The sequence below is a fragment of the Hydrogenimonas thermophila genome, assembly GCF_900115615.1.
GTDB lineage: Bacteria > Campylobacterota > Campylobacteria > Campylobacterales > Hydrogenimonadaceae > Hydrogenimonas > Hydrogenimonas thermophila.
On record NZ_FOXB01000008.1, the window covers coordinates 1 to 57,671 of the forward strand.

The window sequence follows — 57,671 nt, forward strand, 5'->3', positions numbered from 1 at the left end:
TGATAACAATTATCTATGCCATCTTTAAAAACAATGAACCTTATAACCCCTCTCGTGTTTTTGCTATGGTTAGACAGTGATAAGTTAAAGAACTAAAGCTAATTTACTTCAAATTGATGATGGAATTGTAATAGTGCCATCACCTTTTAATTGTCAATCAAACCAACTTAGTTTGATTGTAAAAGCACTCTAATCTAAAGTTATAATTTTAGATTAAACTCTTAAAAGTGCTTTCAAAATCAAACTCATTTCAAGAGAAAAATCTCTTGAAAATTGGTTGTTTTTAAAATAGCTTTAAAAAGCTATTGCTTTTTTATTTTTTTGTCCTTTTTAAGTTATTTTTTATAAAAAGGCTAATTAGATGTTATCTCTTACTCTTAAAAATACAGGAAATCTAGGTTTTCCTTTTTTAGTAAACTCTTTGTACTTAAATGTAATGATTGTACCAATTTTAGGTGGATGTTCTCTAAAAGCATTGCTAAGCCCTGAGCCTATCTTAAAGCGTGTACCATCTTTTAATTGACATTCAATCGCTCCAACTTTTCCACGAAACTTACCTTTACCCTCTGTATAACCAACAATCTCGCACTCCGTATCGTGAAAACGTTTGACTTTAAGTGCTTTGGATGTTCGCTTGCCAATATATGGAGTATTCGGAACTCTTACTACAACACCCTCTCCACCATTTTGTTCTACCTCATCTAAAAATCTTTTCAAATCATCTTTTGATCTTATTGGAAGTTGAGTAATAATCTTAATTACTTCACCTTCATACGATTTTATTTTGGCAAGTCGTTCAAACAGATTACCTTTGGCATTTGGTACATCAAAGATATAATGTTTAATCTTTTTCCAATCACTACTAGGTCTTTTATCTCGAACAGTTGAAGAGATAAACTCAAAATCTCCTCTTTTACTCCAAAGCTCACCATCAATAGCAAATGGTGGATAATCTTTTATAAACCAGCTAGGAGCGTGAATTACTTTTCCGCTTCTTGTCAATAACTGCTTACCATCCCAATAAGCTCTAATCCCATCAAGCTTCTCACTCATAACCCATCCAGTAATATTCTGATCTGTATAGACTTTTAAAAGTAAAAGGTTTGGTTTTGAAGCAAAGAGTAAAATGGGAAGTAGTAGCAATAGGAGTCTCATTAATTTCCTTTATTTATTGTATTTTGTAAATACTCTTGAAACTTCATCTTCACTACCTTTTAATATGATAAAACTATCTTTTATACTATCAATTATACAGCTATTCGCACAACTTAGATCAACAATATCAAAATCACACTCATCCAAATCAAAAATTTCTCCTATCAAGTCATAAGCTTTTGCCTTTACTCCCCAGCCATCATCAGCCTTTTCATCCATTAACAACGCAAAATCATAATCACTTCTTAAATGCTCTTTTCCCTCTGCTCTACTTCCAAAAAGTAGTGCTACTTTAACAAAGGAAAGCCTTTTATCATTGAAGAACTTTTTTAAAGTCTCTATATCTAACTTCTTTGTGGTACCATAAATCCTACTCTTTTCATAAAACATAAAACCTTACCGCCTACTTTCCAAACAGGCTCTCAAGCTCTTCATCACTCATCTTGCCTATCCAGCTTTCACCTACACTTACGCTAAGGTTTTGAAGCTCCTCTTTTGCTTTGATCATCTTGTCAATCTTCTCTTCAAAACTGTTTTGCGTAATAAACCTGAAAACATTGACATTTTTTGTCTGCCCTATCCTGAATGCTCTGTCGGTTGCTTGGTTTTCAACAGCCGGATTGAACCACAAATCGTAGTGAATGACATTGTTGGCACTTGTTAAATTAAGCCCTACTCCACCTGCCTTTAAAGAGAGTATGAAAATCTTTTTATCCTTATCGTTGTTAAAGCTCTCTACCAATTCATCTCTTTTTGACTTGCTTAAACTACCCTTCAAATATAGTGGTTCTAAAAGTAGTTCTCTTTTTATAATCTCTTCTAAAATATCTCCCATTTGGGTATATTGGGTAAAGATGAGCACCTTTTCATCTCTCTCTATTATTGTCTCTAAAAGTTCAAGCAGAAGTTTCGATTTGCCTGAAAGTTTGTAGTCAAGATCATAAGAGTTATCAAAGTTTTTTGGATGGTTGCAAATCTGTTTAAGCGATATGAGCAGTTTAAAGATGAGTCCGCTTCTATCTTTTGAGTCACTCTTTTTAATATTGTCCATCATCTCTTCAAGAAAACTTCCATACAGAGCCGCCTGCTCTTTCTCCATTGTAATATATTGATCAATAACTATCTTTTGAGGCAGATCATTTATGATCGTCTTATCTGTCTTTAAGCGTCTTAGCATAAATGGAGCGGTAATATTTTTTAGACGCTTTGCAATCTCTTGGTTTTTGTTTATCTCTATCTCTTTGGCATACTCTTTTTGAAAATCTTTTAGACTCTTTAGATATCTTGGAATAGCAAAATCGAAAATACTCCAAAGCTCACTTAAGTTATTTTCAACAGGTGTTCCACTAAGTGCCACTCTATAACGAGACTTAATAGCTTTTACGCTTTGTGCAGTTGATGTCAAAGGATTTTTTATATTTTGCGCCTCATCTATGACTATCATATCAAACTTTTGCTCTTTAAACTTCTCTAAATCCCTTCTTAAAATCTGATATGAAGTCAAAATGATGTCACTATCTTTAAACTCCCTACCCTTTCCATAATATATCGAATAGCTTAGAGTCGGTGCAAACTTCTCAATCTCTTTTGACCAATTGTTTAGCAAAGTTGTAGGTACTACAACCAAAACAGGTTTTTTAACCAACTTCTCTTGCTTTAAAAAAAGCATAACCGCTATTGCCTGAAGTGTTTTACCAAGCCCCATATCATCGGCTAAGATCACTCCAAAACCATTTAAAAGATTATTGACAGCCCATAAAAATCCACTTTTTTGATACTCTCTTAAAGTCGCTCTCACAGGTGGTAAAGAGTACTCTTTGAGTTTGAAAATATCATCTATGAAAACTTTTAGAGTCTCATCCAGTTCCAAATCATCATTGAAATTAAGATGTAGCAGATCAAACTTGCTCAACTTTTTATGTTTTTGCATCTGTTTAAAGATGTAATCGACCTCTTTAGGATCGAGATAGATAAACTGCTCTTTAAATTTAACAAGCTTTTTACCACTCTTTAAAAGCTCTTCAAACTCCTCTTTTGAAACCTCTTTATCACCAATTGCAAGGAAAAAGTCATACTCTAAAAGTTTATCAAGGCTCAAAAAGGTGGTTAAGTTTTGGGACTTCACTGTTGCTCTGATTTTTAGTTTTGGACGCAGAAGCTTTTGCAACTCTTTTGGAATAACCACACCAATTCCAAGATCTTGTATGATCTCCTTTTGCTCCAAAATAAACTTTTCAAGCCTCTCAAAATCTAAAATAACCTCTTTTTGTTTTGTTAAACTCTCTATCTCTTGAAGTGTGTCAGCAAATTTAACAATCAGTTTATAGACTGTAATTCTACTCTTCTCATCATCTATCTTATGGATATTTTTACCATTTGCCAAAAACTGCATAGTGTAGTCATTATCTCTGTTCTCTATGACAATGGTAAACTTTATATTGCTATGCAGAATATCAAAAATAGAGAAGTAGCGATCAAGACTTTTTAAGCTATCTCTTAACTCAAAACTCTCTGTAACTCTTTTACCTCTAAAAAGAAGATCAAAAAGAGTCTCATATATCCTGTCACCTTTACCCTTTTTCATAGGGAAGTTCAAGGCTTTGGTTAGCTCACTCAAAAATATTGAGAGCAAAATCTCATTGGTCGACTTTGGAGCCAATGCCTTTTTATCGACATATAGCACCTCTGGAGTTAACTTTTGTAACTCAAGTAACTGCTTTTGAATACTTAAAGGTGATAGAAGCGGTTTTGCAATCGCTATGTAACTTCTATTATCTTTTAAAATATCAAAAACAAATCCGTTTGCATTTGAGAGCAGATAAGCAACCCTGAAAAAGTGGTAAAAGTAGTTAAACTTCTCATTACCTTCACTACTTGAAAATGCCAAAAAGAGCCTTGCAAACTCTAAAATAGAGAGTTCAAGAGTATCACTTTCTTTACCAAAAAATTTCTCAATACTCTCTCTTGTTAAAAGAGAGTGAGTTATTTCGATCCTGTAATCTAAAATATTTTTAGAGCTTACTACTTTAAAATCTGCCGTTTTAAACACTCTCTCAATCAACTCAATATGCTCATTTTGATCAGGGTAAACAACAGTAGCCAAAAATCTGTTTGCAAATTTATAAAAATCACCTAAAACTTTATGAAAGTCTATAGATACAAATGATGGATTTGGTTGAAGTTTTGAGAGAATAAACTCTTTAAAATAATTAAACTTTATAATATCAATCTCTTCATTTACTACTGTTTGACCTTGACTCTCTTCAAGCTCAAATGGGTATGCTATGTCTAACTCATTCTCTATTTTGTAGTGGTTTATTAGCTCAACACCTCTTATCTCAAAGAGTAAAAATGGATTATTGTCTATCATTGAGGTTAAAACAAAATATACTCCTGCCATATGTTTACAAGGATCACCCCAATCAGGACAACTGCAACTTCTTTTTAATTCACTAAAATCTTTGGGAAAGAGTTCTATGCCTTCGATTTTGAGCAGTTCTAAAAGTGTTGATGGAAGCTCACCATTAATGATAGAAGCTAAAATAAGCGGGTTTGAATCGATAATAGAGTAGATTTTTTCTATCTCTTTAGAAGAGAGCGGATTGAACTTTAGTTTTACATTGTAGTATGGGTCCCAATTACCTCTGACCTTAGCTTTTATCTCATTTTTGTTAACAGATAGATCATAAACTTTTCCGCTACTTGCATAACTTCTTCCTCTGCCAACCCTTGCATCATAGCTATATAACCTATTTAGTGCATCAAGAAAGTAACCGCCCCATACACTCTTTCCATAAACTGGTCTTGCCATACATAAACCTATTAATTTAAATCATTTTTAAAAAAGCCTCTGCAGTATAGAATGATCCAAAGACTAAAAACTCTTCCTCTTCATTTATGCTTTTAAAATCACAGTATGGAATGTTTAATTCTTCTACAATACTCTTTAACCTATCTATAGCCATTTGTCGCTGGGTTTGGATAGGAATTATCTCTACACGTTTGATTACTGGAGATAAAATAGAAAGAATTGTTTTTGCATCTTTATCTTCAAGCGTATTGTAAACTAAAACGACTTTTTTGCCTTTCAATGCTTTTACAATAGCAGATGCCGCCAGCTCATTATGCCCTACATCCAAAATAACGTTTGTTGCTATCTTTTCAAAACGCCCTCTAAGCTCAACCCTTTCAGGAAGAGTGCCAAAATCATCAAACCCTAAAAGTTTCATTGCTGCAACTGCTGTTAAAGCATTATCTTTTAAGTAGTCAGCCCAACCATTAGTTGCTAAATTCTTATAAATTTCATCACGCTCATTAGAATTTAAAATCTCTTGAGTCAAGTAGATTTCATATCCTTTTTCAGTTGCAATGTGTTTAGCTACCTCTAAAACAATCTCAGGCTGATTTGGTGAAAGGAGTGCCTTTTTGTCTATACTTCTTAGTTTAGTAGCAGCAATCTCTTCAAGACTATCTCCTAAAAACTGCTGATGATCCTTGCCTATTGGTACAATGATACTCAAATCTTTTTCTACAACATTTGTTGCATCAAACTCACCACCAAGACCTGCTTCAAGAACAATGTAATCACACCTTTCAAATGCTGCAAGAGCCAAAAGTGTCGTATATTCAAAATAGCTTAAAGAGTTAGCAACATTTTCAGGCAAAAGTGAAAAAACCCTCTTATGTGCTTGCTCCAATCTTTCATCATCAATATCTCTACCATTTATCCATATACGTTCATTGAATTTTAGAATATGAGGAGAAGTATAGTGTCCAACACTAACTCCTTTTGAAAGTAACAAAGAAGAGAGAATCCGTCCTGTAGATCCTTTACCATTGGTTCCAACAAGATGAATAACTTTACCAAGCTTGATATGCGGTTTTATATACTCATATGCTTTAGGCATACGGCTAAGATCTATTACATCATAATAGAGTGGTTTACTATTTAAAAACTTTTCAAGTAATATCAATTTACTACCTTGTTTCTTCCACCCTTTTTTGCTTTATACAAATTTTCATCGGCTTGCTTTAACATAGACTCAATTGAACTATGATTTGCTCTATCTGCTACCCCGCCACTTACTGTAATAGGAATACGGGTATCTTTGTACATAAATTTACTCTTTTTAACTATTTCACGAAGTTTTTCGGCAAACTGTAATGCACCCTTCTTGTCAGTTTTTGGCAAAACTACCAAGAATTCCTCACCACCCCACCGACCAACAAAATCAAGGTCCCTACTATATCTGCGAAGCAATTTTCCAAATGATGCCAATATAACATCACCAGCATCGTGACCATATGTATCATTTACAGATTTAAAGTGATCTATATCAAATAAAACAACAGCATAATTGTCACCATACCGTTTATATGCTGACTCCTGCTTAGATATAAAATCATCTATAGCACGACGATTAGGTAAATTCGTCAAAGGATCTGTTGTAGATCTCTTTCGCTCCTTACGCAATGCCTCTTCTAAAATTTTAACTCGTTTTCTAAGTGCATTTACCTCTTCATGAGAATTATGCATCTCTTCATTAAGATTTTTGGTTTCGCTCTCTAGTGAATTGGCTATGGCAATAAGCTTTGCATGTATTACTTCGAATGAATCAGCCTTTAAATCTATACTTCCAAGTTCTCCCTGTATTGCACGTATAGCTTTATGATTATTATCACCCCAGTTTATGACATTTACTAAAGTTGAACTAATGTGCTCAATTACAGAGTCAAGCTCTGTTATCTGCTTAACAACTGCTTTTTTGTCAAGTTCTATTCTCTTTTGTATCATATACTTCAAATCATCTATCATAGCTTTTGATGTTAGCAATTCAGGATTAGAGCGGATCTGATTACTAACTGTTGCTAATTCATCATCCATTCCAGAAGCAATAGATGGTGTCATTGAGGCTATCACTATTTGTGCTACCTCTTGTAAAGAGATATCACTCTTTTTACTCTTAATACACTCTATAATAGCATCAACCATTGCTTCTAAATCACTTTTATCAACCTTACAGTATATATCAAGTCTATCAAGAAAAGAGTCATCATAGTCAATAACAAAATTGTTCCAATGATCTCTTATAGCATCTATCTCTACTTTATCTAAAAATGAAGCAATTTTATCTCTATCTACTTTTGCCATTTTAGAAGCTGTACGATCATGTAATAGTTCTATGACTTGCAATAGACGCTTAGTCAACAGAACATATGCCTGAATGATTTCCCCACTCTTTTTTGCATCAGTACGAGTTAACTCTGCTGCAAGAAGCCGAACCAATTGATCCACATTCTGAACATCACGCTTTTTTACCATCTTTTTTATATCAGAAGGAAGCTGGTTAACAAACTTCTCAAACTTTTGGCAATCTTCTACTATTACTTTTGCTCTTTTAGCTTCTTGACAAAAATATTCACTATAAACATCAGGAGTGAGTGTCAAATTTCTCTGTTTAATCTGTTGTAACGTTTTACGAATAATATCTTGTATTGTCATAACACAGTTCCTCGCATTGACATAAGCGAAACAAATGAGTCAATAGCCTTTTCTGCTCCAAACCTGATAGCTTCAAAGCGTTTAGCATCAGATATAACTGCATTTGGTTCTATTGGAAAATCATAATAACCTACTACTTTCTCAAACCCTTTTTTACCATTTACTATATAGCTTATGTTTAGTGTTACTTTAGCCCTGTAAAATATTGCATATCCATTTGAATCATATTGAATAGGACTAAAAGAAACTCTTTCAAACTTTACTTTCAATTGTGTTGTAGCATCTTTTTTAGATGTTAATTTTGCATTGAAACGACTAATAACAGCTTCATTAAGAGCATCTTTGACTAAGACGGCATTTTCAGGATCTCTTAAATAGACATCTACATCTACATATACTTTGTCTGTAAAGACTTTTTTAGTGTATTCAGTCATTGGTTTGTAGCCACAACCAGAAAGCACTATTGCAAATAGTATAATATTGAATGTTGAATGTTGAATGTTGAATGGTATTTTTTTAATTATGCTTTTAATTATTTGCCACACTTTTAACTCTTTTACCATTTTCTACCTTTATTTTCATCATTCATAATTCATAATTCAACATTCACAATTAATCTATTTAACAACTAAGTTGACCAATTTGTTCGGTACAACAATCTCTTTAACGATAGTTTTACCCTCCAACCATTTAGGAACAGCTGATTTTGCTATCTCTATAATCTCTTCTTTGCTTGTACCTGGTGCAACTTCAATCTGCGCTCTTGGCTTTCCATTGATTGAGACAGCCATAGGAATTGTATCAACTTCAAAAACCTCTTCTTTAACTTCGACAGAATCAAAGTTATTACACTTGAAGAGTTGCTCACTTAGTTCCCAAGCAATATGTGGAACAATTGGTTCAAGTAGATTTAAAATTATCCACATACCCTCTTGCCAAACTTGTGGATTTTTCTGTTTATCAAGTGCATTCAAGCTTTCCATTGTTGCAGCTATCAGTGTATTGAAAGTAAAGCGTTCACCATAAACCTCTTCACCTTTTTTGAGAGCTTCATAAACCTTTTTACGTGCCTCTTTCTCTACTTTGTCTAATGATTTATGATCAATCTCAGGTAGTGTTTCACACGGCTCACACTTCTGTGCACGATCATAGAGTTTTCTTAAAAATCGGTGTGCACCTTCAACGGCACTGTCATTCCACTCCAACTCTTGTGTTGGAGGTGCAGCAAAGAGAATGAATAGGCGTGCGGTATCGGCTCCATACTGCTCAATCAGTGCATCAGGGTCAACCACATTGCCCTTTGATTTACTCATCTTTGCACCATCTTTAAGAACCATACCTTGTGTTAAGAGACGTTTAAATGGCTCGTCAACATTTACATAACCTAAATCTCGTAAGACTTTAGTGAAGAAGCGAGCATAGAGCAGGTGTAAAATTGCATGTTCGATACCACCGATATATTGATCAACTGGCATCCAGTAGTCATTATCCTCTTGTGTAAAGGCGACCTCTTCCCACAAACGTCTTGGCGTCGCATATCGCAGGAAGTACCAGCTTGACTGGATAAAGGTATCAAGTGTATCAGTTTCACGTGTTGCTTTACCGCCACACTTTGGACAAGTACACTCTTTCCAAGTAGGATGATGATCAAGCGGGTTTCCTTCTCCAGTAATTTCAACATCATCAGGCAGTGTCACTGGAAGATTGGCTTTACTTTCAGGCACTACACCACATGTTGGACAGTGGATCATTGGAATTGGCGCACCCCAATATCGCTGACGGCTTACACCCCAATCTTTCAAACGGAAATTGATAACCTTTTTACCAAGTCCCTTCTCTTCAAACCACTTAATAATTGCATCACGCGCCTCTTGCCCAAAGAGACCATCAAACTCACCACACCCTTTTAGAACACCATCTTCAGTGTAAGCTTCATTTTCAGGCAGTTCACCCTCTTTTGGGAAAACAACTGGTTGAATTGGCAAGCCATATTTTTTTGCAAAATCATAATCACGTGTATCATGCGCAGGAACCGCCATAACAGCACCGCTTCCATATTCCATCAAAACAAAGTTGGCAACCCAAATCGGAACCTTCTTGCCTGTCATTGGATGGATAGCATTGATGCCAAGCGACACACCCTCTTTTTCAGCCATATTACGCTCACGCACAGGCATTCTCTGCATCGCTTCAATTTTGGCTTTTACTTCATCATCAAGCAGCCCTTTTTCGATCAACACCTTAACAAGCGGATGCTCCGGTGCAACGGCAGCGTAACTTACACCGCAAATTGTATCAGGACGTGTTGTAAAGACTTCAAAACTTTCACATCCCGTTTTATCTTTACTCTCTTCATCAAGTTTGAAAGCAAACTCAAGCCCCGTACTCTTACCGATCCAGTTTCTCTGCATTGCAATAACTTGGCTTGGCCAACCACCTTCAAGCTTTTTCAAATCTTCAAGCAGTTCATCGGCATAGTCGGTAATTTTGATGTAGTACTGATACATCTCTTTTTGCACAATAGGCGTATCACAGCGCCAACAGCATCCATCAATTACCTGCTCATTGGCAAGGACTGTTTGATCATGCGGACACCAGTTTAGATACCCTTTTTTACGATAAACCAGCCCCTTCTCCCACATATCAATAAAGAAGGCTTGCTCATATTTTGTATAGAGTGGATCACAGGTAGCAAACTCTCTCTCTTTAGAAAAAGAAAGACCTAGTGAAGCCAACTCTTTGCGCATATAGTCGATATTCTCATACGTCCACTTCTTTGGATGCACCTTATTCTTAATCGCTGCATTTTCTGCTGGCATTCCAAAAGCATCCCAACCAATTGGATGCAAAACATTATGTCCCTTCTTACGCCAGTAGCGCGCCAATGCATCACCAATCGCATAGTTGCGCACATGCCCCATATGAATACGCCCGCTAGGATACGGGAACATACTCAACACATACTTTTTAGGCCTTGACTTATCTTCACTTGGTTCAAAACTATTGTTCTCGTCCCAAAACTTCTGCCACTTCTTTTCGATCTCTGATGGATTATACTTCATAACTTCTCACTCACTTTTTTTCTTCTAAAGTAAAAAATCAAGTGTTATCGCAATAACATTTAATTTTCTACTTTTTGACTTCATCACTCTCTATCTCTAAAACATCACATACTTTATTAAAAAGTATTTCAGTAAAAAGTAAAACCTCTTGAACCTCCTCTTTAGGAGGAAGCATATAATTTGGGTTAGGATAAAGCTCCTCTTTAAAATAGTATGAGCCACTCTTTAGCTGCTCTTTTATTCATAAAGAACCTTAGCCTTCTTCTCTAACTCTACACGATAAAAGTAGTCATCACGATCTTTTATCATATCTTCAGAAGCTACTATAATATCAAAACCTATTCTATATTTCTCAATAAGTTTTCTAATTTTTCTTCTTATTTTAAGCTTATAGTCTCTAAATTCTTCTTTTGGTAAATTTTTAATGATAAAAAGATCAATATCACTCTCCTCATTTGGTTTACCATAAGCAAAACTACCAAAAAGCAAAACCTTTTCAGGTTGGAGTGGCTTTAAGTGTTCAACTATTTCTACTTTAAGAGTATTAATATCAACCATTTTACCACTCCTTATGAAAACTCTATGTGTAAAATAAAAAACTAAATCCTACACAACGCCTTGCTCATACATAGCGCGCATCTTCTCTTTCTCTTGCTCACGTTTTTTCTTCTCTGCCAATTTTTTACGATAATTTTCTACATCAAATCCCATCATCATCAACAGTGGTGATGCAATGAAAATGGAGCTGTATGTACCAACAATAATACCAACTAGCAACGTAAAGCTAAAGCCGTGAATAATCTCTCCACCCATTAAAAAGAGTGTAAGCACAACAAAGAAAGTAGTAAGAGATGTTAGTGTTGTACGAGAAAGTGTTCTTGTAACTGACTCATCTATGACATCAGCTAACTTAGAGCTTTTAACAGTTGTAAGCCCCTCTCTAATACGGTCAAAAACAATGATTGTATCGTTCAATGAGTAACCTAAAATTGTAAGCAGAGCTGCCAAAATGTCAAGATTAACCTCAACATTAAACAGAACCAATGCTCCCATAGCTATAGAGACATCATGAACAAGTGCCATAACTGAAGCTATTGCAAAACGCCACTCAAATCTAAAGCTTACATAGATCAAAATTCCAGCAATTGCAAGAACAAGAGCCATAATACCCTTTTCTCGCAACTCATTACCAACTTTAGGTCCAACCATATCAACGCGTCTTACCTCAAATTTGCCAGTTCCTTCTAAAAGTTTACGCGCTTCATCACCTATGTCAGTTCCAAGTTTTTTACTGCTTGTACGAACTTTTATGACAATTTCATCATCACTTCCAAAGAAATTTACAGATGCGCCCTCAAAGACTTTTGAAGTTTTGATTGCTTCACGCACTTTTTCTATTGGTGCTTTACCCTCATATTTTACTTGAACAACTGTACCACCAGCAAAGTCAATACCGTAATTAAACCCTTTAGTAAAAATGAGTAGTAAAGAGGCTACTACAGCTACCATTGATATAGCAAAAAATATCTTCGACTTGGACATCAAAGGGATCGGTTTTTTATATCTAAACAGTTCCATTTTTACACCCCTTTAATCCCAAACCAAAGGTTCAGTTTATTCTTATCAATTCTATTTTCAATCATTTGCCAAATGCCATGTGTTCCAAGAATAGCAGTAAGCATAGATGCCAAAATACCAATGCTCATAGTAATAGCAAATCCTTTAATAGGACCAGTTCCGTAAGCATAGAGTACAACAGCAGCAATCAAAGTTGTAATATTGGCATCCAAAATAGCACTAAATGCATTTGCATACCCCTGTTCTATCGCTTTTGCAACACTTTTGCCTTCATAAAGCAGCTCACGTATACGCTCATTGATAATAACGTTGGCATCAACTGCCATACCGACAGTTAAGACTATACCTGCCATACCAGGCAGTGTCAAAGTTGCTCCAAAGAGTGACATAATTGCCAAAATCAAAAAGAGGTTTACTATCAATGCCACATCTGCAACAGCTCCCGCTATACCGTAGTAAAGAACCATAAAGATAACAACAGCAACAAAACCTGCTATAAGTGCTATCATAGATGCTTTAATACTATCAGCTCCAAGACTTGGACCAACGCTTCTTTTTTCTTCCATAAACACAGGAGCAAGCAAAGCACCACTTCTTAAAGCAATAGCCACATCGTGTGCCTCTTTTACTGTAAAACCACCACTTATCTGTCCACTGCCGCCGCCGATGCGTTCACGAATAACAGGAGCGCTATAAACTCTGTTATCAAGTACAACAGCTAAACGTTTTCCAACATTTTTCCCGGTAAAATCGCCAAAAATCTGTGCACCTTGGGAATTGAGTGTAAAGTTGATAACAGGCTGGTTGTTTTGATCAAAAGCAACCCTTGCATCAGTCAGCATAGAACCATCTAAAATAGGAATCTCTTTTACAAGATATTTGCGATTAGGGTTTTGAGCGCCTTTTAAAATGACATCACCATATTGAGAAGCCTCTGATGGAGTCATACTATCAACATTTGCAGCACGGTCTTCATCTATTGCCATCAGTTGCAAATGTGCAGCTTTGGCAATTAGCTCACGTATACGCTGCTCTTGCTCAGGTGTTTTAATACCCGGTACTTCAACCAATATTTTGTCTTCACCTTGCTTGGCAACTGTAGGCTCTGCCAAACCAAACTGATCCAACCGGTTACGAATTGTATCTACTGCTTGGGTAATTGCATACTTTTTGACAGATTCAACCTCTTTAGGCGTTAATGAAATACTATATTTAAGACCATCTTTTTGAACTGCTATACCCTCTATCTTTTTTAATATTTCATCCATTTTAGGCATATCATCTTTGTCAAGAAGTTCAAAAAGAACTTTACCTTCTTTAACTTTGAATTCATCAATAATTAGATCTTCATCTTCAGCGGCATACTTTATAGATGATGCCAAAGATTTTATTTTGGATTTGATTGCTTCATCAGTATCAACCCCAAGAAGCATATGCAATCCACCCTGAAGATCAAGACCCAGTGTAATTTTTGGACCATTTAAGCCAACTAGAGTTGGCGCAGAGAGCGCCAACCCAAAAATTGCTGCAGCTATAAAGATAATTACACGATAATTAAGCTTCATCCTCAATCTTTCTTGCTACATAATCTGGAACAATTTTAACAATAGTTTCGTCATTAAGCTTGACTTTGATAAAATCCTCTTCAGGTTTAACCACTTCGGCAATCAAACCGCCTGTGGTAACTATCTTGTCACCTTTTTTTAAAGAAGCAACCATCTCTTTGTGCTGTTTCGCCTGCTTTTGTTGAGGGCGAATCACCAAAAAGTAGAAGATTGCAAACAAAACGAGAAGCGGAAACAATGAAGCTAAAATATTACCCTGTTCAGCACCTTGCATATGTTATCCTTTAATATGAAAAATTTGATACGCTATTTTAGCACTCCTACAATAAGTTTAGGCTTTTTTTCTTCACTTTTTTCCTCTGCCTTTATATATATGCACCACTTTAATATTCATTTGCCTTTACTTCAGGCACTATTAGGCATTGTAGCACTCTGGTTTTGGCTTAAACTTTCTCCAAAAGAAATGTTTTGGAGCGGCTTTTTTACAGCAATTTTTTGGTTTTACTGGATAGCTCTTAGCTTTCGTTACTATGATTTAAATTGGATGATTCCGTTTGTTATTGTAGGAATAGGAATTATATTCGGTATTTTATTTAGATTAATAGCAGCATTTCCTCATATCTTACTTCGAGCAGTTGCAATAGGTTTAATAGAGTACCTGCATCCACTAGGATTTGACTGGTTCCGCCCTGCTTTAATGTTTACAAATTCAGCTTTAGGCGATCATATATGGCAACTATGGATCATAATATCATCCTTAACCATATTTATAATGATAAAACAAAAAACAAGATACCTAGCCCTGTTATTGATCCTTCTATCGATCCAATATTCAACATTTAACACTCAAAATTCAACATTAAATATTCAACTGGTTAACACAAACATAGATCAAGATAAAAAGTGGGATCCAAGATATCTTCATCCAATTGTAGAGTTAAATATGCAAGCAATTCAAAATGCTCTCAATAACAAAAAAAAGGCTGTAATATTACCAGAAAGTGCTTTCCCGCTTTTTTTAAACTATGAAATAGAGCTAATGAAAAAATTACTTGATTTAAGCAATAACATCACTATTATAACAGGTGCTCTTTATGCAGAAAATGGAAAGTCTTATAACTCAACATACCTTTTTAAAGATGGAAAAGTACGAGTTATGCATAAAGTAATTTTGGTTCCGTTTGGGGAAGAGGTTCCACTTCCAAAATGGATGGCTAAATGGATAAACGATCTCTTTTTTGATGGTGCAAGCGACTATGCTACAGCAAGAGATGTTAGTGATTTTAAAATGATCGGTAAGCTCTTTAGAAATGCAATTTGCTATGAAGCTACCAGTGATAAACTTTTTGAAGGAGATCCAAAATATATGGTTGCAATCAGTAACAACAAGTGGTTTACCCCTTCAATAGAGCCAACTCTTCAGCATCTGCTTCTTCAAATGCAAAGCAACCGTCACAGCACAACCATTTTTCACTCTACAAATGGACCAATTACTGGAATTATAGTGCCTCATTGATGATTTATATAGTTTTTTCATAACCTTCCATTTACTTTTCTTATGCTAACATCAGTTAGATAAGAGTTAGGAATTAGGAGTTAGGGAATTTCCAAGCTCTGAACTCTGAACTCCGAACTCCAAAAAAAGGAGTAACTAAATGAATATTGCAAATGATATATCTGAATTAATTGGAAAAACACCTCTTGTAAAACTAAACTTTGCAAGTAAAGAGACAGGTTGCACTATTTTAGGCAAATGTGAATTTATGAACCCTGGTGGATCTGTAAAAGACAGAATTGGGAAAAATATGATTGAAGAGGCTCTAAAACGAGGTCTTATTAATGAAAACAGTACAGTTATTGAGCCTACCAGCGGCAATACAGGAATTGCTCTTGCAAGCATCTGTGCAGCAAAAGGAATAAAACTCATACTTACAATGCCTGAATCTATGAGCCTGGAGCGTAGAAAACTTCTTTCTGCTCTTGGAGCAAAGCTGGAGTTGACTCCGGCAAAAGATGGGATGAAAGGTGCCATTAAAAGAGCTGAAGAGCTTCATAAGACAATAGAAAACTCTATTATTCTACAGCAGTTTGAAAACCCGGATAATCCAGATATTCACCGAAAAACTACAGCAAAAGAGATTTTAAGAGACACAGAGGAAAATGTTGATATTTTTGTAGCAGCAGTAGGAACAGGAGGAACTATAACAGGTACCGGTGAAGTTTTAAAAGAGTCTTTGCCAGATATTAAAATTGTTGCAGTTGAACCAAAAGAGTCTCCAGTACTTATAGGTGGTAAACCAGGTCCTCATAAAATTCAAGGAATAGGTGCAGGTTTTATTCCAAAGATTTTAAATACAAAAATTTATGATGAAGTTATAGAAGTAAGTAATGAAGATGCTTATGAGACAAGTCGTCGCATTGCAAAAGAGGAAGGAATCTTAGTAGGTATCTCTGCAGGTGCCAATGTATATGCCGCTATGCAGGTTGCAAAACGTCCTGAAAACAGGGGGAAAATAGTTGTTACTATACTTTGTGATACAGGGGAGAGATATTTAAGTACTGAACTATTTTAGGAGTTAAGGGTTAAGAATTAGGACTTAAGGTATTTCCGAACTCTGAACTCCTAACTCAATATAATGGAGTCATTATGCTAGTTGAGACTATATCTATATTAGATGGCAAAGCTTTACATTTGGGTTATCATCAGGAACGCTTAAATAGAAGTCAAAAAGCTCTTTTTAGTAGCTTTACTCATATTAGTTTAGATAAAATTATAAAACCTCCATCAAGCAATAGACAACTTAAATGTAGAGTTATTTATGCAAATGGGTTGGTAGATGTAAGTTACTCAACATACAACCCAAGAGTAGTTAAAAATCTAAAACTTATTGAATCAAATATCGACTACTCATTTAAATATAGCAATAGAGAAGAGTTAAATGAACTGTTTGCCCAAAAAGGCAATGCTGATGATATCTTGATAGTCAAAAATGGTCTAATAACAGATACAAGCATTGCAAACATTGCTTTTTGGGATGGATATAAATGGATTACTCCAAAATCACCTCTTTTAAAAGGTACTACAAGAGAACGTTTGCTAAGAAATGGTTTTCTCATTCAAAGAGATATATTTATAGATGAAATTGAAAAATTTGAATTATTTGCTCTGATGAATGCAATGATTGGATTTAAACCTATTAAAAATGGTACAATTTCATAAAAAAAGAGGTACCAAAGTGCTAATCGATATGATAAAAGAGCGTGAATTTCAAGAGATAATGGATGCACATATTAAAGATATCCTTTTTTACCTTCTTGAAAGTGATCAGCCATTTGGATTGCTTTGTAACTTGAAATATGTAACCTTTGACCCTCCACTACCAGAAGAGTTAGCTGAACTACTACAAGAAGTAACACTTTTTATGATTGCAGGATACACTTTTGAAAGTTTTGAGATAGAAGATAATATTATATTTTTTGAAGCTGGTTTTGGACCGGAAAACTTTGGAAGTGTAGTAAGTATGCCTGTTTTAGCTATTTTACAGCTACTTGTAGAAGAGACACCAATTTTAATAAATATGGCACAACCTATGACAGATTTTAAAACTGAAAAAGAAGACTCAGGTGTAAAAAGCTCTCTTGAAAACTTTTTAAACAATCCAGAAAATAGAAAATTTCTTAAAAAGTAGGGTTTGGAGTTAAGAGTTAAGAAATTTCCCAACTCCTAACTCCTGATGCCTAACACTTATGCTGCTGAAGATAATTGACTACATTTTCAATAAATGCGTCATGTTTACCCTCTTTAGAGTATGCAATATATAGTTTTCTTTTAATGCGGTGACCTCTAATTCTTGATTCAAAAAGTTGTCCATTTTCAATCTCATCAGCTATTGCAACATGTGAAATAAACGATACAACAGGCGGTTTTCCATCCTCTTTATCAGCTTTCAAAATAGTAGCTTTAAGTGTAGCAGAGCTGTCAACTTCATATAGAACATCAAGGTTTTTACACTCAACACCTATCTCTTCAAATACATCTTTTACCATGCGTCTTGTATGTGACGCTTCATCACGGCAAATCCATCTGAAATTATTCAAATCTTCCGGCTTTAGTGTTTTAGGAAGTGGCTGGTTACTGAAAACTACCAACTCATCTTCAAGCCACTCTCTATAAATAATATCATCTTTAAATATTGGAGACTCAATAAGACCTAGATCAATTTGTTTGTTAAGAATATCATCAATAACCTGTTCAGAAACCTCAACTTTTACCTGAACATCGTTTCGTATAGCATTTTTTATGTTATTTAAACATTTTCCAGGAATTATGAAGTTACCTATAGTAAAAGATGCACCTATTCTAAAAGTAATCTCTTTATTTATTATTTTTATCAGATCTCTTTCTGCATTTCCTATACATTTTTCTAAACGTACAGCTATACGATAAAGATCTTCTCCCTCTTTTGTTAATATGACACCATTTTTTTTGCGCTCAATTATTTTGCAATCGAGATATTTTTCGATAAACTTAATCTGCTGGGTAACTGCAGGTTGAGAGATACCTAGCTTGGCAGAAGCTTTTGAAAAACTGCGTTCACGAATGACTGTCAAAAAAGTTTCAAGTTTAGCAAAGTCCTTCAGCATAACTATTCCTTAAGATTTTTATTTGTTATTCTACCAGATAAATATTGCAAAATCAATAATTTTTTGTTATTTCACTAACTTTTCACTTGAAATATAAAAACTTGAAATTCTTATCTTTGACAAAAGTCAAATTTATTTTTTGCTATACTAAATAGAATTCATCATATTAATAAGTAGCAGAAACAAATTATGGAAAAAATATTAGAACAGTTAAACCCCGAGCAGCGTGAAGCTGCATCACATATAGATGGACCTATGCTTATTTTAGCAGGTGCAGGCAGTGGAAAGACAAAAACAATTACAACAAGACTTGCATATTTACTATCTATAGGCATTGATCCGGCAAATACATTAACGCTTACTTTTACAAATAAAGCAGCATCAGAGATGAGAGAGCGTGCTCTTTCTATGATAGATAATCCAATCTACCCTCCACTTTTATGCACATTCCATAAATTTGGTCTGCTCTTTTTAAAATTCAATATAGAAAAACTTGGACGCAAAAATGACTTTGTTGTCATAGACACAGATGATAAAAAGCGAATTATTAAAAATATAAATAAAGAATTGCCTACATCTTTAGTTGCCAGTGAAATATCTAGATATAAAAACTCTTTGGTTAAACCAGATGAAGCCATTGCTCAGGCAACACAGCCAAATTACAAAATGATTGCTTCTATTTATAGAACTTATCAAGACTATTTATTGGAAAACAATCTTGTAGATTTTGATGATCTTCTTATGCTGACATATGACTTGCTTGAACAAGATTCTAATCTTAGAAAAGATATCAGTAACCGCTATCAATACATAATGGTAGATGAGTATCAAGATACAAATGAACTACAACTGCAACTTCTTAAAAAGTTATGTGATACTCATACAAACCTATGTGTAGTTGGAGATGATGATCAGAGTATTTATGGATGGCGTGGTGCAAATATAAAAAATATTCTCGAATTTTCCAATATGTTTGATAATACAAAAGTTATAAAACTAGAAAGCAACTATCGCTCTACCAAGGAGATACTTGAAGCTGCAAATCTGCTTATAGATCACAATCGCAACCGCCTTGGAAAAAGGTTGGTAAGTACAAGAGGCAGCGGAAAACCTATAACTCTCTTTCAAAGCAGTGATGAAAATGAAGAGTCAGATAAAATCGCACGGGCTATCAAAGAGTTAATAGATAGCGGTGTGTCAGCTGGTGAGATAGCTGTTCTTTATAGAATCAATGCGCTCTCAAGGTCACTTGAAGAAGGGTTAAACCGTGCAGGAATAGCATATCAGATGGTAGGCGGTGTAAGATTTTATGAACGTGCTGAAATAAAAGATGCAATAAGTTATTTGCGAATCATAGCAAACAGCCACGACGATTTTAGTTTTAAAAGAGTCATAAACAGACCAAAACGCGGAATTGGCAAAGCCACAATAGAAAAAATTGAAAAAGCTGCATATGAAAAACGTTTGTCAATCTTCCAGTTTTTAAGCGAAACACCAAAAGACGAGCTATCAAAACTGCTTAGTAAAAAAGCTTATGCTTCTGTTATACAGTTAATCAATGATCTTGAAACTCTGCAAGAGACTCTAAACCGTTCAACAATGGATTTTATAGAAATTTTAGACAATATAATAGGATTGAAAGAGTACTACAGCTCTATGCCTGACGGTATGGAGCGTGTTTTAAACTTAGATGAATTTTATGGACTATTCCGTGATACAATCAAAAAAAATCCTCAAATAAGCCTAGATGAATTTTTAAATGAGATATCTCTACAAAGTGATCAAGATCAAATTAATGGAGAGCAAATTTCTATTATGAGTGTACACGCATCAAAAGGATTGGAGTTTGCTCACCTCTTTGTCATAGGAATGGAAGAGGAGTTTTTTCCACTTCTTGGAGACGGATGCGACATTGAAGAGGAGAGAAGACTCGGATATGTAGCTATGACACGAGCTAAAGAGACTTTGACACTCTCAACTGTTCAAAGCCGATTTCACAAAGGAAGAAGAAAACATCTTGAAAAAAGCCGCTTTCTTACTGAGGCAGGACTTCTTAAAGGCTCTTTGGTTTTAGAAAAATCTACCAACTATAAAAAAGGTGACTTAGTCAAGCACAAACTGTTTGGAATGGGTCGTGTTCTTGAGGTAACCCGCTCTGGACGTAATTTCAAATTAAAGATCAATTTTGGCGGGAATCACAGAGAGATACTGTCATCTTTTGTAGAAAAGATTTAAGCAATGAGTAGTAACCGTCTATTTGTTGCCCGCAAACCTATGTTTATAGGTTCAAATAAATTTTTATCACAAATCAAACGAAAATATGGTGTTAAAAAAGCAGGATTTTCAGGAACTCTAGACCCATTTGCCTGCGGTGTGCTGATAATTGCTTTTGGTCAATATACCAAACTTTTCAGATTTTTAAAGAAGAGTCCAAAAACATATAGAGCTACTCTTTGGCTTGGAGTATCCAGCCCAACACTAGACATTGAAAAAATTAACAAAATAGAGAATATTCCTCCTTTTGAAAAAAATCTCATTTACGATGTAGCATCTTCATTTGAAGGTATTTTTACATACTATCCGCCAAAATTCTCTGCAAAACGAGTAGATGGAAAACGAGCTTATGATTTAGCAAGAGAGGGAAAGTCTGTTGAACTATCCCAAATTTCATCAACTATTTACTCTATTAAAATAATAAATTACAATCACCCTTTTGTTACTTTTGAGGCAACGGTAAGCGAAGGAACATATATTAGATCTCTAGCAGAAGCTATTGCCAAAAAGCTTGGATGCAGTGGAACGTTAAGTTATCTTGAGCGCATTCACGAAGGCTCATTTGTTTATGAGAATGAAAAACCTCTTAATCCACTGGAGTATCTACAACCACCATTAAATCGTTATTTGGGAAATCCAAATGATCTCATTTTAGGTAAAAAATTATCAGCCAATCAGTTTGAAATATCCAAGCCTGGAATATATACCGTAGTTTTTGATAAATATTTTGCTATTATAGAGATAAAAGATTCAGTCTACTATCTGCTCAATAAGGTACAATTATGCTAGTATTAACACGAAAAGTTGATGATGCCATACGTATTGGCAATGATATTGTTATTACAATTATATCTATCGATAAAAAAAATGTTCGCATAGGAATTGATGCCCCTGAAGATGTAATGATACTGCGTGAAGAGCTTGTTCGTGCAGTAGCTGAAGAGAATATAAAAGCTTCAGGAAAAGCAGAACTAGGAATACTAAACAGCTTGAAAGAGAAATTAAAAAAGAAACCTTAACATACAGGAAATTGACTGGTGAAGATAAAAGCTCCTGCAAAAGTAAATATATTTTTAAAAATCACCGGCAGTAGAGGTAATTACCATACTCTGCGTTCCAGATTTTTGAGAGTAGATGAACTTTATGACACTGTTACATTTACCAAAAAAAATAGTAATGCAAATCCATATAATGGCTTCAGTTTAGAGTGCAATGTAAACCTTCCTGGAAAAAATACAATCTCTTTTGCTTATGAACTACTTTGCGAAAAGTTTGATATTGTAAAAAAGTTTTTTAAAGATTATAAAGTTACACTGGACAAAAAGATCCCAGCTGGAGCTGGACTTGGCGGTGGAAGCTCTGATGCAGCTGCCTTTTTAAACCTATGCAATGAAGTTTGTGAACTAAACTTGAGCTTGAATGAACTTGCAAAAATAGGTGAAAAGATTGGAGCTGATGTTCCATTTTTTGTTTATAATTACAAAAGTGCAAATGTTGAAGGAATTGGAGAGATTGTAACTCCATTTGAAGAGGAACCGCCAAAACTAAAACTCTTTACTCCTCAAATCCACTGCGATACAGTAAAAGTGTACAAAACATTTAGAAAAGAGTTTTTTCACATTGCAGATAAAATGAGTGGAGCTAAATGGCTTGAAACTGACTCTACAACACTTTTAAAAGAGCACGATAGAGAGAGTTTAAATGATCTTTTCCCTGCAGCAATAAGCGCCTATCCTGAGTTGAAAACTTTTATTAAACCAGACTACTTTTTCAGTGGCAGTGGAAGCACATTTTTCAAACTTGTAGTATAATTCCACTATGTCAATTAAAATAGTAACCAAAAACAAAAAAGCCTTTCATGATTATGAAATTTTAGAAAAACTTGAAGCAGGTATTGAGCTGCTTGGAAGTGAAGTCAAATCGATTCGAATGGGTCGGGTAAATCTCAAAGACAGCTATGTACGCATCATAAAAGGTGAAGTCTGGGTATTTGGTATGCATATATCTTTTCTTGAGAGTACCAACCCTCACTATAAACCAGATGAAAAACGCCCAAGAAAACTGCTTTTGCATAGAAAACAGATAGATAAATGGTATGGAAGGGTAAAACAAGAAGGTCTTGCAATAGTACCTTTAATGCTCTATTTCAATGAACGCAACAAGGCAAAACTTCAAATTGCTTTGGCAAAAGGTAAAAAGCTTCACGATAAAAGAGAGACTCTTAAAAGAAAAACCGCTGAGCGTGAAGCCCAGACGGCAATGAAGTACAGATATTAGTGCTTTTTGAGCTGAAAAATAGCCCAAGTCGGTGCAATGCCGACCGCAGCTAAAGCATAGATAGATGCAACAATCTCCATCGGTGTCATTACAACTTCCCCTTTCATATAAATAAATGTAAAATAGGATTACTATTTTCTCTATTTCACACTTAAAGTTCACCTAAAATACTTATTTTTAGAGCAATTTTTAATCAGTATTTTTGATATTTATATGAAAGTTTATTTTGACTTATCCTGTGTCAGTTTTTTTGCTTTTTTTACAGGGATTTTTGTAAAGTCTATCAATGATTCTGTAGTTGTCACTTCATCTGGAATATTTTTTAAACCAATTTCCAATACTTTGGCAGCTGTTACTGCATCAGCATAAGCTCTATGGTGTACAAGAGTATTGATATCTAAAACAATATTCAAATGACCCAATCCATAACGCTCAGCCTCTATTGTTCGTCGTGCTAACTCTATTGTACAGAGTTTGCGGTTTCCAAGCACACCTAGTCCAAAACGCTCAAAAGAGTGGGATATAAAGTTATAGTCAAACGATACATTATGAGCTACAAATAAAGCATCGCCTAAAAAGGCTTTAAATTCAGGAAGCATTTTAGAAAGTGGAGGAGCATCTTCCAAATCCTCTGGATTAATACCTGTTATTTCACTTATCTGATATGGCAAATAGCTGCAGGCGGCAAATGATTCAAAGCGATCAATAACCTCTCCATTTTTCCATTTTAATGCACCAATCTCAATTATCTGTGATCGCATAGGCTGACTGCCATTTGTTTCAATATCAACAACACAAAAGACCTCTTCTTGCCATGGCCTAAAAGAGGTTTTAAGAAGTACCTCATCCCCTTCAATATCAATCGGTACTCCAGATGCAATAACAAGCTCCATTAATGTATCGACATCTTCAAAAAGAGAGTCACGTGTCTTTAAAATCAACTCTCTAAACCTGTCAATCTCCATCCTGCCGCCACTCTTTTTCATTGCAGCTACAATATTGTCGATTAGAGGGCGCATACTGCTTCCTTGGCTCTTTTAATAAAAGATCTTACTTTTTCAGGATCTTTTTTCCCTTTTTCAAGCTCTACACCGCTGCTGACATCAACACCGTAAAAACCGTAACGTACTACTTCAGCAACATTTTCAGGTGTTAAACCACCTGCAAGTATTATCTTTGAGCAGTCAATGCCGCTAAACCATTCAATATTTAACCTTTTGCCAACACCACCGTAACTTTCACAATATGCATCTACTAAACGATAAGAAGATGAAAATTTCAATACATCTTTAGGCTCTTTTGCTCGAATAACAGGCAATACTTTAGTATTTAGACTTTTTAAGTAGTGCTCATCTACATCAAAATGTATCTGTGCAGTGCTCATGCCAGCAACTTTACATACTTCATCAACCTCTTTGGCAGAACAGTTAACAAAAAGACCAACTCGCTCTACAAAAGGAGGAAGTCTATCTACAATTGAACGAGCAATGTCAGATGTAATGAAACGTGGAGACTTCTCATAAAAGACAAAGCCCAAAGCATCTGCACCAGCTTCAACAGCTACCATTGCATCATCATAAGAAGTAATTCCACAAATCTTGACTCGTATATTATGCATTTACCTAACCTCTAACTCTTAGCCCCTAACACTTTAAACTATTAATTGCTTCTGGTATACTATGATGTTTAAAAACATAACTTCCTGCAACAACAACATCTACACCTGCCCTCTTTAAATCTTGCACATTCTCATTATTTACTCCACCATCAACCTCTATGAGACATTTTGGGTTTCGTTTTTCTATTAAATCTTTCATACGTTTTACTTTTTCAAGTACACTTGGTATGAATTTCTGACCTCCAAAACCTGGGTTTACGCTCATTAAAAGAACCATATCCAAATCTTCAAGCAGGTACTCTATGCTTTCAGGTCGAGTATGTGGATTTAGTACAATAGCAGGTCTTATTCCCAATCCTCTTATCTTTTGAATCAAACGATGCGGATGTTTCTCTTCTTCAATATGAAAAGAGATAAAACCAGGTTTTATAGGAGCAAAAAGATCTACAAAAAAAGTATTATTTTCTACCATCAAATGTATATCAAGAGGTTTTGTAGCTGCTTTTGCAACTGCTTCAACCACTACTGGTCCTATAGTTAGGTTTGGTACAAAATGTCCATCCATAACATCAACGTGAACAAAGTCACATCCACCTTCACAAATTGCTTTGACATCTCTAGCCAAATTTCCAAAATCACATGAGAGAATACTTGGAGCAACTAACATATTTAGCCTTTCAATGCTATTTTTATGGATTCAAAAAGAATGTGAAAGGATAATGATCAAAACTAAAATTAACCTGAACTCCTTGAATATTTCCTAATGTATTTTTTAACTCCTCTGTTGATGCATATCTACGAGGCAGTGTTATTGTTACATTTACACCTTTTTCTTGAAGTATGCTTTTAGATTTACCAGCAACAATATTGACCAATTCACCCAATGCATCCTCTAAAACTTCTTTATCATCACTCTCTTCGCCTATTAAAAGTTTACAAGCATTTTTTACTAATTCATTTGACATTATAAGAGTAATCATTCCATCTATATCACCATAAAAAGCAATTGAACTTGCCATAGCATCTTTAAGCTTTGGCTCATAAGTCTGAATATTCATACCCTCTTTTACTACAGTCAGATTTGTCATCATTTGCAATGTGCCTATTGTTGCATCTACAAATATAGGTAATTTTGAAACAAGAGCTTTAGTCAATTTATTTTTGTCTTTCTTTACTATTCCTCCTCCACCACCAGTCATTGATAAAACAGTTTTATCTGTAAAAAACTCTGTCTCATTTTCAAAAAACATTATGCCGGCATCTTCAAGCTCTTGTACAAACCTTTTTGGAGTCTTTTCCATATCTAATCCGACAATAGCAATTAATGCCCCATACTCTGCGCCAGCAGTAGAAAGTTTTGAAAAGAAATTTGTTGCATGAATGTTCAATGAACTAACCCTTGTAGCATCAAACATAAAAAGTTGAAATCCTACTTTCAGACAGTTTTGATGATAAACAATATCAAACTGTTCAGAAATAGATCCATCTAGAAAACCTTTAAGGTAGTAAATTACACAATTACCTTTTGTTCTGGCTGCTATCTTATTGCTCATCCAGCCCAAATATGTCATATGTACAACATGTTTAAATTTGTCTTTATCTTCTAATCTCTTATAATACTCTTCTTCATTTTGTACAACAACAGGGTTATATCCACGGTCAAATATCTCTATTGCCTGCATACTGCGTTGAGTTGAATCTTCATGATAAACTAATACATTTTCATTATCTTTAGCCTCTTCACCTCCAGCAAAAAGAAGCGCAATATCAACTGTTTTAAAAAGACTAAATGGTACTTGCTGATCAAAAAACTTAAAAAAAGCTTTATACTGTTCATAATTATAATCACAAAACCCAATAGTAACATTCATCTCTTTATGCATCTTTTGCATAATATCAAGAAGGCTGGTTACTCCGTTTTTGTTAAAAAAGATAACCTTTTTTAGTGATACAAGTACCATTGAAACATTCAAACTCTTTGTAGTTTGCATGTCTTGAATGGTAATTACCTGCATAGCACTTATTCCATCTAAAAAACCTTGCGGTGTAAAAAGTGCAATTCTTTGCTTTTTAACAACTGGTCTCATTCAACACCCACTATATCTTGAAATTGACTAACTACTTCAGAAACATACTGTGGCTTAAATTCTATAAAAGAGTTAGCTCCTGCTTCAAGCATTACTGGTCGGCTAAGTTCGTAGAAAAGAAGTAGATGAAGATATTTTGACAATCTGCACTTAATCTCTTCAGAACTACAATCTTTTTTTGCAAAAGAGAGTTTGACAAGATCAATTACATTAGGATCTACTTCCCAAATTTTTGCAACTGAAACTACAATAGAGTCAAATCTCACTTTTGCTACACGCTCTAAAATTGTATCGAGGTCCAAATCTTCAACCTGTCTAATCAAGGCTATATCATCTGCATGGTCTCCAAAAATTCCATCAGCTACAACCAACCCTGCACTCATTATTGCCGAAGCACTCAAAAAAAACTCATCTGCATTTTCTGCTTTAACTATTTTTTCCCAACGATTCATCATGGATGCTTGAAACTGAATAAAATCATCTCTACTTAACTTAAAAAAATTCCACTTTTTTGGAGCCATTGAGTGAACCATAAAAGCATAAAGAAGCTGTTTTACTCTTGCAATACCTAAAATAGAGAATATTTGCGAAGGATCTGTTACCTCATTTCGAAAACCAAATGCTGCACTGTTGACAATTTGCTTTAAATAATAGATAATTGCCGGATCGGTAGCTGCGGCTTTGGAAGCTCCAGCAAGATCTCCATTTTCAAGAGCCTCAAAACTTTTTTTTAGTGCTTCAGATAGAGGAGGAACTTTTTTTAGATACTCTGCAATCTGCTGCTGCGTGACCATAACATAGCCTTGTAATTAATAATTTAGTTATAGTATATTTTATCGTAAAATATTTCAAATTTTGTTTCAAGAAAAAATTAAATAGATGACTTTTTTTTGAAAAGTTTCTTAATTTAAGCTAGTTCTATGCTTCTTTTCAATAGAATTAGCCAACTTTTTATCACTCAATTTTAAAGGTCAAATCATGGCACGAAAATGTTCTGTAACAGGTAAAGGACCAATGAGTGGCTATAATGTTAGCCATGCTCATAACAAAACAAAAAGACGCTTTTTGCCAAATCTTCGTACTGTACGCATTACTCTCGAAGATGGTACACGCAAAAAGATTAAAGTTGCGGCTTCTACGCTTCGTACAATGAAAAAACAGGGCGCATAATCCCCTGTGAATGCCAAAGGTCACACCTTTGGCTTACTCTAAACCTCCTTATAACCCTTCATATTTTACAATTTCAAATCAATACTGTAACACTCTAGGAGTCTATTATGTTTACACTTATGTCTATTGACGGTGGCGTATGTGCACCAAATGGCTTTTTTGCCGATGGAAAGTCTGTAGGGCTAAAACCAGATAATCAAAAAGACTTAGCATTTATATATTCAGATACACTATGTAGCGTCAAAGCTATCTTTACTACCAACAAATTCCAAGCAGCGCCTATTTTACACTTTAAAAAACACTCAGTCCAAAAGACAAATTTTGTACTAATCAATTCTAAAAATGCAAATGCAATGACAGGAGAGAAAGGTATAGAAGATATCGAACAGATATTAGAGTCTGCTTGTAACAGATTTAAAGATATACAAAACCCTGTTATGAGCTCTACCGGTGTCATAGGAGTCCCTCTTCCAAAAGAAAAAATTATTAAAGGTCTAGAGAGCTTTGAGCTTGAAAAAAAAGATGGCAACTCTGCTGCAACTGCTATTATGACAACAGACAGTTATGAAAAGCAAATAGCTTTTGAAGTCAAACTAGAATCAGGAGAGAGTTTTAAAATAGGTGCTATGGCAAAAGGAGCAGGAATGATCAACCCTGCAATGGCAACTATGTTATGCTTTATTACTACAGATGCAGCAATACCTGATGATGAGATGGAAAAAGTTTTAAAAATAAGTGCTGAAGTTACATTTAATGCAATTAGTGTAGATGGAGATACATCAACAAATGACACTGTAATGCTTTTAGCCAATAAAAAGTCTGGTGTTTATGACAAAGAGGCTTTTTCACATGCTCTTGAAAGAGTTATGCACGAACTAGCACTAAAGATTGTATCTGACGGTGAAGGTGCAACAAAATGTGTAGCTTTCAAAATAACAGGTGCTGTAAATGATGAAGAAGCGGCTATTGCTGCAAAAGCTTTAACTAACTCTTTACTTGTAAAAACTGCACTATATGGTGAAGACCCTAACTGGGGAAGAGTTGCATCTACTATTGGTGCAAGTGGCATAACTTGTGATCCTTCAACACTTACCATAACTTTTGGAGATGTTACCGTATATAATAAAGGCGAAATTCTTTTTGATGAAGAGATGGAAAACAAAGCTGCAAAAGTAATGAAAAAAGATGCCTTCTCTATACATTGTGATATTGGGTTGGGAAATGGTTCTTTTACAGCCTATGGTTGTGATTTAGGCTATGAATATGTCAAAATCAATGCTGATTACAGAACATAATAAGCAAAATTTGAATATAATCTGAAAAATTTCATTAGGAGAATAATATGCTTCACGAATACCGCGACATCATTAGCAAACTTAAAGTAGAGAATGCACACTTTGCAAAAATTTTTGAGCGTCACAATGAGCTAGATAAAATTGTTACAGAGGTAGAAGAGGGTCGCCAGCACATGAGTGATCTTGAACTTGAAAAATTAAAGAAAGAGAAACTTCGCTTAAAAGATGAAGCTTATAAAATGATTCTTGACTATAAAAAAGAGCATAATCTTTAATATACAACTATAAACACCGGGTTAACCCGGTGTTTATTTAATAAATAACTTACTTCTCTTCAGCTTCTGTAAAAGCACCAAAGCTCATCATTTTGTCATATCTTTGCTTCATTCTCTCACTCTTATCTAATTCTTGCAAAGATTTAACTTGAGAAAGAAAGTACTCTTTTACAGCTTTTGCAGCCCCCTCTTTGTCACGATGAGCTCCAGTTAAAGGTTCATCTATAATCTCATCAATCAACTCCATTTTCAAAAGCTCATCAGGAGTGATTTTTAATGCTTTTGTTGCCTGTTCAACTTTTGCCGGATCATTCCACAAAATAGCAGCACAACCTTCAGGTGAAATAACACTAAAAACTGAGTAACGCATCATTGCAAGCTTGTCTGCAACTCCAATTGCCAACGCACCACCACTACCACCTTCTCCAATTACAACAGAGACTGTAATCGTATCAAGACGGCTAAGTTCAAGCAGATTTCTAGCAATCGCTTCACTTTGACCTCTCTCTTCAGCTCCAATTCCAGGGTATGCACCAGGAGTGTCTATAAGCATTAATATAGGTAAACCAAACTTTTCAGCCAATTTTGCCGCTCTTAATGCTTTTCTGTAACCCTCTGGATGTGGCATACCAAAATTACGTTTAATCTTATTTTTGGTTCCACGCCCTTTCTGTTCACCTATAACTAAGCACTTCTGATCGCCTATATAACCCAAATAACATATAATAGCAAGGTCATCCCTAAATGTTCTGTCACCATGAATTTCAATGGCATCTCTCATTAAAATTCTTATATAGTCAAGTGCATATGGACGATCAGGGTGTCTTGCAAGCTGAAGTTTTTGATAATCAGAGAGGTTTTTGTATATTTTAGAGAGCTCTTTTTCAAGATCCTTTTCAAGAATAACAATGGCTTCCGTATCGCCACGGACTTTTGCCGCGGCTATCTCATCTTCAATCTCTTTGAGCTTCTCTTCAAACGGAAGGTATGTAGCCACATTAAACCTTTTTAAATATTACAACACCATTGGTGCCGCCAAATCCAAAAGAGTTACTCATAACTGTATTAAGAGAAGCTTCTCGTGGTGTATTTGGCACATAATCAAGATCACAATCAGGATCAGGAGTTTCATAATTTATTGTTGGAGGAATTATGCTGTCACGCATAGCCATTAGAGAAACAACCGCTTCAATAGCACCTGCTGCACCAAGGCAGTGTGCTGTCTGTCCCTTGGTAGAGCTGACTGGAGGGCAATTCTCTTTACCACCAAAAGCCTTTTTTATAGCCATTGTTTCATACCAGTCATTATATTTGGTACTTGTGCCGTGTGCATTAATATAGTCAACTTTAGGATTTCCTGCCATTGTAAGGGCAGCTTTCATTGCTCTATATGCACCTTCACCTTCAGGAGCTGGTGTTGTAATATGATTTGCATCACCACTTTCACCAAATCCTATCAATTCGCCATAAATATTTGCACCACGTGCAACAGCAGCTTCATACTCTTCAAGTACAAGTGCGCCTGCTCCTTCACCCATAACAAAGCCACCACGACTAGCATCAAATGGACGAGAAGCTTTCTGCGGTTCATCATTAAGAGTAGAAAGAGCTTTCATAGCTGCAAATCCACCAATACCAACAGGGCAGATAGCAGCTTCAGCTCCAACAACAAGCATTCTGTCTGCACCACCAAGCATTATTGTTTTTGCAGCTTCACTAATAGCGTGAGTTCCAGCAGCACAAGCTGTAACACTTGCAAGATTTGGTCCTCTTAAAGAGTGTTCTATTGAGACAAATCCTCCAAGCATATTTACAAGAGAAGATGGAATAAAAAATGGAGAGATTCTTCTTGGACCTCTATTCTCGCATACAACAGCATTTCTTTCAATATTTGCCAATCCACCAATTCCTGATGCACAGGAAATTCCAAAGCTATCTCTCTCTACACTATCATCTATCCCTGCATCTGCTATGGCTTCTGATGCTGCTTTCAAACCAAGTTGAATGAAGCGATCGGCCTTTTTAACCTCCTTGGGATCCATTACAGTAGTTGGATCAAAGCCTTTTACTTCTGCTGCGATCTGAACGCTTTGATTACTAGCGTCAAACAAAGTAATTCTTTCAATGCCACATTGTCCATCAAGTATGGCTTTAAAAGAACTCTCTTTATCGTTTCCTACCGCATTGATCATTCCAAGTCCGGTTACGACCACTCGCCTCACATAATCTCCTTTGATTCTAAATGATAAGCCCCGCTTAGCAAGCGGGTATAATATTGTTACTTATTCTCTTCAATATACTTAACTGCATCACCTACAGTTTGAATCTTTTCTGCCTGATCATCTGGAATTTCAATATTGAATTTCTCTTCAAGTGCCATTACAAGTTCAACAACATCTAGGCTGTCAGCGCCAAGATCCTCTACGAATTTAGACTCCATTTTTACTTCGTCTGGATTGACGTTAAGCTGTTCTACAACTACCTCTTTTACGTCGTCAAAAAGTGCCATTACAATCTCCTTTAAAATGAATTGCATTATGGTAGCAAAATTATCTTTAAATAAATAGTAATTCAATGCTACTTTTATGCCATATTCATTCCACCATTTACTTTTAAAGTCTCTCCTGTAATGTAACTTGCATGATCACTGAGTAAAAATGCTATTGCTTCAGCCACCTCTTTTGGATTTCCAAATCTTGAAAGAGGAATTCTGTCTATAAATGACTGCTTGATCTCATCTTTAAGCTCATCTGTCATATCTGTCTTGATGAAACCTGGAGTGACTGTATTAAAACGTATATTTCGTGCAGCACCTTCTAATGCAAAACTTTTAGTCATTGCTATCAAACCACCTTTACTTGCACTATAGTTTGTTTGACCTGCATTACCTGTTTCACCTACAATTGATGCAACATTTACAACAGCACCAAAACGCTTTTTACCCATTACTTTTATCGCTTCACGACAGCCTACAAATGCTGATGTAAGATTTGCTCTTATAACCTCTTCAAACTCATCTACTTTCATTCTCATTGCAAGTTTATCTTTAGTGATTCCTGCGTTGTTGACAATATAACTCAACTCTCCATCAGCATCTACAATAGTTTTAATTCCTTCAACATAAGCTGCTTCATCACTTACATCAAAACCTATAACAGCAGCTTCACCACCTGCTTCTTCAATCTCTGCTTTTACCTTGTCAGCTGCTTCAGCACCACTTCTGTAATTTATCCATACTTTTAAACCAAAACCAGCCAAGACCTTTGCAATCTCTGCACCAATTCCACGACTAGCACCTGTAACCAAAACATTTTTACCGCTAAATTTCACTAAATTCTCCTTTTAAACAATCGGTTCATCCATCTCTTCAGGTATTGGGAGTTCCATTAACTTCAATACTGTTGGAGCAATATTGCTTAATTTTCCAGGTTTTACCTCATCAACACCTTCAGCCATTACAAAACACCATACATCACCAACTGTATGATTGGTTAGAATTTTACCATTTTCATCAACCATCTCTTCACAATTTCCATGATCAGAGGTTAATACAAGTGCATAATCTTTCTCTTTTGCCTTCTCTACTATGCGTCCCAGCTCATGATCAACAGCTTCAACTGCTTTGATTGCTGCTTCATAGTTTCCTGTATGCCCGACCATATCACCATTTGCAAAGTTTACAACAATAAAATCATACTCTTCATCCATTGCAGTTAGTACAGCATCGCCAACTTCAGGTGCACTCATTTCAGGTTTCATATCGTAAGTTTTGACTTTAGGGCTTGGAATTAAAACACGAGACTCATTAATTACAGGCTCTTCTACTCCACCATTAAAGAAAAATGTTACATGAGCATACTTTTCTGTCTCTGCTGTATGAAGTTGAGTCAAACCAGCTTTAGAAATAACTTCTGCAAGTGTGTTTTTCGGTACCTCTTTTCTAAAAAGAACAGGATAAGGGAATGATTTATCATACTCTGTAGCTGTTGCAATATGTACATGAATCTTTTTACGCTCAAAACCATCAAATTTTGGATCACCAATAGTCGTAACTATTTCACGCATACGATCGCTTCTAAAGTTCATAAAAAGAACACTGTCACCCTCTTTTATACCTTCATATCCTTCAAAAGCAACAGGCTCTATAAACTCATCTGTTTCATCTTTTTCATAACTTGCCTTAACATACTCCAGTGGAGTCACGTTAACTTTTGGAGAAGCTTCAACTATTGCTCTATATCCCTTCTTTACACGCTCCCAGCGCTGATCGCGATCCATTGTATAGAAACGTCCACCAAGTGTAGCAATTGTGATTTTATCATTTAAAATTTCTTCAATCTGCTTTAAATAGTCAGGTGCACTGACAGGAGAGACATCACGCCCATCAGTAATAAGATGCAAAAAAACTTCTTTGCCTGCTTCGCTAGCTATCTTTGCTACGCCTATTATATGATCTATATGTGAATGCACACCACCATCACTCATTAAGCCTACAAGATGCAGTCTGTTACTCTTGTTTAATAGCTCTTGCAGTACTTCATTACTTTTTAAGCTTCCATCTTCAAGTGCCAATGAAATCTTAACAAGATCTTGGTAAAGTACACGTCCACTACCTATGGTCATATGTCCTACTTCAGAGTTACCCATCTGACCATCAGGAAGCCCGACATGTAAGCCATAAGTATGAATCAATGTATGAGGAACTTCTTTGAATAATTTGTCATAAGTAGGTTTTTTTGCTGCTTCAAATGCATTGGCTTTAGAGTTAGGTTTATAACCTATTCCATCAGTAATTATAAGGATTGCTTTTTTTGACACTTTAATATCCTCTATTTCTATTTAATTTTATCCAGCTTTATGCGCAACTATATTAAAATACCGCTTTTAAACTTCTAAAAAAATAATAACATAGTATAGGTTTTAAAAAAATGCTTTATTGGTTCTATCGACACCTTGATGTAAATCTTTTTCAATATATAACAGTACGAGCCGGTTTTGCTTTTCTTATAGCATTCATTCTGACAATATATCTTATGCCTCTTTTTATACGATGGGCAAAAATAAAAAAGGCTAGTCAGCCAATCAATAAGTTTGCACCAAAAGCTCATTTGAAAAAGAGTGATACACCTACAATGGGTGGTTTAGTATTTATTTTTTCAACTACTATAGCTACTCTTTTAAGTGCAAATTTAAGCAATCCATATACTGTTGGAGCATTAATTACACTAATACTCTTTTGTGCACTTGGACTTAGTGATGATTATGGCAAAGTGATGACTAAAAACAATCTAAAAGGTCTATCGGCACGAACAAAGTTTTTTATACAATTCATTTTAGGGCTTGGAATTGGAATCTTTCTTATAGGGTATATTGATTTTGATACTAACTTTTATGTGCCATTTGTAAAGTTTCCTCTATTTAATATGGGGTGGGGAGCAGCAATATTTTGGTCTTTAGTAATTGTAGCTGCAAGTAATGCAGTAAATCTTACTGACGGTCTTGATGGTTTGGCTACCGTACCTTCTGTTTTTGCTCTCTTTTCATTGGGAGTCATAGTTTATGTTACCGGAAATGCTGTATTAAGCCACTATCTTCTTTGGCCCAAAATTATAGGGGTAGGTGAAGTGGCTGTTGTTGCATCAGCTCTAATTGGTGCATTAATAGGATTTTTATGGTACAACTGCAATCCTGCTGAAGTTTTTATGGGTGACAGTGGAAGTTTATCTGTAGGTGCTTTTTTAGGCTATATGGCTATTTTGGGAAAGAGTGAAATTCTTCTTATTCTAATAGGTGCTATATTTGTTATTGAGACAGTTTCAGTTATTGCTCAAGTTGGTAGCTATAAACTGCGTGGCAAACGCATCTTTTTAATGGCACCTATACACCACCATTTTGAGATGAAAAAGTGGGCAGAAAATAAGATCATCGTAAGATTTTGGATTATTGCTTTTATAGCAAACCTTATTGCACTTACAACTCTCAAGATTAGATAATGAACAGATTAACTCTTTTTGGATATGCAAAAACAACCAAAGCTATTGCCAAACGCTTTGGTCCAGCAACTTTTTTTGATGATAAAATTACAGTCCCACATAAAGATGATGAAGGAAACACTCTTTTACCTCCATCTCTTTTTGACCCCGAAAAGAGCAAACTAGAGATCCCAAGCCCAGGTTTTCCTCCAACCCATCCACTAATCAAAAAATCAAAAAACCTAATAAGCGAATATGACCTCTTTCTATCTGATATTGCAAAAACAGTTATCCAGCATCCAACATCCAACATCCAACATTTACCATTCACCATCTGGATCTCCGGCACAAACGGTAAAACTACCACTACTCAAATGGTTACACATCTTTTAAAAGAGAGAGGAGCAATAAGCGGTGGTAACATAGGAGTACCTCTAGCTGAAATGGGTGCAAATAGTCCAATTTGGGTACTAGAAACCAGTTCTTTTACTCTTCACTATACAAAGTATGCAAAGCCAGACCTATATCTTTTATTGCCTATTACACCTGATCATCTAGCTTGGCATGGAAGTAAAGAGAATTATATTGCCGACAAACTCTCCCCACTAAAAAATATGCAAGAAGGAGAGGCTGTTATGTTGCCAAAAGAGTTTGCCAATAGCCATACAAATGGATTTAAAATTCCATACAATTCATACTCTGATTTATCAGACTACTTTGGTATAGATGTAAAAAGAGTAAATTTTGAAGGAGCATTTTTGCTCGATGCAGTTTTGGCTCTTGGAGTATCAAAAATTCTTTTTGATGAGATTGACTATGATAAAATAAACTCGTTCAAACTAGACCCACACCGTCAAGAAAAAATAGTTGACAATCAGGGCAGATTATGGGTAAACGACTCCAAAGCAACAAATATTGATGCAACAATTCAAGCACTTTTACCATTTAAAGATAAAAAAATTCTTCTAATACTTGGAGGAGATGACAAAGGAGTTGATCTAACACCACTCTTTTGTGCTTTAAAAGCTTATAATATAACTATTTTTGCAATTGGTAAAAATAGTGAAAAGATTGCTGAACTATCAAACAAATACAGCATAGAATGTAATATAGAAAAAACAGTTGATAATGCTGTAGCTGCTATAAATAGAGTTTTAGATTTAAATTCTGTTGCCATTCTCTCTCCCGCAGCTGCTAGTTTAGATCAATTTTCATCTTATGCAGAGAGAGGAAACATTTTCAAAGAACTCATCAGGAGTTTTTAAGGATAGTTCCTATATAATTTCGACCACTTAAACAAAGGCCAGATAGCTCAGTCGGTAGAGCAGCAGACTGAAAATCTGCGTGTCGGCAGTTCGATTCTGCCTCTGGCCACCACTTCTAAAAATTCTCTTATTTCAATATCTCATCAAGCTATATAGGTTTTCAACAACCAAAATCAATAACAATATAACTCTATCTGTTTCTTTTTTTCTCTTTTTTTAATTCATACATCCGTTGGTCTGCAATATCTATTAAATCCTCTATTGTTGTACCATCTTTTGGGAATATAGCAACACCATAAGATGCAGAAATATTGTACTTTTCAAACTTTGCCTCAATTTTACCTACAATTCTTTCAAGATACTTATCAATATCAAACATACTCTCTTTAATTTTAGAGCTATCCAAAAAAACTATAAATTCATCTCCACCTAGGCGTGCAACAATATCATAACTCCTAAACGATTTTTTTAATATATTTGCAACCTTTTTTAGTACTTTATCTCCCTCTTTATGACCAAAAGTATCATTTACATACTTAAAATTATCCAAATCAAAAAAAATCACATATGCATAATTGTTTTCTTCATCTCTAATATGTTTTTGCAATGATTTATCTGCAAACTCAATAAGATAACTCCTATTATATAAACCTGTTAATGGATCTCTAATTGCCATTTTAAATCGCTCTTCCAACTCTTTTTTTTGGAAAGCAATTACTTCATCATATCTTTTTGTTACTTCATTTAAAATATTTCTTAACAGTTGAATTTTTTTAAGTTCTCTCATAGCTCCCTCATTGCAACCAGTAATGATGTTTCATTATAAAGCTTAATTTTTTTAAACTTTTTATCTGGTCCAATTTCGCCAAATGTAAAAAAGCCAAATAGATTTGTGCCTAAAATATCACTATAAATTTTAGGCTCTTCTATCGATTTATCTTCCATAATATATTGTCTTGCAATACATGAAAAGTTAAAAGCAATTTCCGATTCATCTACCCTTTTCTTCAATCTTACTGCTGCATTTTTATCCTCATCTATTAAATCTTCTGGTATTGCAAAAGAGAGTTTAAACTTATCTCCATTTTTAATAGGACCAAACAGAACAACGTGATCATCTCTAATCTCTTTAATAGTTCTTAATGTTGCTACATATCCACTCTGGTCATCAATCATATAGAGTGGTGCATACCATAGATGCTTCACTTCAGGATTTTTTATACCTCTTAATATTCTATTTACTACTTCTATAAACTTTTTACTATTTACAACACTGTATAAATCATACCCATTTGTCTCTTCAGCTTCATATGTCACACCATATGGCTGAAATCCAAGTGATACCTCTATAGCACCTTTTACATTTTCAAAAGTAACAATCACCAATCCATTTTTAATGACTTTGCCACCTGTAAATTGGTATGTTAATGTTTCTCCATTTACATCAAATCCAGATGATATACCACCTACAAAATTTGAAACAACATCATTTTCAACCATTTTAGAAAGGTTATCTAAAAATGTTCCAAATCTACCATTTGCCAAACCAGCCAACAATATATGAAAAGAGTTCCTGTTATTATTTAAATAATTAGAACATATATCTAAAACATTTCCATTTACATTATTCTCTATATCCTCAACATAAAAAACTTTGACATTACCTCTATTTTGAAACTTAATGCAACACATAACTATTGAGTTTTGATGAATTTCATTATTTTTAAAAGAATTGATAGCGTGAAATGCAACATACTTGTCTGTATTGAAAAATTTATCTATTGATGGAATTATTTCATCTATAGAGAATGATGGATGTATTGCAAAGAAGTAAAAATTGCAACTATTTTTGAAATCTTTTTTCATACTTTTATATAGCTCTTCCATACATAGCTCAACACTATGCTGATGACTTACATAAATTTTAGATTTCATATAGTTCCTTAAAATTAGAAACAATAAGAAACTTTACTAGTTCTTTTTGTTTGTCTATTTTAAAAATTTATAATTATAGTTAATAATTAATATTTTTATATTATTCTTCAATAATAAAAATATCAACTTGTTACAACAAGTTGTATTGTAAATAATTTCTGAATACTATTATCAACTTTGTTATGGTAATGTATTGTTACACCGTGTAGAGGGGTATTTAAAGAATGAAAGACATCAGTTCTCTTCCTAAAGATTACATTGATAATCTTTATAAAAATATTGGAGCTAATGTTAAGTATTACAGAATGAAAAAAGGAATAAGTCAACTTGATTTAGCACATGCTATAGGGCATAAATCTGTATCTATAATATCTTGTGGAGAAATATATTACAATCGTCAACATTTTAATATAGAGCATCTTGCTAAAATTGCATATGTTCTTGATATCGATATATGTGACTTATTTGAGTTACACTAAAATAGATTATGGCTTTAGTTTTTAGAATCATCTGCTTTCACTCTAAACTCAAAGCATCTTTACACAACTCTTTCCAAGGTGTATTGATATTAATCTTTATACACTCTTTAAATGCCTCTTTTGCTTTTTTTGAGTTTCCTGTCTGCATATAAAGATCTCCTAACTGATATAGCCAACGTGGTTTCTGTTTTTGCCCTAATGAAATTTCACTCATAGATTGAGCTATTTTCAATGCCTTTTTAGGCTTATTTAGTGTTTTATATAGCTTTATAGCTTCAAATTCAGCCCAAGGAGAGTATGGGTAAACTTTAACTCTATTTTGAAGGTTTATCAATTTTTCCAACATCCATAATTGCTGAATTTTATCACCAGATTTTTGGGCAATCTCAACCCCTTTTCTCAAATATTCTGTAAGACGTATATCTGTTGGGTATTTTTCAAGAAGTTTTTTGATCCATACAAAATAGTCACTGTAACGCTCCATATTGTATAAAATCCAAGCTTTATCCCAATCATGTGTTTTACAAACTGCATTTTTATTTATGCTAAGCAATGCATCTAAATCTTGCAAAGCTTTATATGCTTCTATAGCATTCTCTCTTTTTCTTAGTAGATGAACAGTCCTGCATAACCATAAAACTCTTTGATCTATATTTTTATCTTGTAAATGTTTTTTTGCAACTTCAAGTGCTTTATCATACTTAGCATACTCATTAAAACAAGAAAAAAGAAAATTATCATAACTATTACCTGGATCAAAATTATATGTATCAATCTGATACAAAGCATCTTCACAAGAGTTTAATTTTACTGCCTCTTTAAATTTTATATCTACAACATTTTTTAATACTTTTAATGCCTCTTCCTTTAATTTTTCATCTTTAATATTGTCAATATCTGGTTTTAGCTTCAAAATTTCATCATAACGTTTTAATTTGAAAAGAATTTTTAACTTTGCTACAAGAGCTTTTTGAGCAATAGATTCATCTGAATATGATTTTATTAACTCATCATACTTTTTGAGCGCTTCAGTAATATTTACATCATTTCCATCAACAAATAGTGCATCAACTTTTTCTTTTGCATCATCACTAAAACGACCAAACGGATACTCTTTTAAGTAACGCTCATACCACTTTAATGCCTTTTTAAAGTCTCCACTAGCATTGTACCACTCTGCTATTTCATATAGAGTTTCTTCATATATCGTATTTAATTTTTTTATCTTTTTTAATAGAGCACGATTTATCTCTATTGCAAGCTTATAGCGATTTCTAGAAGCTAACTGCTGTGCAATAAGATGAGCATCTTCTATATCTTTTAATAAAAATTCCGGATTTTTATCCCACAGTTTTTTAAGATAAAACACTGCTTTATCTGTTTTTCCCTGATCAAGATATCTTATAGCTAGTTTATATGCAGCTAAAGAAGCTACTTCAAGATCTTTAGCATCATAAAGTGCCTCAAGATAAAGATTTATAGCATCTTTCATTTTACTGCTCATATAGAGTTGATCTGCAAGATAAATGCGTCCTAAATTTGCATATTTTGTACCTGGGTGTTCATGTATAAGACGGTCAAAAAAGTAGCTTGCATCACTAATAAACCCCATAGCACTATGAACACGAGCCAATATCAAAAGAACTTCAGGCAAATATTCATCTGATGTATAATGCTTTATAAACTGTTTTCCTAATTCAATGATTTTATCTGCATTCTCTTTCATATCCATAGCAGCAAGAGCTTTAATCTCATATCTTAAAAAATCTGTTTCAAAGATAGATTTAGGATGAATCTCTCTTGCCTCTTTTGCCATATCATAAGCTTTTGAATATTTACCCGCAGCAAAAGCCTCTTTAATTGCTATAAAACGCTCTACATCACGATTATTTTTTATAAAAACAGGATCACCATTTAAGTCAACTGCACCAATACTTGGCAAAGCAAAATCTCTCCAATCTATAGGAAACGATAAATGCTCTACAAAATATTTCTTTTTACCTAAAAATGGTAAACTTTTTTCAAAACCTACTATAATCCAATGTTTAGAAGTTTCTGGAAAATCTGGTTTGATTACTGAATTTTCATATATTACTGGAGGCAATGGAAAGAGTCTAGACTTTTTTGTAGGAGCTATTTTTAGTATAAATCTACTATTTTTAACTTCATAAGATATTTTAAAAAAATCTGTTTTTACAATAGAGAAGAGATCTTTAGGTACAAGTGGTAATGTACACTGGTACTCTTTTATATGACCCTCTACAATTTTATAAGGATAACATTTAAATGAAATATTATCTTTTAAATCTAATATTGTATATGCCGATCCACTCTCCATACCTCGTTTTATGTCAATAGTTAGGGCATGAAGAGCAGTTGTAAATAGTATTAAAGGCAACCAGATTAGATATCTGATCTTTCACTCCTGACTTTAATTAGGCAGCAGATTAAAATCCGCTTGCCTGAACGTAATTTGTTATGAATTCTAACATAGGTTCAACAGCCAATACTGCAAAAACTGTTAAAACTACAGAAAATCCAATGATTGTTTGTAACGGCTTAGAAGCATTTCTCATATAGACCGTCCCATCATTTTCTGCTGGATCTTTCAAGAACATATAAACAATTAGTTTTAAATAGTAGTATGCTGAAATTGCACTGTTAATTGCCATAATAAGAGCTAAAATAATATAGTCACTATTAACTGCTGCACTCATAATATATAGTTTTCCCCAGAAAAGTGAAAAAGGAGGCACACCAGCTAAAGAGAGCATAAAAAGAGCCATAACTACAGCACCTACAGGCATAATCTGGATCATACCAGAAAATTTCTCATATGGATGGTCAAAACGTTCATGCCAAATAGAGGCTTTATGACGAGAGACCCATAGCATTGCAAATGCACCAAGGTTTGTAAATAAAAAGAGTATCCAGTAAAGGAAAAGTGCACTGTTAGCTTGAGTAGTTCCTATCATAATAGCAGCCATTACAAAACCGGCATGCGAAATTGAACTGAATGCAAGCATTCGTTTAACATCTTTTTGAACAAGAGCCATAATATTTGCAAGAGTCATTGTAACAACTACAGCTGCATAAAGGATATCTCTAACCCATACAACATCAAGATGGATCATAAACTCAAACAGTCGCATAGCAACTACAAAGCCAGCAATTTTAGGTACAACAGACATATAACCTGCTAAAGCTGCATTTGCACCTTCATAAACATCTGGTGTCCATGTATGGAATGGAACCATAGATAGTTTAAATCCAATTGCAGCAATGATAAATGATGCAGCAACAAGAAGAACAGTCATATTTACAAAATTACTGTCTACAAGAACTTCTGCAATTTTATAAATTTCAACACTGCCGGTAAGAGCATAAAAGAGCATTGAACCCATAACATAGAAGCCTGCTGCCAATGCACCCATAACAAAGTACTTGATTGCTGCTTCAAAAGATTTTTCACGGTTATGAAGCGCAATAAGTGTATATAGTGACAAACTTGCAGTCTCAAGACCAACAAAGATTAAAATAAGGTTGTCGCTTGCAACCATAAACTGAAAACCAGCAACCATGAAAAGGAAGAGTGCAAAAAACTCAGGGTAACTATACTCATGGAAACGCTTGGAGGTTAATGCAAGCGGTATAAAAAGCATTGATGCTGCCAAGATGATGATCTGTGAGAGTACAGCAAGACCATCAATCAACATAATATCAAAAAATCCACGCTCTCCGATCTGCTGACCAAATACAACACCTAAATCTACAAATATAATAAGGACACTCAACATTACATAGAGTGTCTTGTCTAGATCTTTTTTAATTAGATCTATAACCAAAATGCCGAGTCCACCGGCAATCGCTACAAGCATAGGAGCAAGTGTTCCTAAGTTCAGCGATTCCAAACTTACTGAAATTGGCTCTAACATTATTTCGCCTCCCTTTCGATTACCGTTGGTTTAATAACTTCTTTTGCTTCAGCGGTAATCGCTTTTTTATGCATAAATGATACCAGTGCCTCTACACTTGTATTGATTGGTTCTAAAACAGGTTTTGGATAGACACCAAGCCAAACAGTTACAAGAACCAGTGTCCAAAGTGCCATACTCTCTTTTCCATTTAAATCTTTTAAATCTTTATTTTTCTCATTAACAACTTCACCGAAGAATGACTTTTTATAAAGAGTAAGCATATAGACTGCACCAAGAATGATACTAGTACCTGCTAAAATTGTCATAGTATGTGATACTTGATAAAAACCTGCCAAGCTTAGAAACTCACCAACAAAGCTCATTGTAAGAGGAAGACCAACAGATGCCATAACCATAATACCCATGATTGTTGCATACTGAGGCATTACTTTTGCAAGTCCGCCAAACTCACTCATAAGTTTAGTATGTCGTCTGTCATAGATGACTCCAACAAGCATAAAGAGAGCACCACTAACAACACCGTGGCTTAGCATAAAAAATACTGAACCAGAAATTCCTTCAGGGTTCATTGCAAAAGTACCAAGAACAATAACACCCATGTGTGAAATAGAACTATATGCAACAACCTGTTTCATATCTTCCTGAGCATAAGCAACCATCGCCGTGTAGATGATCATAATTAGAGAAAGAACTGCAACAGGATAGATCATATAGACAGATGCATCCGGGAACATTGGAAGAGGCAGACGAACAAGACCATATGTACCCATCTTAAGCAATACTGCTGCAAGAATTACTGAACCAATAGTTGGTGCTTGACCGTGTGCATACGGAAGCCAAGTATGGAATGGGAACATAGGTACCTTAATAGCAAGACCAATGAAAAATGCAATGAATAGCCAGAACTGATAATTCTCAGGCAGAATCAATCTGTGCCACTCTGTAATAGAGAAGCTCCATACACCAGTTGCTTGATGATAAAGATATGCCATAACAAGCATACCTACAAGCATGATTAATGAACCTGCAAATGTATAGAGGAAAAACTTGATAGCTGCATATATTCTAAGATTTCCACCCCATGCACCAATGATATATAGCATTGGAACAAGCGAAAGCTCCCAGAATACATAGAACAAGATAGCATCAAGAGAAACAAAGACACCAACCATTGTCATCTCTAAGAATAGTAAAGAGATGATCATATTTTTAATATCTTTCTCTATAGACAATGCTATCAAACCGATAGTTGTAATAAATGTCGAAAGAATGACAATGAAAAGAGAGATGCCGTCTACACCCAAATAGTAACTGATTCCAAAACTAGGGATCAACGGAACAAGTTCTACAAACTGCATTCCTGCATAACTACTGTCAAAACTGAACCATAACCACAGTGAGAGCAGGAATTCAATTGCAGCCACTGAGATACCATATGCCCGGATCGACTCTTTAGAGACGACAAAACCAAGCAAGCCGGCAATTGCCGGAAAGAAAACCAAGACTGATAAAATGTGATCCATACCTACTCCTTAACGCACGGGACTGTAAAAGATGGCTGCAAGTAGCAGAATGAGCAGACCCACTCCCATCCAGCGCAGCATATTTGAAAGGTTACCGCTTTGAACAACACGAGAAACCATACCAGATTTGTAAATAGATGTTGCAATAAAGTCAACGGTTGCATCGACAATCTTAAGGTCCATATCTTTCCAGAAGATTCTTGACAACTCTGCATACGGTTTGCAGATATAATCGTTATAAATCTGTGGAATATAGTACTGGTTGAATAGCAACTTATAAATAAATGTATCTTCCCAGCTTTTGCTGAAGCCGCCTTTGCTATATTTATAGACTGCAACTGCAATACCGCTAATTGCAATACCCAAAGTCACAGCAACTAAAGTCCAGAATGTTCCTGTTGAAACGTGATACTCTTCAATTGGAAGTACATACGAAACCATATGCAAGAAACTATGTTCAAAGAAACCTGCAATAACCGCAAGAACAGCTAAAGGTGCCATAGCCCACAGCATAAATCTGTACGCTTCATGCGGATGGAAACCAAAGATTTTATAACGCTCTTCACCAAAGAATACAAGCATAACAAGACGGAAGCTATAGAATGCAGTCAATCCTGCAGTAACCCACAATACTGTCCACAATACATAGTGATCTGTTGAGAATGCTGCTTCTAAAATCTTATCTTTTGAGAAGAATCCAGCAAATGGATAGATACCTGCAAGTGCCAAAGAAGCTAGTGTCATCAAAATCATTGTCCACTTCATCTTTTTAGCAAGACCACCCATTTTGAAGATATCAAGCTCATCATCCATAGCGTGCATAACATTACCTGCACCAAGGAATAGAAGTGCTTTAAAGAAAGCGTGTGTCATAAGGTGGAAAAGTGCAATCCAGTAGGCACCAAGACCAGCAGCAACAAACATGTAACCAAGCTGTGAAAGAGTTGAGTATGCAATAATGCGTTTCAAGTCACGGTTAACAAGAGCCATTGATGCAGCAAATAGAGCAACAAATGCACCTAAACTTGCTACAAAAAGGCTTACTTCTGGTACTTCACCATAAAGAGGGTTTGCACGAATAACAAGATAAACACCTGCTGTAACCATTGTTGCAGCGTGGATAAGTGCAGAAACAGGTGTTGGACCCTCCATCGCATCTGCAAGCCAAGTGTGTAGTGGGAACTGTGCAGATTTACCCATAGCACCGATAAACAAGAATGCAGTAACCATGATCAACAGTGTATGATCTTTATCTGCAACTTGTGCAAAAACTTCATCATACTGAAGGCTTCCAAAGTTCCAGTAAACAAGGAAGATACCAATAAGCATACCAAGGTCAGCAATTCTGTTCATAATAAATGCTTCATTTGCTGCCCAAGACGCGCTCTCTTTATGGTACCAGAACCCGATCAATGCCCAAGAACAGAGACCAACACCTTCCCAACCGATGAATAGACCGGCAAAGTTGTCACTCATAACTAGTACCATCATAGAGAAAACAAAAGCTGAAAGCCATGCGAAGAATCTGTTAAAAGATTTGTCGTGGCTCATATACCCCATTGAGTAGACATGAACTACTGTAGATACTGTCGTAACAACAAACATCATAGTAGCAGTTACCTGGTCAACCAAAAACCCAAATGGAATATAAAGCCCACCAGCATGGATCCAGTCCATCATTTTTACATGTACTACTTCTCCATGCATAACATGAAGTAATAGAGCAACAGAACTAACCCAAGAGACAAACAGCAGCGTTGATGTCGCAATACCGGTAACTAAAGTTTTCGGACGATTTGCGAAGAGTGCTGCAAAGAGTGATCCGACAAGCGGAGCAAATAGTGCTATATAAAGATACTTTTCCATTGACGCTCCCTTTACCCGTGCATTGATTGCATAGAATCAATATCAAGCGTACCACGTCGCTTGTACCATACAATCATAAGACCTAAACCGACAGCAACTTCACTTGCCGCAACAGCAACAATGAAGAATGCAAACATTTGACCGGTCAGATCGCCATAAAATTTTGAGATTGCCGCAAATCCTATGTTTACTGCATTAAGCAGTATCTCTGTTGAAAATAGCAGCAAAAGCAGATTTTTTCTACGATATACACCTACCAAACCTATACAAAAGAGTATGGCTGAAAGGATCAGATAGTGGCTGAGTGTTATCATTTGGCACCCTTTTCTTGGAATTCATCTTCTACTTTTAGTGTAAGACTCTCATCCATCTTTTTGCCTGCAAGAACAATACCTGCGATCATAGCTACAAGAAGCATAACTGCAGCTACTTCAAATGGAACAAGATATTTTGTAAAGAGGACAATACCTACTGCTTGAGGGTTTTCAACACCTTCAACCATAGGGTATAGTGCTGTAATATGGTCAGATACAATTGGTGCCACAAGTGCAATAACCATTAAAAGTGCAGCCATACCACTTAAAAGAAATACAAGTTTAGGAGCTTTAATCTCCTCTTTGACTTCACGTGTTGTATCAAAAAACATCATACCAAAGGCATAAAGTGCCATTACCGCACCGGTATAGACAATTATCTGAACAACACCGAGAAAGTCGGCATCGAGCAGAAAGAAAAATCCGGAAATCATAATCATCCCTGCAGCCAATGCACTCATAGAGTAGAGTGCATTCTTACTCAATACGGTAATACTGAACATTACAATTGTCACCGCACTGAAGAGATAAAATGCTATTGTTTCAAACATCATCCAATCCTTAATACGCCAATGGCGTTTTCTTTATGCGCTCATCCGCATTCGGGCTGACAGCACCAAATCCAGGGAACTCATCCTGCTTACCCTCTTTTAGGAAATCAAGAGGTGTGAGCATGTCATCTTTAAGCACGAAGTGCGCACGCTGTTCACTTGCATTCTCATATCGTGGTCCGTGAACAATTGCAAGTTCAGGACATACCTCTGCACAGTAACCGCAGAAGATACAGCGACCAAGGTTAATAGTATATTCAGTAACCTCTTTACGCTGATTTTCATCATATCTAGTATCCATTCGAATACAGTTTGCAATACAGATCTTTTCACACAATCCACAACCAATACATCTTTCATAACCACTCTCAAGCAGTCTATAGAGTTTATGAACAGCTCGGTATCGTGGAGAGATAGGTAGTTTCTCTTTTGGATACTGAACAGTGTGGATGTTGAACTTCACCATTTCACGGAAAACAACCCATAAACCTACAAAAAGCTCACCTTTGAATGTTCGCTTTACAACCTGTTTAAATTTTTCTAAAGGTTTTACAGGCGGTTTGTCAACTGGAATATACGTATAGTTTTGCATAACATTTCTATCTTTGAATTGTTCAAGACTCATTATTTTACTCCTTAATTTCGGTACTCGGAGTTTTTGGATGCAAGTTTGCATACCAAAAACTCGTAAAATGCTAAAAAAGTGAAGTAGTTCACTTTTTCTTTACGCATTTTACCCCCTTACATCATCAATACGATGCCGGTAACGACAACGTTAATTACAGCGATTGGCATCAATACTTTCCAACACAACCACATCAACTGATCTGGTCTAATGTGAGGCCATGCAGCACGTGTCCAAAGGAAGAAAAAGAATAGGAACGATACTTTAAGTACAATAGCCAATCCTCCAGGAATGAATCCCCAGTCATTAAAGCCGCCTAAGAAGATCAAACTTGCCAAGAATGCAAGAGTGATCATGTTTGCATACTCACCGATGAAGAACATACCCCATCTCATACCCGAATACTCTGTCGCATAACCAGAAACGATCTCTGCTTCATGCTCAAGAAGGTCAAATGGTGTACGGTTTGTCTCTGCAAATCCTGCAATTAAGAAAAGAACAAATGCAACTGGCTGTGTCCATACGATCCAGTCACTGAAACCACCTGATTGATAGTTATTGATATCTATCAGTGAAAGCGATCCGACAAGCATAAGTGGAGCCAAGATGCTAAGACCTGTTACAACTTCATAACTAAGTAGCTGAATAGCAGTACGAGCTGCACCAAGAAGTCCCCATTTGTTTGCACTTGCCATACCTGCAAGAAGCGGTGCAAAAAGTCCGCTTGCCATAACACCAAGAACAAACAGAACACCAACATTAATATCAGCAATGATTGGGTGTACAGTCACTCCAAAGAGTTCAAACTCAGGAAATAGAGGAACTGCAGCTAATGCAATAAAAGCCGTAGCCGCTCCAATTACAGGAGCAATCATAAAGATTGGCTTTACAGAGTTTTGAGGGACAATATCCTCTTTTGTAAAGAGTTTGATACCATCCGCCAATACTTGAAGCAAACCATATGGACCAACATGCATTGGACCAAGTCTTCTTTGCATAAATGCAAGTACCTTACGCTCAAGATATGTTCCAAATCCTGCAAGAGCTGAGAATAGCCCCAGCACAACAAGGATTTTGATAATCGTTGCGATTACAAATTCAGTTAATGTCATGGCTTACACCTTTTCTACGTTTACGTTTTGGAATCGGTTAGATGCAAAGAGTTTGTCAGCATCAATACCAGGATCAAAATCCGGTACCATAACAATCTCTCCACCGATAAATTTATCGATTTCAACCTCTAATTCCACCGTTTCACCAGATATTGTCACTTTAACTCTATCACCAGCACTTAGACCCAGCTTCTCACACTTTTCAGCTGAAACATAAAGCTTAGCGTCAGTTGCTATTTCATGAGCTTTTTTCGTAAATTCATTGAATTGCAAAACAGGATTACAGCGATATGCAATCTCTCCATTTAATGCATTTGATTCATCAATTTTATCAACTTTTACCTTGACAGAACGAACCTTTTTATCTTCTAAAAGGTATCCTCGTACCTCTTCTCCACTGTTTGTATAGTGGTTTGGAAGGTCATCAAAGTTAAGTGTTTTAAATCCTTTAGACTCAGGCAATGCTGCCGTATAGTCTACTGTTAACTCTGCTTCCAATCCTAATGCATTTGCTAAATCATTTAGAGTGTAGCCTTTATAAGGAAGAGCAACATTTGTAGGAACAACTCGCTTATCTGCAATTGTCATTGTGCCCTCTTGCTGGTTAATTGATGGCATGTCAAGGTCACCGTTACCACTGGCGCTAAGTACAAAATCACCTTTTGCATTGTAACCAATGACATACTCTCCAGCTTTTTCATCAAGATCACAAATCAAGCTTACTCCAAGAGTATTTGTTTTACTTGGCAAGATAAGCACTTTAAAGTTTGTACACTGTTCAATTAAACCGGCAAGTTTTGCAAGATTCTCTGCTTTAGGATGGTTAATTAAATCTTCACCAAGAATAATAGAGAATTTCTCTTTTTTAGCAAGCATTTTAACCATCTTATCAGAGAAATCTTCAGGTGCTCCAAGAATGTCAAGAAGTCCGTTAAGATCTACTTCTACCTCTTTTTTCACTTTCTTAGGAACCATTTTGGTTACCTCTTCAGTAACCTCTTTCTCTTCACCAGTCTCTTCGTCTTTCACTTTTTTAGTTACTTTTTCGGTTACTTTCTCTTTTATTGTCTCTTCAACTGTCTTTTTGCCTTTCTTATGGAACTTAGACAGATAGTTTACAACCTCTTTAGGAAGTTTCTCTTTATCTCCAAAGAGATCCAAAATAAGATAGAGTGCCGCCTCTTCCAAACCAGGCTTATGGTTAATGCAGATAAGGTTTTTGCCAAATCCTTCAATAACTGGGTCTTTAACAGGATGGAAATAAAGCCCTGCACCCTTGTTCATTTTGATTGCATTGTTAAATGCATATCTTGCACGAGGGTTGTCACTTTTCAATTGTGCACCAATACTTACAACAAAGTCACTGTTATGAACATCACTCAAATCACCACTGTAAAGAGAGTTACCAGTTACTTTTGAAAATGTTTTTAAGAAGTTATGGTAACGTCTTGCATCTTCATTTATCAATTTATAACCATACTTCTCTTTAAGTCTATTAAGGATCAATGCCTCTTCATTTGTAATGACTGAAGAGAAACGGATGGTATCAGCTTTCTTAAATGCCTCTAAAGCTTTTTGGAAAGCTTCTTCATCTTTACCTTCTGTTCTGTTTTCAAAATCATAACCAAATCGTCCAGCACCACAAAGAGAGACATAGTTCCACTCATTTTTAACTCTGTAGATTTTTGGTTCCGGATTGTCAATACTTGTATGCTTGACATCATAATATAGTTGACAACCTGCACTACAGTGAGCACAAGATGCTGGAATAGATGTTAATTCCCAAGCATTTGATGTATACTGAAAATCGCTGCTTACTAAAGCACCGACTGGACATACTGCTATACACTCGCCACAATCTGTACACTCAAGTGTATCACCGCTTGTTGGTCCAATCAGTGATTTATTAAGCTTGTTCCACATTGCATAAGCATCTTTAGGCATCTCATTTTTAAGCTCTTTGTCAAGAGGGTCACCTCCTCTTGGTACTGTTTTAAGCGCTGAATCACCAATCATATCTTTACAAACAGTTACACAGCGCTCACAAACAATACAAAGAGCTGGATCATAGTGTATGAGTCCCCAGTCCTGCGCTACACGATGGGTATCTTTAATAGCATAGTGCTGTTCATCAACACCCATCTCAAGTGTATAGTTTTGAAGTTCACACTCACCTGACTGATCGCACACACCACACTCTAGTGGATGGTTTACATCATAAACCTCCATAATAGCACGGCGCTCTTTTGCAATATTTTCAGTAAGAGTGGTGATTTCCATTCCATCTTTTGCTTTTGCATTACAAGCATAGACTTGCTTTCCGTCAGCCTCTACAAGACAAATTCGGCAAGCAAGAGTAGGACTACACCGTGTAAGGTAGCAGATAGCAGGAATGAAAATACCGTTAGCACGTGCGATATTGAGAATATATTCACCCTCTTTCGCTTTACACTCTTTCCCGTCTATTTTGATTGTTATATCACTCATTTTGATTATCCCACTTCTTCAATTTTGCTTTGACTATACCGATAGATTGAAGATAGCAAATCTTCTCTCAACCCAAGGTCAAAGGTTGGATTGAGTGCAATTGTCCCTTTTAAATCTGGGTCTATTTTAAACACTCTCTCCATCTCTACACCCTCTACATTCAACCTGACTCGCACACCCTCTTTCAGCTTTGCAGCCATTGCAAATTGTGCAGAACCATAAAGTATTGGCTCCTCTTTGCTTAGCTGAGATGCTTTATATGTCTGTGGACCAAACTGAAGTACCGGGTCACAACGGTAAAGAATGGCTCCGTTAAACTCTGGAAGGTCAGCTACCTCTTCAAGAGTTGAGTCTACTGAATGCTTCATACGTTTAAGTTCATACCCACGTACTTCACCATCTTGGTTGGTAAAATAGTATGGAATATCATCAAAACGAACTGCTTCAAAGCCTCTTTCTTGAGGAAGTTTTTCTGTATAATCAATCGTATATCTTGCTTCAACACCAAGTGCATTAGCCAAGTCGTTTAGCACATAACCATTGAAAGGAAGAGCTACATTTGTTGGCACTACACGTTTGTTTAGAGTAGTAAATGTACCCTCCTGCTGATTAAGTGCTGGCATATCAAGATCACCATCTCCCAAAGAGCTTAAAACAAAATCACCAGGTGCGTTGTATCCGATGACATACTCTCCTGCCTTTTCATCAAGGTCACATATAAGAGCAACACCCAAAGAGTTTGTTTTAGGAGCTACAGGTAGTACACTCATACCGCCAAAACGCTCAAAAAGTGCTGCAAAACGTGCTATCTGTTCAGCTCTTGAATGATTTATGCAATCTTCCCCAATGACTACTGCTATACGTTTACAGCGTTTTAAAGTTTTTTGAATCTCTTCAAGTTCCTCTTCACCGACATTGCTTTCAGCACTTAGATATCCATCATCTAAATCATTTAAATAATTCTCAATCTTTTTAATATCTACCTTGCCTTCAAGCATTGTCTTGGCAAGCATTGCAATAACACCCTCTTCTGTTCCAACCTCATATTTGACAAACTGGGTTACAACATTTTGCATCTGCTTATCTTCCATTGGATGCATATAGATAACACGGGCGTTATGGCGTTTTGATGCCATTGTTATGTGATAACGAACAGCTGGATTATCAGTAAGGATGCGTGAACCTATAACAATAACTCCATCAGCATCAGCAAGTGATTCCAACGATCCATTAAATAGAGTCTTGCCGCTCATTGTCGCATAACTCTCAAGGAACTTTTGATACTTTCTTGCATCTTCATTGAGAAGTTTGTAACCATACTTCTCTTTAAGTTTTTGCAAGATCATCGCCTCTTCATTTGTTATGCGACTTGTAAAGCGGATTGTGTCAGCCTTTTTAAAGCTTTCAATTGCTTTATTGAAAGCCTCTTTATCCTTACCTTCAACACGATTTTCAAAGTCAAATCCAAAGCGTCCGGCACCACATAGAGTAGAAAACTCAAACTCATTGGTTACACGATAAAGCTTTTTCTCACTTGCTTCACAAGCTCCAGCATACTTTCTCTCATAATATAGTGAACATCCTGCACTACAATGAGCACAGCTTGCCGGAATCTTTTCAAGCTCCCAAGCATTTGCAGAATACTGAAAGTTTGTACTTGTCAAAGCACCAACAGGACATACAGCTACACACTCTCCACAGTTGGTACACTCAAGCTCTTCTGTTCCCTTAGGCTGAATTTTAGAACCATATCCACCATAATGAATCTCAATAGCATCATCACCAATTACTTCATTACATACGTGTACACACTTTTCACACAAAATACAAAGAGATTCATCATAACCAATGAAATCCCATTTTTTAAGATCGCGCTTATGCTCTTTTGCTGAAAACTCTTGAGTGTCAACACCAAACTCAAGTGTTTTGTTTTGCAAGTCACAAGCACCACTTTTATCACAGACACCACACTCTAAAGGATGGTTAACATCATATAGCTTCATAATATTTTGTCGATGGCTGAAGAGTTCTGCTGAATTAGTACGAACTTCCATACCATCTAAAGCAGGAGCCTGACAACTTAAAATAAAACCATCTGCTCCTTCAACTTCAACAACACAAAGTCGGCATGAAGCTATAGGCTTAACTTTAGTCAAATAACACATTGTAGGAATATAGAGTCCTGCACGGCGTGCTGCCTGCAGAATCGTATCTCCCTTTTTAGCTTCAATTCTCTGTCCGTCAATTGTTAGTGTAATCATGGACACATCCTTATACCGCTGTCATTGCGATGTAGTAGCATCGCATACAGCGTTCAGCTTCAGCTATAGCTTCTTCCTGTGTAAAGCCAAGATTGACTTCACGGTTATTGTCACGTCTCTCTTCAACTGACAACTTTTCACTCACTTGTCTTGGTAATCCAGGCAACCAACCTGTAACTTTCTCATTTTTATTGTAAACACGCAATTTTCTAAGATGATCTTCCATTATCTCTTCATCTGTTAGTGTAATTTCACCCGTTCTTACATAACGTGAAATGACTGATGCTGCACGTTTTGCCTGACCTACAGCATTAACGATTGTCATTGGTCCATACTCACAGTCACCTGCTGCAAAAAGCCCTTTTCGGCTTGTCATATAGTCACGTCCATTTGTTTTGAGTGTTCCCCAGCTTGTAAGCTCTAGCTCCCACTCTTCAGGAAGAAGACTCAAATCAGCAGACTGACTTACCGCAGGGATCAAATAATCACACTCAATTATGAAATCAGCACCCTCTATCTTTACAAGTTTCGGTCGTCCGCCGTCTGGATCTGGTACAAGCTCAAAACGGTTACACTTAAGAGCTTTAAGACGACCATTTTCATCTTCAAGAATCTCTTCTACAGCAGAGTGGAATATAAACTCAACACCCTCTTCTACAGCTTCGTGATACTCTTCATATGTTGTATTTCGGATGATTGTCTTCTCATCCCTTCTATAGAGCATTATAACCTTCTCTGCATTGGCTCGAACAGAACATCTTACAACGTCCATAGATGTAAATCCACCACCAACACAGACAACAGTTTTTCCTGTCAAATCAACCGGTTTTCCAATACCATATTTGACATAGAGGTTAATCTCATCCAAAAAGCTGATAGCCCCCCAGTAACCCGGCATATCTTCACGCTCATTTTTTGCACGAACTTTTTTAGAAAGGCGTGTACCAAATGAAAGGAGTGTTGCGTCATACTCTTTATCAAACTTTCTGAGCATATCTGCATCTACTCTTGTATTCATTATGAAGTTGGTACCTACACTCTTTGCAAGCTCGATATCTTTATTATATTTATCAACAGGCATTCGATACTCTGGAACACCCACTGCAACTTCACCACCAAGAACAGGAAGCTCTTCATAAACATCACACTGAATACCTTCAAGACCCAAGTAATAAGCTGCTGTCAAGCCGGCAGGACCTGCACCGACAATTGCAACTTTTTTATCTATTTTCTCTTTTGCAGGCTCTTTTGGATGAAGCCACTCAAGACCGTGATCAGTCTCATAATCTGCACCTAAACGCTTCAACTCCATAATCGAAATCGGCTCATCAAGGTTTGCACGTCGACACTCATCTTCACAAGGGTGTGGACATACACGGCCGCAAGTATGTGCTAGTGGCATTGTCTTACGTGTTGCCTGAAGTGAGTCATCATAACGCAAGTCACGTACACCTTCAATATATGCAGGAATGTCTACATGCGTAGGACAAGCATCCATACAAGGTGCTGTAACTTTTGCAATGTAATTAATCTCATCAAGATGATAATCTTTGCTCGGTTTTTTGTTTTCAATAAGGTCCATAAATGTATCGTGATAATGCTCGAGCATATCTAAAAGCGGTTTTGGAACTGTTCGTCCAATTTCACATTTAGAGGTCTCCATCATTGTTCTAGAAACCTCTTTTAAATGCTCAAGGTCACTTACTTCACCTTCACCACGAGCAATTTTATCCATCAAGTCATATAAAATTCGTCCACCCCATCGTCCAGGTGCACAACGTCCACAAGCTTCAGAATATTGCTGATAAGTTGCCGCATACTCTGTTCCAAGCCGGACTACATCAACCTCTTCATCGAAAATTGCAAATCCATCCCAGCCTATGAATGCTTTTGCATTTCTATCTGCTTCATACTGCTCTGGCAACTTATATTCCGACTCAACCCATTCAGATTCCGGCTTGCCACGGTTATCAATAAACTCACCGCGCCAGGTCGAAAAAACTACTCGAGCCACTATTTTTTCCTTCTCACTACAATGGTCCAGTCAGCTTCATTGAACTTGAGCGAGTTCAATAACTCATGTCCAGCCTCTTTGACCATATCAGCTGTTTTTTGAATAGGGCTGAAGTCACCTATCTCAAATAGGAAAATTGCCACTTCACCAGGTTTTGTTCCATTATCTAACAATTCCATCATACGATCATAGAAATCATCGTGTAAATGGCGTAAATCGTAACGTACCATTATCTCCCCCTTATCTGTCGATTTCGCCGAAGACGATATTTGTACTACCAATAATCGTAACAATATCCGCAATATAAGTTCCAGGCAGTAAGTCTTGTAAAATTCCGCAGTGCCAGAAACTTGGTGCTCTCATTTTCAATCGATATGGATATGGATCTCCTTGAGAGTTGATGTAGAACCCAAGCTCACCTTTTGGACTCTCCGTAGGCACATAAACTTCACCTACCGGTGGACGCATTCCTTGAGTTACAAGCACAAAGTGCTGCATTAAAGAGTAGTTTTGCGTCATAATATCTTCTTTAGGAGCCGAAATATATTGTGGCGCATGTGCCATTAACTCTGGTGGAGTATCATCATACATTGAGATCAATTGCTGAATAATGCGAACAGACTGACGCATCTCTTCCATATAAAGCTTGTAACGTCCATAGCTGTCACAAGCATCAGTTACAGGAATATCAAATTCAAGCTCATCGTAAAGCTCATATGGCTCCTCTTTACGGATGTCATACTCTATGCCTGAACCACGAAGCATAATTCCTGTACATCCCCAGCTTTTAGCCATTTCTGGTGGAACTACACCGACACCTTCAAGACGCATACGCCAGATGCGGTTTTCTGTCAAAAGATCTTCATAATCTTTAATGTTTTTAGGAAGCTCATTAACAAATTTTGCCAATGCACCAAGCCATCCTTCAGGAAGATCAAGTGGAACACCACCAATACGCACAGCTGAATGTGTCAAACGTGCACCACAGTAATCTTCCATTAAGTCCATAGCAAATTCACGCTCTCTAAAGCAGTATAGGAACACACTCATAGCACCAACGTCAAGTGCGTGTGTTGCCAACCAGAAGAGATGTGAAATGATACGGTTAAGCTCCAAAAGAATTGTACGAATAACTTTTGCACGTCTTGGAACTTCAAGACCGATCAACTTCTCAACAGCTAAAGCAAAACCATAGTTGTTTGATGTTGCAGCGATGTAGTCCATACGGTCAGTTGTTGGCAAGAACTCATTGTAGATCATGTTCTCTGCCATCTTCTCCATACCACGGTGGAGATATCCAATATCCGGAACCGCACGAACCACCTGCTCACCATCAAGCTCAAGAATTAGACGGAGCTGTCCGTGTGCTGAAGGGTGCTGCGGCCCGAAGTTGATAACCATATGGTTATCTTCTCGTTCAAACTCCAGGTTTTCAAAAAACGGTCGTAATTTATTGGTTTGTTGCATCCGCGTCCCCTTACTTTCTCTTATCAAGCACTTTTGGCGCTTTGTTGAATTTTTCAATCATAAAGACACCCTCTTCTTCTTGATACTGAACAGGTGTTGCTGCACCTTCATCAACTGGAGCACCTTTTGGTACTTCATGACCAAGACGGGCAAAACGTTCAGTATCATAACGGTCAACTCGAGCAGGATCTCGGTTTTCTGGTCCAATGATATCACGTGCCTCTTTACCGAAAATCTTATCAACTTCATACCACTGAGCAAACTCATCACCTTCAAGGGGATAAGTTTTACGAAGTGGATGACCTTCCCAATCATCTGGCATAATAAGTCGTTTAAGATATGGATGGTTGTTAACTTTAA

The 57,671-nt window shown here is 36.0% G+C and carries 53 protein-coding genes and 1 tRNA gene (1 of these 54 running past the window's edge); 16 read left to right on the forward strand and 38 right to left on the reverse strand.

From position 1 onward, the window contains the following. Positions 1 to 357: 357 nt before the first annotated feature. The 11 genes from BM227_RS04070 to yajC all read right to left on the reverse strand — a co-directional run bounded on the left by BM227_RS04070 (position 358) and on the right by yajC (position 14,136). Positions 358 to 1,155 (reverse strand): DNA ligase, encoded by a 798-nt coding sequence (locus BM227_RS04070; protein ID WP_092911459.1) that lies wholly within the window; start codon positions 1,153 to 1,155, stop codon positions 358 to 360. A 9-nt stretch (positions 1,156 to 1,164) separates the two neighbouring features. After that, positions 1,165 to 1,545 carry a nucleotidyltransferase domain-containing protein gene (locus BM227_RS04075; protein WP_092911460.1) on the reverse strand — a complete coding sequence of 127 codons (381 nt, stop codon included), beginning with the start codon at positions 1,543 to 1,545 and terminating at the stop codon, positions 1,165 to 1,167. 13 nt (positions 1,546 to 1,558) lie between these two features. After that, positions 1,559 to 4,966 (reverse strand): SNF2-related protein, encoded by a 3,408-nt coding sequence (locus BM227_RS04080; RefSeq protein WP_092911462.1) that lies wholly within the window; start codon positions 4,964 to 4,966, stop codon positions 1,559 to 1,561. Positions 4,967 to 4,982: 16 nt separating this feature from the next. Beyond that, on the reverse strand, positions 4,983 to 6,128 hold the full coding sequence (locus BM227_RS04085) for a bifunctional folylpolyglutamate synthase/dihydrofolate synthase (RefSeq protein WP_245757021.1): 1,146 nt from the start codon (positions 6,126 to 6,128) through the stop codon (positions 4,983 to 4,985). Next, positions 6,125 to 7,657, reverse strand: a complete 1,533-nt coding sequence (locus tag BM227_RS04090) for a GGDEF domain-containing protein (protein WP_092911463.1) — start codon at positions 7,655 to 7,657, stop codon at positions 6,125 to 6,127. The genes BM227_RS04085 and BM227_RS04090 overlap by 4 nt, the downstream gene beginning before the upstream one ends. Then, entirely contained in the window at positions 7,654 to 8,220 is a 567-nt protein-coding gene (gene lptE, locus BM227_RS04095) for an LPS assembly lipoprotein LptE (protein ID WP_092911465.1), read from the reverse strand. Before lptE ends, BM227_RS04090 begins: the two co-directional genes overlap by 4 nt. 54 nt (positions 8,221 to 8,274) lie before the next feature. Further along, complete coding sequence (leuS, locus tag BM227_RS04100) at positions 8,275 to 10,719, reverse strand: leucine--tRNA ligase (protein ID WP_092911466.1); 2,445 nt, start codon at positions 10,717 to 10,719, stop codon at positions 8,275 to 8,277. A gap of 237 nt (positions 10,720 to 10,956) precedes the next feature. Beyond that, a complete protein-coding gene (locus tag BM227_RS04105; RefSeq protein ID WP_092911468.1) occupies positions 10,957 to 11,277 on the reverse strand; it encodes a nucleotidyltransferase domain-containing protein in 321 nt (106 codons plus the stop codon). A gap of 48 nt (positions 11,278 to 11,325) precedes the next feature. After that, positions 11,326 to 12,297, reverse strand: coding sequence for a protein translocase subunit SecF (gene secF / locus BM227_RS04110; RefSeq protein ID WP_092911470.1), 972 nt, complete (start codon positions 12,295 to 12,297; stop codon positions 11,326 to 11,328). 2 nt (positions 12,298 to 12,299) lie between these two features. Next, positions 12,300 to 13,862, reverse strand: a complete 1,563-nt coding sequence (secD, locus tag BM227_RS04115) for a protein translocase subunit SecD (RefSeq protein WP_092911471.1) — start codon at positions 13,860 to 13,862, stop codon at positions 12,300 to 12,302. Then, positions 13,852 to 14,136, reverse strand: coding sequence for a preprotein translocase subunit YajC (yajC, locus tag BM227_RS04120; RefSeq protein WP_092911473.1), 285 nt, complete (start codon positions 14,134 to 14,136; stop codon positions 13,852 to 13,854). The genes secD and yajC overlap by 11 nt, the downstream gene beginning before the upstream one ends. A gap of 15 nt (positions 14,137 to 14,151) precedes the next feature. On the opposite strand from yajC, the gene BM227_RS04125 reads away from it, so the two are divergent. The 4 genes from BM227_RS04125 to BM227_RS04140 all read left to right on the forward strand — a co-directional run bounded on the left by BM227_RS04125 (position 14,152) and on the right by BM227_RS04140 (position 17,551). Then, positions 14,152 to 15,378 carry an apolipoprotein N-acyltransferase gene (locus BM227_RS04125; protein ID WP_177201986.1) on the forward strand — a complete coding sequence of 409 codons (1,227 nt, stop codon included), beginning with the start codon at positions 14,152 to 14,154 and terminating at the stop codon, positions 15,376 to 15,378. A gap of 139 nt (positions 15,379 to 15,517) precedes the next feature. Beyond that, positions 15,518 to 16,435 (forward strand): cysteine synthase A, encoded by a 918-nt coding sequence (cysK, locus tag BM227_RS04130; RefSeq protein ID WP_092911476.1) that lies wholly within the window; start codon positions 15,518 to 15,520, stop codon positions 16,433 to 16,435. Positions 16,436 to 16,509: 74 nt separating this feature from the next. Next, the gene (locus BM227_RS04135) at positions 16,510 to 17,082 is read left to right on the forward strand and encodes an aminotransferase class IV family protein (RefSeq protein WP_092911478.1); all 573 of its coding nucleotides are present in this window, start codon (positions 16,510 to 16,512) and stop codon (positions 17,080 to 17,082) included. A 16-nt stretch (positions 17,083 to 17,098) separates the two neighbouring features. Beyond that, on the forward strand, positions 17,099 to 17,551 hold the full coding sequence (locus BM227_RS04140; RefSeq protein WP_092911575.1) for a hypothetical protein: 453 nt from the start codon (positions 17,099 to 17,101) through the stop codon (positions 17,549 to 17,551). Positions 17,552 to 17,600: 49 nt separating this feature from the next. Here BM227_RS04140 and BM227_RS04145 read toward each other — a convergent pair whose 3' ends face one another. Beyond that, entirely contained in the window at positions 17,601 to 18,506 is a 906-nt protein-coding gene (locus BM227_RS04145) for a LysR family transcriptional regulator (protein ID WP_092911480.1), read from the reverse strand. Positions 18,507 to 18,695: 189 nt separating this feature from the next. On the opposite strand from BM227_RS04145, the gene BM227_RS04150 reads away from it, so the two are divergent. From BM227_RS04150 to smpB, 5 genes are read left to right on the forward strand one after another with little or no spacing between them, the layout of a single operon-like run. Continuing rightward, entirely contained in the window at positions 18,696 to 20,741 is a 2,046-nt protein-coding gene (locus BM227_RS04150; protein WP_092911481.1) for an ATP-dependent helicase, read from the forward strand. A 3-nt stretch (positions 20,742 to 20,744) separates the two neighbouring features. Then, a complete protein-coding gene (gene truB / locus BM227_RS04155) occupies positions 20,745 to 21,569 on the forward strand; it encodes a tRNA pseudouridine(55) synthase TruB (RefSeq protein WP_092911483.1) in 825 nt (274 codons plus the stop codon). Further along, complete coding sequence (csrA, locus tag BM227_RS04160; protein ID WP_092911485.1) at positions 21,563 to 21,799, forward strand: carbon storage regulator CsrA; 237 nt, start codon at positions 21,563 to 21,565, stop codon at positions 21,797 to 21,799. Before truB ends, csrA begins: the two co-directional genes overlap by 7 nt. A gap of 18 nt (positions 21,800 to 21,817) precedes the next feature. Next, a complete protein-coding gene (locus tag BM227_RS04165; RefSeq protein ID WP_245757022.1) occupies positions 21,818 to 22,591 on the forward strand; it encodes a 4-(cytidine 5'-diphospho)-2-C-methyl-D-erythritol kinase in 774 nt (257 codons plus the stop codon). A gap of 7 nt (positions 22,592 to 22,598) precedes the next feature. Continuing rightward, entirely contained in the window at positions 22,599 to 23,057 is a 459-nt protein-coding gene (smpB, locus tag BM227_RS04170) for an SsrA-binding protein SmpB (RefSeq protein ID WP_177201987.1), read from the forward strand. 221 nt (positions 23,058 to 23,278) lie between these two features. Here the strand turns inward: smpB and BM227_RS04175 are convergent, their stop codons facing one another. From BM227_RS04175 to BM227_RS04195, 5 genes are read right to left on the reverse strand one after another with little or no spacing between them, the layout of a single operon-like run. Then, on the reverse strand, positions 23,279 to 24,076 hold the full coding sequence (locus tag BM227_RS04175) for a 3'-5' exonuclease (RefSeq protein ID WP_092911489.1): 798 nt from the start codon (positions 24,074 to 24,076) through the stop codon (positions 23,279 to 23,281). Next, entirely contained in the window at positions 24,064 to 24,666 is a 603-nt protein-coding gene (locus BM227_RS04180; RefSeq protein WP_092911579.1) for a phosphoribosylanthranilate isomerase, read from the reverse strand. Before BM227_RS04180 ends, BM227_RS04175 begins: the two co-directional genes overlap by 13 nt. Positions 24,667 to 24,700: 34 nt before the next feature. Next, a complete protein-coding gene (gene rpe, locus BM227_RS04185) occupies positions 24,701 to 25,342 on the reverse strand; it encodes a ribulose-phosphate 3-epimerase (RefSeq protein WP_092911492.1) in 642 nt (213 codons plus the stop codon). A gap of 22 nt (positions 25,343 to 25,364) precedes the next feature. Next, entirely contained in the window at positions 25,365 to 26,762 is a 1,398-nt protein-coding gene (locus BM227_RS04190) for a chemotaxis protein CheX (protein ID WP_092911494.1), read from the reverse strand. Beyond that, the gene (locus BM227_RS04195; RefSeq protein WP_092911496.1) at positions 26,759 to 27,556 is read right to left on the reverse strand and encodes an HDOD domain-containing protein; all 798 of its coding nucleotides are present in this window, start codon (positions 27,554 to 27,556) and stop codon (positions 26,759 to 26,761) included. The genes BM227_RS04190 and BM227_RS04195 overlap by 4 nt, the downstream gene beginning before the upstream one ends. Positions 27,557 to 27,740: 184 nt before the next feature. Between BM227_RS04195 and rpmB the strand changes: the two genes are divergently transcribed. The 3 genes from rpmB to BM227_RS04210 all read left to right on the forward strand — a co-directional run bounded on the left by rpmB (position 27,741) and on the right by BM227_RS04210 (position 29,502). Next, positions 27,741 to 27,932: a 50S ribosomal protein L28 gene (gene rpmB / locus BM227_RS04200; protein ID WP_092911498.1), complete on the forward strand. Its 192-nt coding sequence runs from the start codon at positions 27,741 to 27,743 to the stop codon at positions 27,930 to 27,932. A gap of 107 nt (positions 27,933 to 28,039) precedes the next feature. Next, positions 28,040 to 29,227, forward strand: a complete 1,188-nt coding sequence (argJ, locus tag BM227_RS04205; RefSeq protein ID WP_092911499.1) for a bifunctional glutamate N-acetyltransferase/amino-acid acetyltransferase ArgJ — start codon at positions 28,040 to 28,042, stop codon at positions 29,225 to 29,227. A 47-nt stretch (positions 29,228 to 29,274) separates the two neighbouring features. Further along, on the forward strand, positions 29,275 to 29,502 hold the full coding sequence (locus BM227_RS04210) for an HP1242/YdcH family protein (RefSeq protein WP_092911501.1): 228 nt from the start codon (positions 29,275 to 29,277) through the stop codon (positions 29,500 to 29,502). Between the two features lie 49 nt (positions 29,503 to 29,551). On the opposite strand, the gene accA is transcribed toward BM227_RS04210, so the two are convergent. From accA to gpmI, 5 genes are all read right to left on the reverse strand, one after another. Then, positions 29,552 to 30,499, reverse strand: a complete 948-nt coding sequence (gene accA / locus BM227_RS04215) for an acetyl-CoA carboxylase carboxyl transferase subunit alpha (RefSeq protein ID WP_092911503.1) — start codon at positions 30,497 to 30,499, stop codon at positions 29,552 to 29,554. Between the two features lies 1 nt (position 30,500). Then, a complete protein-coding gene (locus BM227_RS04220; protein ID WP_092911506.1) occupies positions 30,501 to 31,724 on the reverse strand; it encodes a beta-ketoacyl-ACP synthase II in 1,224 nt (407 codons plus the stop codon). A gap of 56 nt (positions 31,725 to 31,780) precedes the next feature. Next, complete coding sequence (gene acpP / locus BM227_RS04225) at positions 31,781 to 32,011, reverse strand: acyl carrier protein (RefSeq protein WP_092911507.1); 231 nt, start codon at positions 32,009 to 32,011, stop codon at positions 31,781 to 31,783. A gap of 74 nt (positions 32,012 to 32,085) precedes the next feature. After that, on the reverse strand, positions 32,086 to 32,832 hold the full coding sequence (gene fabG / locus BM227_RS04230) for a 3-oxoacyl-ACP reductase FabG (protein WP_092911509.1): 747 nt from the start codon (positions 32,830 to 32,832) through the stop codon (positions 32,086 to 32,088). 12 nt (positions 32,833 to 32,844) lie between these two features. Beyond that, the gene (gpmI, locus tag BM227_RS04235; RefSeq protein WP_092911511.1) at positions 32,845 to 34,320 is read right to left on the reverse strand and encodes a 2,3-bisphosphoglycerate-independent phosphoglycerate mutase; all 1,476 of its coding nucleotides are present in this window, start codon (positions 34,318 to 34,320) and stop codon (positions 32,845 to 32,847) included. A 110-nt stretch (positions 34,321 to 34,430) separates the two neighbouring features. Here gpmI and mraY point away from each other — a divergent pair, with 110 nt between their 5' ends. The 3 genes from mraY (at position 34,431) to BM227_RS04250 (ending at position 36,851) form a co-directional block, all read left to right on the forward strand. Further along, entirely contained in the window at positions 34,431 to 35,495 is a 1,065-nt protein-coding gene (gene mraY, locus BM227_RS04240; RefSeq protein ID WP_092911513.1) for a phospho-N-acetylmuramoyl-pentapeptide-transferase, read from the forward strand. Next, the gene (gene murD / locus BM227_RS04245) at positions 35,495 to 36,739 is read left to right on the forward strand and encodes a UDP-N-acetylmuramoyl-L-alanine--D-glutamate ligase (protein ID WP_092911515.1); all 1,245 of its coding nucleotides are present in this window, start codon (positions 35,495 to 35,497) and stop codon (positions 36,737 to 36,739) included. Before mraY ends, murD begins: the two co-directional genes overlap by 1 nt. Positions 36,740 to 36,775: 36 nt before the next feature. Then, positions 36,776 to 36,851, forward strand: a tRNA-Phe gene (locus BM227_RS04250). Between the two features lie 78 nt (positions 36,852 to 36,929). Here BM227_RS04250 and BM227_RS04255 read toward each other — a convergent pair. Next, complete coding sequence (locus tag BM227_RS04255) at positions 36,930 to 37,526, reverse strand: GGDEF domain-containing protein (RefSeq protein WP_092911516.1); 597 nt, start codon at positions 37,524 to 37,526, stop codon at positions 36,930 to 36,932. Beyond that, complete coding sequence (locus BM227_RS04260) at positions 37,523 to 38,674, reverse strand: FIST C-terminal domain-containing protein (RefSeq protein WP_092911518.1); 1,152 nt, start codon at positions 38,672 to 38,674, stop codon at positions 37,523 to 37,525. Before BM227_RS04260 ends, BM227_RS04255 begins: the two co-directional genes overlap by 4 nt. A gap of 224 nt (positions 38,675 to 38,898) precedes the next feature. Between BM227_RS04260 and BM227_RS04265 the strand changes: the two genes are divergently transcribed. Beyond that, complete coding sequence (locus tag BM227_RS04265; protein WP_092911520.1) at positions 38,899 to 39,153, forward strand: helix-turn-helix domain-containing protein; 255 nt, start codon at positions 38,899 to 38,901, stop codon at positions 39,151 to 39,153. 37 nt (positions 39,154 to 39,190) lie between these two features. Here BM227_RS04265 and BM227_RS04270 read toward each other — a convergent pair whose 3' ends face one another. The 14 genes from BM227_RS04270 to BM227_RS04335 form a co-directional block, all read right to left on the reverse strand. Beyond that, positions 39,191 to 41,551: a tetratricopeptide repeat protein gene (locus BM227_RS04270; protein ID WP_092911522.1), complete on the reverse strand. Its 2,361-nt coding sequence runs from the start codon at positions 41,549 to 41,551 to the stop codon at positions 39,191 to 39,193. Between the two features lie 49 nt (positions 41,552 to 41,600). Next, complete coding sequence (gene nuoN, locus BM227_RS04275; protein ID WP_092911524.1) at positions 41,601 to 43,088, reverse strand: NADH-quinone oxidoreductase subunit NuoN; 1,488 nt, start codon at positions 43,086 to 43,088, stop codon at positions 41,601 to 41,603. After that, positions 43,088 to 44,614, reverse strand: coding sequence for an NADH-quinone oxidoreductase subunit M (locus tag BM227_RS04280; RefSeq protein WP_092911525.1), 1,527 nt, complete (start codon positions 44,612 to 44,614; stop codon positions 43,088 to 43,090). The genes nuoN and BM227_RS04280 overlap by 1 nt, the downstream gene beginning before the upstream one ends. Positions 44,615 to 44,623: 9 nt before the next feature. Next, on the reverse strand, positions 44,624 to 46,480 hold the full coding sequence (gene nuoL, locus BM227_RS04285) for an NADH-quinone oxidoreductase subunit L (RefSeq protein WP_092911527.1): 1,857 nt from the start codon (positions 46,478 to 46,480) through the stop codon (positions 44,624 to 44,626). 11 nt (positions 46,481 to 46,491) lie between these two features. Continuing rightward, on the reverse strand, positions 46,492 to 46,794 hold the full coding sequence (gene nuoK, locus BM227_RS04290) for an NADH-quinone oxidoreductase subunit NuoK (protein WP_092911529.1): 303 nt from the start codon (positions 46,792 to 46,794) through the stop codon (positions 46,492 to 46,494). Next, positions 46,791 to 47,345: an NADH-quinone oxidoreductase subunit J gene (locus BM227_RS04295; protein WP_092911530.1), complete on the reverse strand. Its 555-nt coding sequence runs from the start codon at positions 47,343 to 47,345 to the stop codon at positions 46,791 to 46,793. The genes nuoK and BM227_RS04295 overlap by 4 nt, the downstream gene beginning before the upstream one ends. A gap of 10 nt (positions 47,346 to 47,355) precedes the next feature. Further along, positions 47,356 to 47,970, reverse strand: a complete 615-nt coding sequence (gene nuoI / locus BM227_RS04300; RefSeq protein ID WP_092911532.1) for an NADH-quinone oxidoreductase subunit NuoI — start codon at positions 47,968 to 47,970, stop codon at positions 47,356 to 47,358. Positions 47,971 to 48,086: 116 nt separating this feature from the next. Next, a complete protein-coding gene (gene nuoH, locus BM227_RS04305) occupies positions 48,087 to 49,082 on the reverse strand; it encodes an NADH-quinone oxidoreductase subunit NuoH (RefSeq protein ID WP_092911534.1) in 996 nt (331 codons plus the stop codon). Between the two features lie 3 nt (positions 49,083 to 49,085). After that, positions 49,086 to 51,569 carry an NADH-quinone oxidoreductase subunit G gene (locus tag BM227_RS04310; RefSeq protein WP_092911535.1) on the reverse strand — a complete coding sequence of 828 codons (2,484 nt, stop codon included), beginning with the start codon at positions 51,567 to 51,569 and terminating at the stop codon, positions 49,086 to 49,088. A gap of 5 nt (positions 51,570 to 51,574) precedes the next feature. Then, on the reverse strand, positions 51,575 to 53,830 hold the full coding sequence (locus BM227_RS04315) for a 2Fe-2S iron-sulfur cluster-binding protein (protein WP_092911537.1): 2,256 nt from the start codon (positions 53,828 to 53,830) through the stop codon (positions 51,575 to 51,577). A 10-nt stretch (positions 53,831 to 53,840) separates the two neighbouring features. After that, positions 53,841 to 55,844 (reverse strand): FAD-dependent oxidoreductase, encoded by a 2,004-nt coding sequence (locus BM227_RS04320; protein WP_092911539.1) that lies wholly within the window; start codon positions 55,842 to 55,844, stop codon positions 53,841 to 53,843. Beyond that, positions 55,844 to 56,074: an NADH-ubiquinone oxidoreductase subunit E family protein gene (locus BM227_RS04325; protein ID WP_092911540.1), complete on the reverse strand. Its 231-nt coding sequence runs from the start codon at positions 56,072 to 56,074 to the stop codon at positions 55,844 to 55,846. Before BM227_RS04325 ends, BM227_RS04320 begins: the two co-directional genes overlap by 1 nt. Before the next feature lie 10 nt (positions 56,075 to 56,084). Further along, on the reverse strand, positions 56,085 to 57,311 hold the full coding sequence (nuoD, locus tag BM227_RS04330) for an NADH dehydrogenase (quinone) subunit D (protein ID WP_092911542.1): 1,227 nt from the start codon (positions 57,309 to 57,311) through the stop codon (positions 56,085 to 56,087). Positions 57,312 to 57,321: 10 nt separating this feature from the next. Then, a protein-coding gene (locus BM227_RS04335; protein ID WP_092911544.1) for an NADH-quinone oxidoreductase subunit C crosses the window boundary here: on the reverse strand, positions 57,322 to 57,671 show its 3' end. The gene runs 448 nt beyond the window's last position; only the last 350 of its 798 coding nucleotides appear in the window; the start codon falls outside the window, past its right edge; the stop codon is at positions 57,322 to 57,324.

Excerpts from the sequence above, each read along its gene's own strand:
- BM227_RS04265 (WP_092911520.1), top strand. The coding sequence starts at position 38,899 with ATGAAAGACATCAGTTCTCTTCCTAAAGATTACATTGATAATCTTTAT.
- cysK (WP_092911476.1), top strand. The coding sequence starts at position 15,518 with ATGAATATTGCAAATGATATATCTGAATTAATTGGAAAAACACCTCTT.
- mraY (WP_092911513.1), top strand. The coding sequence starts at position 34,431 with ATGCTTTATTGGTTCTATCGACACCTTGATGTAAATCTTTTTCAATAT.
- BM227_RS04310 (WP_092911535.1), bottom strand. The coding sequence starts at position 51,569 with ATGAGTGATATAACAATCAAAATAGACGGGAAAGAGTGTAAAGCGAAA.
- BM227_RS04150 (WP_092911481.1), top strand. The coding sequence starts at position 18,696 with ATGGAAAAAATATTAGAACAGTTAAACCCCGAGCAGCGTGAAGCTGCA.
- BM227_RS04175 (WP_092911489.1), bottom strand. The coding sequence starts at position 24,076 with ATGCGCCCTCTAATCGACAATATTGTAGCTGCAATGAAAAAGAGTGGC.
- secF (WP_092911470.1), bottom strand. The coding sequence starts at position 12,297 with ATGGAACTGTTTAGATATAAAAAACCGATCCCTTTGATGTCCAAGTCG.
- leuS (WP_092911466.1), bottom strand. The coding sequence starts at position 10,719 with ATGAAGTATAATCCATCAGAGATCGAAAAGAAGTGGCAGAAGTTTTGG.
- truB (WP_092911483.1), top strand. The coding sequence starts at position 20,745 with ATGAGTAGTAACCGTCTATTTGTTGCCCGCAAACCTATGTTTATAGGT.
- BM227_RS04070 (WP_092911459.1), bottom strand. The coding sequence starts at position 1,155 with ATGAGACTCCTATTGCTACTACTTCCCATTTTACTCTTTGCTTCAAAA.
- BM227_RS04295 (WP_092911530.1), bottom strand. The coding sequence starts at position 47,345 with ATGTTTGAAACAATAGCATTTTATCTCTTCAGTGCGGTGACAATTGTA.
- smpB (WP_177201987.1), top strand. The coding sequence starts at position 22,599 with ATGTCAATTAAAATAGTAACCAAAAACAAAAAAGCCTTTCATGATTAT.
- rpe (WP_092911492.1), bottom strand. The coding sequence starts at position 25,342 with ATGTTAGTTGCTCCAAGTATTCTCTCATGTGATTTTGGAAATTTGGCT.
- nuoH (WP_092911534.1), bottom strand. The coding sequence starts at position 49,082 with ATGACATTAACTGAATTTGTAATCGCAACGATTATCAAAATCCTTGTT.
- nuoK (WP_092911529.1), bottom strand. The coding sequence starts at position 46,794 with ATGATAACACTCAGCCACTATCTGATCCTTTCAGCCATACTCTTTTGT.
- BM227_RS04325 (WP_092911540.1), bottom strand. The coding sequence starts at position 56,074 with ATGGTACGTTACGATTTACGCCATTTACACGATGATTTCTATGATCGT.
- BM227_RS04315 (WP_092911537.1), bottom strand. The coding sequence starts at position 53,830 with ATGATTACACTAACAATTGACGGACAGAGAATTGAAGCTAAAAAGGGA.
- BM227_RS04090 (WP_092911463.1), bottom strand. The coding sequence starts at position 7,657 with ATGACAATACAAGATATTATTCGTAAAACGTTACAACAGATTAAACAG.
- csrA (WP_092911485.1), top strand. The coding sequence starts at position 21,563 with ATGCTAGTATTAACACGAAAAGTTGATGATGCCATACGTATTGGCAAT.
- lptE (WP_092911465.1), bottom strand. The coding sequence starts at position 8,220 with ATGGTAAAAGAGTTAAAAGTGTGGCAAATAATTAAAAGCATAATTAAA.
- BM227_RS04145 (WP_092911480.1), bottom strand. The coding sequence starts at position 18,506 with ATGCTGAAGGACTTTGCTAAACTTGAAACTTTTTTGACAGTCATTCGT.
- BM227_RS04135 (WP_092911478.1), top strand. The coding sequence starts at position 16,510 with ATGCTAGTTGAGACTATATCTATATTAGATGGCAAAGCTTTACATTTG.
- acpP (WP_092911507.1), bottom strand. The coding sequence starts at position 32,011 with ATGGCACTTTTTGACGACGTAAAAGAGGTAGTTGTAGAACAGCTTAAC.
- BM227_RS04255 (WP_092911516.1), bottom strand. The coding sequence starts at position 37,526 with ATGAGAGAACTTAAAAAAATTCAACTGTTAAGAAATATTTTAAATGAA.
- BM227_RS04280 (WP_092911525.1), bottom strand. The coding sequence starts at position 44,614 with ATGGATCACATTTTATCAGTCTTGGTTTTCTTTCCGGCAATTGCCGGC.
- rpmB (WP_092911498.1), top strand. The coding sequence starts at position 27,741 with ATGGCACGAAAATGTTCTGTAACAGGTAAAGGACCAATGAGTGGCTAT.
- BM227_RS04260 (WP_092911518.1), bottom strand. The coding sequence starts at position 38,674 with ATGAAATCTAAAATTTATGTAAGTCATCAGCATAGTGTTGAGCTATGT.
- BM227_RS04075 (WP_092911460.1), bottom strand. The coding sequence starts at position 1,545 with ATGTTTTATGAAAAGAGTAGGATTTATGGTACCACAAAGAAGTTAGAT.
- nuoN (WP_092911524.1), bottom strand. The coding sequence starts at position 43,088 with ATGTTAGAGCCAATTTCAGTAAGTTTGGAATCGCTGAACTTAGGAACA.
- nuoD (WP_092911542.1), bottom strand. The coding sequence starts at position 57,311 with ATGCAACAAACCAATAAATTACGACCGTTTTTTGAAAACCTGGAGTTT.
- nuoL (WP_092911527.1), bottom strand. The coding sequence starts at position 46,480 with ATGGAAAAGTATCTTTATATAGCACTATTTGCTCCGCTTGTCGGATCA.
- BM227_RS04210 (WP_092911501.1), top strand. The coding sequence starts at position 29,275 with ATGCTTCACGAATACCGCGACATCATTAGCAAACTTAAAGTAGAGAAT.
- murD (WP_092911515.1), top strand. The coding sequence starts at position 35,495 with ATGAACAGATTAACTCTTTTTGGATATGCAAAAACAACCAAAGCTATT.
- argJ (WP_092911499.1), top strand. The coding sequence starts at position 28,040 with ATGTTTACACTTATGTCTATTGACGGTGGCGTATGTGCACCAAATGGC.
- BM227_RS04105 (WP_092911468.1), bottom strand. The coding sequence starts at position 11,277 with ATGGTTGATATTAATACTCTTAAAGTAGAAATAGTTGAACACTTAAAG.
- BM227_RS04195 (WP_092911496.1), bottom strand. The coding sequence starts at position 27,556 with ATGGTCACGCAGCAGCAGATTGCAGAGTATCTAAAAAAAGTTCCTCCT.
- BM227_RS04190 (WP_092911494.1), bottom strand. The coding sequence starts at position 26,762 with ATGAGACCAGTTGTTAAAAAGCAAAGAATTGCACTTTTTACACCGCAA.
- nuoI (WP_092911532.1), bottom strand. The coding sequence starts at position 47,970 with ATGAGTCTTGAACAATTCAAAGATAGAAATGTTATGCAAAACTATACG.
- BM227_RS04080 (WP_092911462.1), bottom strand. The coding sequence starts at position 4,966 with ATGGCAAGACCAGTTTATGGAAAGAGTGTATGGGGCGGTTACTTTCTT.
- BM227_RS04125 (WP_177201986.1), top strand. The coding sequence starts at position 14,152 with ATGAAAAATTTGATACGCTATTTTAGCACTCCTACAATAAGTTTAGGC.
- secD (WP_092911471.1), bottom strand. The coding sequence starts at position 13,862 with ATGAAGCTTAATTATCGTGTAATTATCTTTATAGCTGCAGCAATTTTT.
- yajC (WP_092911473.1), bottom strand. The coding sequence starts at position 14,136 with ATGCAAGGTGCTGAACAGGGTAATATTTTAGCTTCATTGTTTCCGCTT.